51 protein-coding genes (1 of these 51 running past the window's edge) are annotated in these 56180 nt (G+C 71.3%); 28 read left to right on the forward strand and 23 right to left on the reverse strand.

All coding sequences use genetic code 11. From position 1 onward, the window contains the following. On the reverse strand, positions 1 to 58 hold the beginning of the coding sequence (gene glmS, locus B378_RS0106710; protein WP_017343043.1) for a glutamine--fructose-6-phosphate transaminase (isomerizing). Its footprint begins 1820 nt before the window's first position; only the first 58 of its 1878 coding nucleotides appear in the window; its start codon is at positions 56 to 58; the stop codon falls past the left edge of the window. 2 nt (positions 59 to 60) lie between these two features. Then, positions 61 to 1236: a sugar phosphate nucleotidyltransferase gene (locus B378_RS0106715; RefSeq protein WP_017343044.1), complete on the reverse strand. Its 1176-nt coding sequence runs from the start codon at positions 1234 to 1236 to the stop codon at positions 61 to 63. A 92-nt stretch (positions 1237 to 1328) separates the two neighbouring features. Between B378_RS0106715 and B378_RS0106720 the strand changes: the two genes are divergently transcribed. The 3 genes from B378_RS0106720 (at position 1329) to B378_RS0106730 (ending at position 4920) form a co-directional block, all read left to right on the forward strand. Then, the gene (locus B378_RS0106720; protein ID WP_017343045.1) at positions 1329 to 1709 is read left to right on the forward strand and encodes a response regulator transcription factor; all 381 of its coding nucleotides are present in this window, start codon (positions 1329 to 1331) and stop codon (positions 1707 to 1709) included. A gap of 176 nt (positions 1710 to 1885) precedes the next feature. Then, positions 1886 to 2983: a HEAT repeat domain-containing protein gene (locus B378_RS0106725; RefSeq protein ID WP_044965623.1), complete on the forward strand. Its 1098-nt coding sequence runs from the start codon at positions 1886 to 1888 to the stop codon at positions 2981 to 2983. Further along, positions 2980 to 4920, forward strand: a complete 1941-nt coding sequence (locus B378_RS0106730) for a glycosyltransferase family 2 protein (RefSeq protein ID WP_017343047.1) — start codon at positions 2980 to 2982, stop codon at positions 4918 to 4920. Before B378_RS0106725 ends, B378_RS0106730 begins: the two co-directional genes overlap by 4 nt. 26 nt (positions 4921 to 4946) lie before the next feature. Here the strand turns inward: B378_RS0106730 and B378_RS0106735 are convergent, their stop codons facing one another. Continuing rightward, positions 4947 to 6110 (reverse strand): GAF domain-containing sensor histidine kinase, encoded by a 1164-nt coding sequence (locus tag B378_RS0106735; RefSeq protein WP_017343048.1) that lies wholly within the window; start codon positions 6108 to 6110, stop codon positions 4947 to 4949. A gap of 120 nt (positions 6111 to 6230) precedes the next feature. On the opposite strand from B378_RS0106735, the gene B378_RS0106740 reads away from it, so the two are divergent. Then, entirely contained in the window at positions 6231 to 8474 is a 2244-nt protein-coding gene (locus tag B378_RS0106740) for a hypothetical protein (RefSeq protein ID WP_017343049.1), read from the forward strand. A 24-nt stretch (positions 8475 to 8498) separates the two neighbouring features. On the opposite strand, the gene glmU is transcribed toward B378_RS0106740, so the two are convergent. After that, positions 8499 to 9707: a bifunctional sugar-1-phosphate nucleotidylyltransferase/acetyltransferase gene (gene glmU, locus B378_RS0106745; RefSeq protein ID WP_017343050.1), complete on the reverse strand. Its 1209-nt coding sequence runs from the start codon at positions 9705 to 9707 to the stop codon at positions 8499 to 8501. Positions 9708 to 9835: 128 nt separating this feature from the next. On the opposite strand from glmU, the gene B378_RS0106750 reads away from it, so the two are divergent. Further along, a complete protein-coding gene (locus tag B378_RS0106750; RefSeq protein WP_017343051.1) occupies positions 9836 to 10393 on the forward strand; it encodes a hypothetical protein in 558 nt (185 codons plus the stop codon). Between the two features lie 15 nt (positions 10394 to 10408). Beyond that, the gene (locus B378_RS0106755; protein ID WP_017343052.1) at positions 10409 to 10864 is read left to right on the forward strand and encodes a hypothetical protein; all 456 of its coding nucleotides are present in this window, start codon (positions 10409 to 10411) and stop codon (positions 10862 to 10864) included. Here B378_RS0106755 and glmM read toward each other — a convergent pair. The 4 genes from glmM to B378_RS0106775 form a co-directional block, all read right to left on the reverse strand. Continuing rightward, positions 10861 to 12201 (reverse strand): phosphoglucosamine mutase, encoded by a 1341-nt coding sequence (gene glmM, locus B378_RS0106760; protein ID WP_017343053.1) that lies wholly within the window; start codon positions 12199 to 12201, stop codon positions 10861 to 10863. The genes B378_RS0106755 and glmM overlap by 4 nt on opposite strands. Before the next feature lie 40 nt (positions 12202 to 12241). Next, entirely contained in the window at positions 12242 to 12427 is a 186-nt protein-coding gene (locus B378_RS0106765; RefSeq protein WP_017343054.1) for a hypothetical protein, read from the reverse strand. A gap of 79 nt (positions 12428 to 12506) precedes the next feature. Next, positions 12507 to 14006, reverse strand: a complete 1500-nt coding sequence (locus B378_RS0106770; RefSeq protein ID WP_017343055.1) for a lipopolysaccharide biosynthesis protein — start codon at positions 14004 to 14006, stop codon at positions 12507 to 12509. Positions 14007 to 14300: 294 nt separating this feature from the next. Then, positions 14301 to 15104 carry a TrmB family transcriptional regulator gene (locus B378_RS0106775; protein WP_026046204.1) on the reverse strand — a complete coding sequence of 268 codons (804 nt, stop codon included), beginning with the start codon at positions 15102 to 15104 and terminating at the stop codon, positions 14301 to 14303. Between the two features lie 464 nt (positions 15105 to 15568). On the opposite strand from B378_RS0106775, the gene B378_RS0106780 reads away from it, so the two are divergent. Both B378_RS0106780 and B378_RS0106785 read left to right on the forward strand, forming a co-directional pair. Continuing rightward, positions 15569 to 16366 (forward strand): TrmB family transcriptional regulator, encoded by a 798-nt coding sequence (locus B378_RS0106780; protein ID WP_017343057.1) that lies wholly within the window; start codon positions 15569 to 15571, stop codon positions 16364 to 16366. 51 nt (positions 16367 to 16417) lie between these two features. Beyond that, positions 16418 to 16654 (forward strand): HalOD1 output domain-containing protein, encoded by a 237-nt coding sequence (locus B378_RS0106785; RefSeq protein ID WP_017343058.1) that lies wholly within the window; start codon positions 16418 to 16420, stop codon positions 16652 to 16654. Between the two features lie 434 nt (positions 16655 to 17088). Here the strand turns inward: B378_RS0106785 and B378_RS16725 are convergent, their stop codons facing one another. The 5 genes from B378_RS16725 to B378_RS0106815 form a co-directional block, all read right to left on the reverse strand. Beyond that, positions 17089 to 17265, reverse strand: a complete 177-nt coding sequence (locus B378_RS16725; protein WP_017343060.1) for a hypothetical protein — start codon at positions 17263 to 17265, stop codon at positions 17089 to 17091. Positions 17266 to 17343: 78 nt separating this feature from the next. Beyond that, positions 17344 to 17658 carry a HalOD1 output domain-containing protein gene (locus B378_RS16015; RefSeq protein ID WP_017343061.1) on the reverse strand — a complete coding sequence of 105 codons (315 nt, stop codon included), beginning with the start codon at positions 17656 to 17658 and terminating at the stop codon, positions 17344 to 17346. A gap of 90 nt (positions 17659 to 17748) precedes the next feature. Continuing rightward, on the reverse strand, positions 17749 to 18012 hold the full coding sequence (locus B378_RS0106805; protein WP_017343062.1) for a HalOD1 output domain-containing protein: 264 nt from the start codon (positions 18010 to 18012) through the stop codon (positions 17749 to 17751). 112 nt (positions 18013 to 18124) lie between these two features. Next, positions 18125 to 18679 carry a hypothetical protein gene (locus B378_RS0106810; RefSeq protein WP_044965628.1) on the reverse strand — a complete coding sequence of 185 codons (555 nt, stop codon included), beginning with the start codon at positions 18677 to 18679 and terminating at the stop codon, positions 18125 to 18127. A gap of 201 nt (positions 18680 to 18880) precedes the next feature. Further along, entirely contained in the window at positions 18881 to 19477 is a 597-nt protein-coding gene (locus B378_RS0106815) for a hypothetical protein (protein ID WP_017343064.1), read from the reverse strand. 387 nt (positions 19478 to 19864) lie between these two features. Between B378_RS0106815 and B378_RS17415 the strand changes: the two genes are divergently transcribed. Beyond that, positions 19865 to 19996 carry a hypothetical protein gene (locus B378_RS17415; protein ID WP_017343065.1) on the forward strand — a complete coding sequence of 44 codons (132 nt, stop codon included), beginning with the start codon at positions 19865 to 19867 and terminating at the stop codon, positions 19994 to 19996. After that, positions 19996 to 21810, forward strand: coding sequence for a glutamine--fructose-6-phosphate transaminase (isomerizing) (gene glmS / locus B378_RS0106825; protein ID WP_017343066.1), 1815 nt, complete (start codon positions 19996 to 19998; stop codon positions 21808 to 21810). Before B378_RS17415 ends, glmS (B378_RS0106825) begins: the two co-directional genes overlap by 1 nt. Here glmS (B378_RS0106825) and B378_RS0106830 read toward each other — a convergent pair. Further along, positions 21800 to 22753 (reverse strand): glycosyltransferase family A protein, encoded by a 954-nt coding sequence (locus B378_RS0106830; protein ID WP_017343067.1) that lies wholly within the window; start codon positions 22751 to 22753, stop codon positions 21800 to 21802. The genes glmS (B378_RS0106825) and B378_RS0106830 overlap by 11 nt on opposite strands. A gap of 199 nt (positions 22754 to 22952) precedes the next feature. On the opposite strand from B378_RS0106830, the gene B378_RS0106835 reads away from it, so the two are divergent. The 7 genes from B378_RS0106835 (at position 22953) to B378_RS0106865 (ending at position 33050) form a co-directional block, all read left to right on the forward strand. Continuing rightward, complete coding sequence (locus tag B378_RS0106835) at positions 22953 to 24458, forward strand: lipopolysaccharide biosynthesis protein (RefSeq protein ID WP_026046205.1); 1506 nt, start codon at positions 22953 to 22955, stop codon at positions 24456 to 24458. A 107-nt stretch (positions 24459 to 24565) separates the two neighbouring features. Next, entirely contained in the window at positions 24566 to 25741 is a 1176-nt protein-coding gene (locus tag B378_RS0106840; RefSeq protein ID WP_017343069.1) for a VCBS repeat-containing protein, read from the forward strand. Positions 25742 to 25880: 139 nt separating this feature from the next. Continuing rightward, positions 25881 to 27470, forward strand: coding sequence for an alkaline phosphatase family protein (locus B378_RS0106845; protein WP_017343070.1), 1590 nt, complete (start codon positions 25881 to 25883; stop codon positions 27468 to 27470). Continuing rightward, positions 27467 to 29191, forward strand: a complete 1725-nt coding sequence (locus tag B378_RS15810; protein WP_017343071.1) for a right-handed parallel beta-helix repeat-containing protein — start codon at positions 27467 to 27469, stop codon at positions 29189 to 29191. Before B378_RS0106845 ends, B378_RS15810 begins: the two co-directional genes overlap by 4 nt. 318 nt (positions 29192 to 29509) lie before the next feature. Next, positions 29510 to 32383 (forward strand): hypothetical protein, encoded by a 2874-nt coding sequence (locus B378_RS0106855; RefSeq protein WP_017343072.1) that lies wholly within the window; start codon positions 29510 to 29512, stop codon positions 32381 to 32383. Between the two features lie 132 nt (positions 32384 to 32515). Then, the gene (locus B378_RS0106860) at positions 32516 to 32734 is read left to right on the forward strand and encodes a hypothetical protein (RefSeq protein ID WP_017343073.1); all 219 of its coding nucleotides are present in this window, start codon (positions 32516 to 32518) and stop codon (positions 32732 to 32734) included. 82 nt (positions 32735 to 32816) lie between these two features. Beyond that, complete coding sequence (locus B378_RS0106865; protein ID WP_017343074.1) at positions 32817 to 33050, forward strand: hypothetical protein; 234 nt, start codon at positions 32817 to 32819, stop codon at positions 33048 to 33050. A gap of 116 nt (positions 33051 to 33166) precedes the next feature. Here the strand turns inward: B378_RS0106865 and B378_RS0106870 are convergent, their stop codons facing one another. After that, entirely contained in the window at positions 33167 to 34138 is a 972-nt protein-coding gene (locus tag B378_RS0106870; RefSeq protein WP_044965636.1) for a glycosyltransferase family 2 protein, read from the reverse strand. 138 nt (positions 34139 to 34276) lie between these two features. Here B378_RS0106870 and B378_RS0106875 point away from each other — a divergent pair, with 138 nt between their 5' ends. Both B378_RS0106875 and B378_RS0106880 read left to right on the forward strand, forming a co-directional pair. Then, entirely contained in the window at positions 34277 to 35545 is a 1269-nt protein-coding gene (locus B378_RS0106875; RefSeq protein ID WP_017343076.1) for a Gfo/Idh/MocA family protein, read from the forward strand. 8 nt (positions 35546 to 35553) lie between these two features. After that, positions 35554 to 36753, forward strand: a complete 1200-nt coding sequence (locus tag B378_RS0106880) for a hypothetical protein (protein WP_017343077.1) — start codon at positions 35554 to 35556, stop codon at positions 36751 to 36753. Positions 36754 to 36820: 67 nt separating this feature from the next. Here B378_RS0106880 and B378_RS0106885 read toward each other — a convergent pair whose 3' ends face one another. Continuing rightward, positions 36821 to 38593: a hypothetical protein gene (locus tag B378_RS0106885; RefSeq protein ID WP_017343078.1), complete on the reverse strand. Its 1773-nt coding sequence runs from the start codon at positions 38591 to 38593 to the stop codon at positions 36821 to 36823. 412 nt (positions 38594 to 39005) lie between these two features. Between B378_RS0106885 and B378_RS0106890 the strand changes: the two genes are divergently transcribed. From B378_RS0106890 to wecB, 6 genes are read left to right on the forward strand one after another with little or no spacing between them, the layout of a single operon-like run. Further along, positions 39006 to 39626 (forward strand): acyltransferase, encoded by a 621-nt coding sequence (locus B378_RS0106890; RefSeq protein ID WP_017343079.1) that lies wholly within the window; start codon positions 39006 to 39008, stop codon positions 39624 to 39626. Continuing rightward, positions 39623 to 40750, forward strand: a complete 1128-nt coding sequence (locus tag B378_RS15815) for a DegT/DnrJ/EryC1/StrS aminotransferase family protein (RefSeq protein ID WP_017343080.1) — start codon at positions 39623 to 39625, stop codon at positions 40748 to 40750. Before B378_RS0106890 ends, B378_RS15815 begins: the two co-directional genes overlap by 4 nt. Then, entirely contained in the window at positions 40743 to 41729 is a 987-nt protein-coding gene (locus B378_RS0106900) for a Gfo/Idh/MocA family protein (RefSeq protein ID WP_017343081.1), read from the forward strand. The genes B378_RS15815 and B378_RS0106900 overlap by 8 nt, the downstream gene beginning before the upstream one ends. Next, the gene (locus tag B378_RS0106905; protein ID WP_017343082.1) at positions 41726 to 43120 is read left to right on the forward strand and encodes a nucleotide sugar dehydrogenase; all 1395 of its coding nucleotides are present in this window, start codon (positions 41726 to 41728) and stop codon (positions 43118 to 43120) included. Before B378_RS0106900 ends, B378_RS0106905 begins: the two co-directional genes overlap by 4 nt. After that, positions 43120 to 44340 carry a glycosyltransferase family 2 protein gene (locus B378_RS0106910; protein ID WP_017343083.1) on the forward strand — a complete coding sequence of 407 codons (1221 nt, stop codon included), beginning with the start codon at positions 43120 to 43122 and terminating at the stop codon, positions 44338 to 44340. Before B378_RS0106905 ends, B378_RS0106910 begins: the two co-directional genes overlap by 1 nt. A 2-nt stretch (positions 44341 to 44342) precedes the next feature. Beyond that, the gene (gene wecB, locus B378_RS0106915; protein ID WP_155118191.1) at positions 44343 to 45446 is read left to right on the forward strand and encodes a non-hydrolyzing UDP-N-acetylglucosamine 2-epimerase; all 1104 of its coding nucleotides are present in this window, start codon (positions 44343 to 44345) and stop codon (positions 45444 to 45446) included. 43 nt (positions 45447 to 45489) lie between these two features. On the opposite strand, the gene B378_RS0106920 is transcribed toward wecB, so the two are convergent. Both B378_RS0106920 and B378_RS0106925 read right to left on the reverse strand, forming a co-directional pair. Next, positions 45490 to 46827 carry an antibiotic ABC transporter permease gene (locus B378_RS0106920; protein ID WP_017343085.1) on the reverse strand — a complete coding sequence of 446 codons (1338 nt, stop codon included), beginning with the start codon at positions 46825 to 46827 and terminating at the stop codon, positions 45490 to 45492. Beyond that, positions 46824 to 47948 (reverse strand): DUF354 domain-containing protein, encoded by a 1125-nt coding sequence (locus tag B378_RS0106925; RefSeq protein ID WP_017343086.1) that lies wholly within the window; start codon positions 47946 to 47948, stop codon positions 46824 to 46826. Before B378_RS0106925 ends, B378_RS0106920 begins: the two co-directional genes overlap by 4 nt. Positions 47949 to 48164: 216 nt before the next feature. Between B378_RS0106925 and B378_RS0106930 the strand changes: the two genes are divergently transcribed. Continuing rightward, positions 48165 to 50261: a hypothetical protein gene (locus B378_RS0106930; protein WP_017343087.1), complete on the forward strand. Its 2097-nt coding sequence runs from the start codon at positions 48165 to 48167 to the stop codon at positions 50259 to 50261. Here B378_RS0106930 and B378_RS0106935 read toward each other — a convergent pair. Further along, complete coding sequence (locus B378_RS0106935) at positions 50258 to 50560, reverse strand: winged helix-turn-helix domain-containing protein (RefSeq protein WP_017343088.1); 303 nt, start codon at positions 50558 to 50560, stop codon at positions 50258 to 50260. The two genes, B378_RS0106930 and B378_RS0106935, sit on opposite strands and share 4 nt — an antisense overlap. Before the next feature lie 304 nt (positions 50561 to 50864). Between B378_RS0106935 and B378_RS0106940 the strand changes: the two genes are divergently transcribed. Together B378_RS0106940 and B378_RS0106945 are read left to right on the forward strand one after the other, a co-directional pair. Next, positions 50865 to 51821: a DUF1616 domain-containing protein gene (locus tag B378_RS0106940; protein ID WP_017343089.1), complete on the forward strand. Its 957-nt coding sequence runs from the start codon at positions 50865 to 50867 to the stop codon at positions 51819 to 51821. Positions 51822 to 51824: 3 nt separating this feature from the next. After that, complete coding sequence (locus B378_RS0106945) at positions 51825 to 52394, forward strand: metal-dependent hydrolase (protein ID WP_017343090.1); 570 nt, start codon at positions 51825 to 51827, stop codon at positions 52392 to 52394. A 58-nt stretch (positions 52395 to 52452) separates the two neighbouring features. On the opposite strand, the gene B378_RS0106950 is transcribed toward B378_RS0106945, so the two are convergent. From B378_RS0106950 to B378_RS0106965, 4 genes are all read right to left on the reverse strand, one after another. Further along, complete coding sequence (locus tag B378_RS0106950; RefSeq protein WP_017343091.1) at positions 52453 to 52977, reverse strand: hypothetical protein; 525 nt, start codon at positions 52975 to 52977, stop codon at positions 52453 to 52455. Between the two features lie 19 nt (positions 52978 to 52996). Then, entirely contained in the window at positions 52997 to 53503 is a 507-nt protein-coding gene (locus B378_RS0106955; RefSeq protein ID WP_017343092.1) for an NUDIX hydrolase, read from the reverse strand. Between the two features lie 112 nt (positions 53504 to 53615). Further along, positions 53616 to 54905: a glycosyltransferase family 4 protein gene (locus tag B378_RS15820; protein WP_017343093.1), complete on the reverse strand. Its 1290-nt coding sequence runs from the start codon at positions 54903 to 54905 to the stop codon at positions 53616 to 53618. A 195-nt stretch (positions 54906 to 55100) separates the two neighbouring features. Continuing rightward, positions 55101 to 55919 (reverse strand): AAC(3) family N-acetyltransferase, encoded by an 819-nt coding sequence (locus tag B378_RS0106965; protein ID WP_017343094.1) that lies wholly within the window; start codon positions 55917 to 55919, stop codon positions 55101 to 55103. Positions 55920 to 56180: the final 261 nt, after the last annotated feature.

Genomic DNA, 56180 nt, shown 5'->3' on the forward strand with positions numbered 1-56180 from the left:
CCGCGTCACCGTCGTCCAGTACGATCCCGTCACCGATGTAGCCGGTAATCCCACACATGGTTACCCCCTCCGCACGACCGCGCCCGATTCAACGCGGTCGTCGATCACGACTCCCGCGTCGGCGTTGACGTCGTCGCCGACGACCGCGCCGTCCGTGAGCGTCGCGCCGGCGCCGACGGTCGCGTTGTCCCCGACCACGCCCGCGAGTTCCACGTTGTGGTGGACCGCGTCGCCGACGACGATCGTCGCCGGTTCGCCCGCGATCGTCGCGTTCGGCCCCACCCGCGCGTTGCCGGCGACGATCGCGTCCCGGACCACGGCCCCGGCGCCGATCACGGCGTCGGGGAAGACCACGGCGTTCTCGACGACTGCGCCCGCCTCGACCGTCGCGTTACTCCCGATCGCGGTGCTGCCGCCGAGCGTGACGTTCGGCCCGACGCGCACGTTGCCAGCGAGCGCCACGTCGTCGGCGACGGTCACTGACGCACCCAAGCTGGCGCCCACGGTCTCGGCCGCCGTGGCCTCGTCGACCAGCCCCGCGTTGACGGTGAGCAGGTCCCAGAGGTTCGACACGTCGAGCCAGCGACCGTCATACCGGACCGCCGACAGCGACTCGTCACCGGCGAGATCGTTGAGCGTCGCCGTGATCGCTAACTCTCCGGTCGCGTGCGTCTCGCGGATCGCGTCGAAGACGGCCGGCGAAAAGGCGTACACACCGGCGTTGATCTGGTTCGTCTCGACGGGGCCCTCCGGCTTCTCGTCGATGCCGGTCACGCGGTCGCCGTCGAGGGTGACGACGCCGTACTGGCGGGGGTTCGCCGCGGTCGTGACCGCCATCGCGGGGAGGTCGTCGTCGCGCGCCCGGTCGCGCATCTGCGAGACGATCGACGCGTCCACGATCCGGTCGCCGTTGAGCACGACGAAGGGGCCGTCGACGACCGGTTCGGCTTGGAGGACGGCGTGGCCGGTACCGAGCTGGGTGGTCTGTTCGACGTACTCGATCGTCACGTCCCAGTCGTCGCCGTCGCCGAAGTGGTTCCGGATGCGCTCCTGCTCGTAGCCGACGACGAGGACGATCCGGTCGATGTCGGTCGCCGTGACGGCCTCGACGACGTGTTCGAGCAGGGGGCGGTTCGCCACGGGGACCATCGGCTTGGGCCGTCGGTTCGTCAGCGGCGCCAACCGTCGGCCCTCGCCCGCGGCGAGGATCACCGCGGTCACGGAGTCGGTAGCCATATCGTACACCTCGCCCGTCCGGGTGTTAAATCGTTCGCGCGATACCGTACCGTTGGAGAAGAGTCAAGTAGAGTAACGTGTCTATACTCTGTGTGTCGAAATCGGCCGTCATCGCGGACGACGACGAGACGATCCGGTCGATCCTCCAGTACAAGCTGTCGAACGCGGGCTACGAGCTGAGGGTGTGTCACGACGGCGAGGAGTGCCGGCAGGCGCTAAACGAGAACGGCGCGGCCCCGGATGTCGTCGTCCTCGACGTGATGATGCCACGGATGAAAGGGACCCAGGTGCTGCGGACGATCCGGCGCGGCGAGCTCGCGGTCGACCCCGACGTGCCCGTCGTGATGCTCACTTCGCGCGGCCAGGAGGCCGACGTGTTAGCGGGGCTCGACTCCGGGGCCGACGAGTACCTCACGAAGCCGTTCAGCCCGAACGAGCTGCTGGCCCGCATCGACCGACTGGTCGGGAGGTAAGAGTGCTGTTCGCGCCTTCGACCGTGGTCGCGTCCCTCTACGGTCCACTCGCCGGCTCTCAGTCGCGGGTACTCACCATCGGCGTCCTCGTGCTCGGTTCGCTGTTGCTCGCGGCGGGGCTCGTGACCCTCGGCTACTCGGTCCTCGCGGCTCGCCGACGCCGGCGACGGGAGCCGATGCGCGCCGCGCTCCGCGGCGAACTGCTCGACCGGCTTTACGGGCGCGACGAGCCGGCTTGGGACGCATGGGTTACCGGCCTCTCGGCGGCCGAACGCGACGAGCTCGAATCCGTCCTCGACGTGTATCTCCGCGAGCTCGACGGCCGCGACGCCGAGAAACTGGCCGGGCTCGGCCGCGCGCTCGGAATCAATGAGCGGGCCCGCCGTGAGATCGCGGCCGGCGACTACTGGGACCGCAGCCACGCCCTCGTCTGGCTCACGCTGCTCCGCGACGCCCCTGACCGCGACCTGCTTCGAGCGCACTGTACCGAGACGCCACGCGAGCGCGCCGCTGCCGCCCGGGTGCTGTACGCGGCCAGGACGGACGACTGCGCGACAACTGGCGTCGACCTCCTGCTCCGTGACGACCCCGACCCGTTCTCGGTGTTCGGCGTCGACACGCTGTACCGCGTCGCCGAGGGCAACCCGAGCCCGTTCTTCGAGCGGGCGGCCGCCGACTTCCCGACGTGGCCGCCGGCACTCCAGCGGCAGGCGCTGCTCGTCGTCCGCCATCTCACAACCGTGGTTGGCGGCGCCGACCTCTCGTGGGTCGTCGCGGCGCTGTCGAGCGCGGATCCGAGCGTGCGGGCGGCCGCGTGGCGGGCGCTGGGCGCGTACGGCTGGAACCGTCGGCTCCGCGACGCGATCGACCTCGACGCGATCCCCGACGAGCCGGCGCCGGCGGTCCGCGCCGACGCGTATCGCGCGCTCGGGGTCTGGGGCGACGCGACGGCGCTCGGGGCAATCGAGGCGGCCGGGACGGTCGATCCGGATCCGCGCGCGCAGGTCGCCGCGGCCGAGACGCTGGTCGCCCAGCGCGGCCCGGACGCCGTGCCAGCGCCGAGCGACCCGCCGCAGCACTCCGCCGGCGTGGCGGGGGACCAGTCGGCTGATGCGGTCGCTGATCCGTCCGCTCCCGACCCGGAGACGCCCGCCCCCGCTGTGCCGCCCTTCGACGTCGCGTGGGACTGGGCGGCCGAACACACCCGCTTCGACCGCCTCGCGCGAGACATCTCCCGCGACCGGGACCGGCTCCGCGACGAGGTGCGCGGATGACGACGCTGGAGAGCGTCGGGACGACGCTCGTCGTCGGGTCGGGCGTGTTCATCGTCACGTACTACCTGCTGATCAACGTCGGCTACCTGCTGATCCACGTGCTCGCGCTGTTCCAGCTCCGCGACAACGTCCGCGAGTCGGGGTGGAACCCGTCGTTCCGCGCGTTCGACAGCCCGTTTTATCCGGGCGTCGCGATGGTCGTGCCGGCGTACAACGAGGCGGCGAACATCGTCGAGAGCGTGCGCTCGATGCTGGCGCTCAACTATCCCGACCAGGAGATCGTCGTCGTCAACGACGGCTCGTCGGACGCCACCCTCGAACGGCTCGAGGACGCGTTCGGGCTGCGCCCGGTCGACGCCGAGGTGCCATACGACGTGCCCTCGGAACCGATCCGCGGGGTGTACCGCTCGGCGACCCACGAGAACCTGCTGGTCGTCGACAAGGAGAACGGCGGCAAAAGCGACGCGCTCAACGCCGGGGTCTGGCTCACCGACCAGGAGCTGTTCTGCGCGGTCGACGCTGACACCGTGATCGACCGCGACGCGCTGCTCGACGTCGTCGCGCCGTTCCTCGAGGAGCCCTCGCGGACGGTCGCCAGCGGCGGGACCATCCGGGTGGCCAACGACTGCGTCGTCCAAGACGGCCAGGTGAAAGAGACCAAACTGCCGAAGACCGGCCTTGCCGGCGTCCAGGTGATGGAATACCTGCGGGCCTTTTACTCCGGGCGGCTCGGGCTCGCCCGGCTCAAGGGGCTGATCCTCATCTCCGGTGCGTTCGGCGTGTTCCGGACCGACCGCGTCCGGGAGATCGGGGGCTACCGCCACGACACGATCACGGAGGACTTCGACGTGGTCGTCCGGCTCCACGAGTACCTCTCGGACAACGACATCGACTACCGGATCGAGTTCGTCCCAGAGCCCGTCGCGTGGACGGAGGTGCCGGAGTCGCTCCGGTCGCTGGGTCGCCAGCGGCGCCGCTGGTACCGCGGCATGCTGGAGACAGTGATCGCCAGCCGCGGCCTCTTCTTCCGCCGGCGCTACGGCCGCGTCGGCACGGTCGTGCTCCCCTTCTTCACCGCCGCGGAGGCGATCGGCCCGCTCATTGAGGGGTTCGGCTACGTGCTGCTCCCGCTCGGCTGGTACCTCGGCATCCTCAACATAGAGTTCTTTCTCACCTTCCTGTTGCTCACGGTGGGTGTCGGGGTGTTCCTCTCGTGGTTCGGTGTGTTCAGCGAGGTGTGGAGCTACAACCGCTACGAGTCGCCGCAGGACGCTGCCAGGCTGCTCTGGTACGGCGTCTTAGAGAACTTCGGCTACCGCCAGTGGAAGACGGTCGTCGCCTGGCACGGGCTAATCGAGTTCCTCCGCGGCGAGCAGTCGTGGGGCGTCATGGAGCGGCGCGGGTTCGGTGACGCGGCGACTGAAACCGCTGCGGCCGGCGGCACAGTCGAGGCAGCGCCCGCGGCCGCCGCGGCCACGGACAACCGCGAGGACGCGGACGACGGCGGCTTCGTCTGGGTGGACTGGCTCGCCGACGAGCCCGGAACCGACGGCCTCCGGTGGCTCGACCGTATCGCGAGCGACGGCCAGCCCGGGATGCTCGCGTCCGTCGCGGACCTGGCCGTCGGCGTCGGCGAGGGGGGCTTCGTCTGGACCACCGACTTCCCAGCCGGCGACGGGGGGTTCGTCTGGGTGACCGACCCCGCGCTCGGCGCGGGCGAGGGCGGCTACGTCCTCGCGACCGCCGCCGACGGGAGCGTCCGGCTCGCCGCGACAACGGACTTCTCGGAGGGGCTCGGCGACGGCGGCTTCGTCTGGACGACCGACCCGACGCTCGGCGCGGGCGACGGCGGCTTCGTGTGGACCACCGACGCCGCGACCGGCGCCGGCAACCAGGGGTTCGTCTGGGTGGTCGACACGGCCGATCCCGCCGAGTAGTCCCCGGCCGCTCAGTCCGCGGGCGATCAGTCCGCGGCCAGCGCCTCGTGGACCGGCTCCGCGGCGTTGATGTCGCTCACGGCGAAGCGGGTTCCTTCGTCGCTGGTGTCGACAGCGAGGTCCCAGCCGTGGCCCGATATCACGCGCTGAACGACCAACAGGCCGAGCCCGAACGACTTGATGTTCTCCGGGTCGGCCGCGGTGAGTGCGTGTTCCACGTCCGTGGGGAGCCCCGGCCCGTCGTCGCTGACGGCGAAGCCGTGCGCGTCGCCGGTGACCGTCACCGCCACGTCCGGGCCGCCGTGTTCGACGCAGTTGCGAAACAGGTTCTCGAAGAGCCGCCGGAGCCGCGCCTCGTCGGCGAGGACGGTCGTCCCAGCGGCGACCTCGACCGACAGCGTCGCGTTCCGCGTCCGGACCGTGTCCCACGCGTCGCGGACGACTCCGTCGAGGTCCACCTGCGTGCGCTCGCCCACGTCCGTCCCCTCCTTCGCCAGCATGAGACACTCGGCGATCATCGACTCCATGCGGCCGAGCGCGCCCTGGACGCGGTCGAGGAAGTCGGCCGCCTGCCCGCCGACGTGCTCCTGCGCGAGCTCCGTGAACCCGATGGCCCCCGACAGCGGGTTCCGGAGGTCGTGGGCGACGATACCAGCGAACTCGTCGAGCCGCTCGTTCTGCTCGCGCAGCTCGGCGTAGTGTTTCTGCCGCTCGAGCTCGCTGCCAACCCACTCGGCGAGCACCGAAACGAAGTCGCGCTCCGCGTCCGTGATCGGGTCGTCGCGCGGCTCCTCGTCGGAGAAACAGAGCGTCCCGTACGTCTCGCCGTCAATGTCGATGACAGCGCCCACGTAGCAGTGGAGGCCGGTGATCCCGAGCGCGTCGTCGTCGCGGTACTCGCTGTCGCGCGCGTCGGCGAACCCGACCGTCTCGCTGCTCTCGACGACGTGGCGGCACCACGTCCCGTCGAGGTCGACGACGCCGCCCTGCGCGTAGGGACCGCTCTGGATGTTTGTTTCGACGACCTCGTACCGGCCGTCGCCGGTGTACGAGAGCACGCCGTTGTCCACGCCGAGGTGCTCTTGGCCGACGTCGATCGCCTTCCGAATGCGCTCTTCGGCCGAGAGGTCGGTCGCGGTCAACTCGAGCAGGCTCTTGAAGGGGTCAGAGGGGGGCGTGTCGGGTGACATGGTGAGTAAACTGGCCGTTACCGACGGTAAGGGGCGGCCGTCGGATAAAAACGCGAGTTTCGCTTGCCCCTCGCTCCGTCGGAGAAGCAGGCTTAACCATCTCCTCCCGTACGTGAGGCTGTGCGCAGACGCCGGTTTCTGGGTCGCGTCGGGGTCGCGGGAGCGGTCGGCACTGCCGGCTGCGGCTTCCGCGGCGACGCCGACGGGTCAGGGGGCGACGGTCCCGGCGCGGGCCCTTCCCGCCGTTTTCGCGTCGCCGACGAGGGCTTCGAGGTCGCAGTCGACGACGGCGGCTTCGAGCCGATCGCAGTCCGCGGCGTGAACCTCGGAATGGCCAAGCCCGGGCGGTTTCCGGGCGAGGCGGCGATCACCCGCGCGGAGTACGACCGCTGGCTACGGCTGATGGGCGAACTGAACGTCAACGTTGTCCGCGTGTACACCGTCCATCCGCCCGCGTTCTACCGGGCGCTCGCGGCGTACAACCGCTCGCACGCGGATCCGATCTACGTCCTCCACGGCAACTGGATCGGCGAGGAGACGCTCCGCGAGGCGGGGGACGCGACGGCGCTGTCGGCCGCCTTCGACCGCTCGATGCGACAGGTCGTCGACGCCGTCCACGGCGCGACGACGGTCGAGCCGGAACCCGGGTACGCGAGCGGGACCTACGACGCCGACGTGAGCGACGCCGTCCTCGGCTACGTCGTCGGCATCGAGTGGCCGCCGGCGGTCGTCGCGGAGACGGACCGGGTGAACGAGGCGACCGGCTACGACGGCGAGTTCCTCGCCGCGCCCGACGGCTCCCCGTTCGAGGCGTGGCTCGCGGCCCGCCTCGACGCCGCGGTCGCGTACGAGGCGCGCGAGTACGGCACGCAACGGCCCGCGGCGTTCACCAACTGGGTGACGACCGACCCGCTGGAGCACCCGTACGAGCCGTTCGTCAACGAGGATGCGGTCTCCGTCGATCCGGACGCCGTCGCCGCGACAGACGGCTACGACGCCGGGACGTTCGCCGCCTACCACGTCTACCCGTACTACCCGCCGCTGTTGAACGAGACGCCCGCGTACGCGAACTACGTCGACCACCGCGGCGAGCCGAACAGCTACGCCGGCTACCTGAACGACCTCGTCGACGCGACGGACCACCCGCTGCTCGTCGCTGAGTTCGGCGTCCCTGCCTCCCGCGGGATCGCCCAGCGCGACGTCCACGGCCGCGACCAAGGCGGACACACCGAGACCGAGCAGGGGGAGATCATCGCCGCGATGTACGCGGACATCCGCGAGGCCGGGACCGCCGGTGGGGTCGTGTTCAGCTGGCACGACGAGTGGTTCAAGCGGACGTGGAACCTTGCCCCCTTCTCGGACCCGAACCGCCGCCCGTTCTGGTCGAACGTCCAGACGCCGGAACAGCGGTTCGGGCTCCTCGCGTTCGACCCGGCCGACGCGGTGCCGCTCGACGGGTCGCCCGAGGCGTGGGCGGACGCGACCGCCGCGACGGCTGAGCGCGAGCCCGTCCGGCTCGGCGACGGCGCCGACGCGGCGCGCGAGCTGACGGCGGTCCGCGTGACGAGCGACGCGGCGTACCTCAACGTCCGGCTCGAACTCGCGGGCCTCGACGGCGAACCGGACTGGGACGCGACGAACTACCTCCTGGCGATCGGGACCACCGACGCCGGCGCACGGGCGCTCCCGTACGGGGTCGACGCGGCGGCGCCCGCCGACTTCATCGTCCGCCTCGGCGGCCCCGACACCTCTCGGGTGACGGTTCACCCCCGGTACGACGCCTTCGCGTACGAGTACGGCGCCGAGGCCGGCCTCGACCTCGACCGATACCGAAACCCCATCCCTGGTGACTTTACCCCGCTCCGGCTGGTGATCAACCGCGGGTACACCGTCCCGGTGACGGACGAGTACGTCCCCTTCGAGTCGGTGGAGACGGGGGAGCTGCGCTACGGCAACGGGAACCCCGAGTCGCCCGCGTACGACTCGCTCGCGGACGTCCACGTCGCGCCGTCGAGCGACGCGATCGAGCTCCGGCTCCCCTGGGGGCTGCTTAACGTCGCCGACCCGAGCCGTCGGCGTCGGCTGGGCGACCTCTGGACCGACGGCCTCGACACCCACGAGACGATGGAGTCGATCGACGTCGCCGCGGCCTCGTACGCCCCCGACGGCGCCGACGGGACGGCGCGGCCGCTCGACGCCGAAACGAACCTCACGCACGCGGCTCCGGGCGCCGCGGACGGCGCCCTCGAATCCCTCGAGTTCGTGCCGCCGACGTGGGACCGCCCGGCATACACGGAGCGGCTCAAGGAGTCGGCCGACGCGGTCGCCGAGGTCTTCGAGCGGTACGCGCGGGGAGAGGAGTGAGCCCCTTCTTGTGTCGCCAGCGCGCTACTCCGAGAGCCGGTCGCGCGTCAGCGCCTCGCCCGGCCCGGTTGTCTCTCCGGCGCCCAGTACGACGCCGGCGTTCAGCGACGTGTTGATCCCCGTCTTCGCCTCGTCGCCGACGATCGCGCCCAGCTTCCGACGCCCGGTGTCGACGCGGTCGCCCTTCACCGTCTGCCGGACGTTTTCGCCGTCGTGCCGGAGGTTTGCGACGTTCGTCCCTGCCCCGAAGTTCACCGCGCGGCCCAGCACCGAGTCGCCGACGTACGAGAGGTGGCCGACCGAGGCGTCCGCCATCAGCACCGAGTTCTTCACCTCGACCGAGTGACCGACGTGGGCCCCGGGCCCCACGACGGTCGCCCCGCGGACGTAGGCGTTCGGCCCCACGTCGGCGCCCTCGCGGATCAGCGCCGGGCCCTCGATATAGGCACCCGAACGGACTCGCGCGCCCGCCTCGACGACGACCGGCCCGTGGAGGTGGACATCCTCCTCGACGGTACCGGCGAGGTCGCGCTCGTCGTCGAGCTCCGCGAGCGCCAGCTCGTTCGCCTCCAGCAGCTCCCACGGCCGGCCGACGTCGAGCCAGGTCCCGTCGTACCGCGCCACGTCGATCCGGCGGCCGTCGCCAAGCAGCAGGTCGATCGTCGTCGTGATCTCATACTCGCTGCGCTCGCTTTCGGGCGTGCGCTCGATGTACTCGAACACCTCCGGCTCGAACGCGTAGCAGCCGACGTTCGCGAGGTTCGTCGGCGGGTCGGCGGGCTTCTCGACGATCCCCGCGAGCGAGCCGTCGGCGGCAGTCGAGAGCACGCCGTACGCCCGCGGGTCGTCGACCTCGGTGGCCGCCACGGCCGGCGCGCCCGCGTCGGCGAGCGCGCGCGGGAGCGAGGCGTCCACGACGACGTCGCCGTTGAGCACGAGGAAATCGTCGTCGACGACCGGTTCCGCCTGCGCCACGGCGTGGGCGGTCCCCAGCGCCTCCGCCTGTTCGACGTAGTGGACCGGGCGGTCGCGGTACGACTCGCCTATGCTATCGCGGATCGCGTCGCCGCGGTAGCCCGTCACGACGACGAACTCGTCGACGACGTCGCGGGCGGCGTCGAACACCTGTTCCAGCAGCGAGCGGTCTCCGACCGGGAGGAGGGGTTTCGGGCGGCGGTCCGTCAGCGGTCGCATCCGAGTCCCGCGGCCGGCCGCGAGCACGACTCCGTACATGGACGGGCCGACGGCGGGGCGGGGTTTAGCCGCTGCGGTCGGTGCGGTCGCCGGGATCGAATACGTAGTATTGGACGTTATATCTCTGCTACCAAAGATATATGTCTCTTACACCGCGACTAGACGGTATGTCGAACGACACCGCCGCCGACTCGTCGTCGGATCAGGACCGCGAGGCCCGGCGTCGATGGAAACGCGACCGGACCACGTTTCAGCGGGTGTACGACGTGATGACCGGCGTGACCGAACACGCGTCGGCGAGCGAGATCGCCGAGCGCGCGGACTGTTCGCCCGACGGCGCGCGAAACGCGCTCACTCAGCTGGCCGAGCTGGGGATCGTCGACCGGCGCGGGAGTCGTCCCGCCGAGTACCGCCGCAACGAGTCGTACTTCGAGTGGAAGCGCGTCGAGACGCTGGCCGACGACCACACCGCAGCGGCGCTCCGTGAGCGCTTAGACGACCTCCTCGCCGAGGACGCCGACCTCCAGGAGTCGTTCGGCGTTCCCGACCCGGACGCCGTCTCGGTCGCGCCGGTCGAAGGCGGCGACCACGCGGCGGTCCACGACCGGCTGGAGTCGCTGTCGCGGTGGCGCACGGTGCGGCACGACATCGAACTCCTCCAGCGGGCCGTCTCGCGGGCCGAGGCGCGCGGGCGCGACGGGACCGACCTCCGCGGGTCGGCCTGAGGCCTCCCGAGCCACATGTCGGACGGTGACGACGCCGAGACCGCGGCAGACAGCGGTCGGCTCGACCGGACGACGATGGAAACGATCGGGCGCCGGGCGGCGACAGACCCGCTGGTCGAGTCCTGGCGGTTCGAGCCGGACCGGATCGCTCCCCGGTCGCTGGTGCTCACGCTGGACGCGACCGCGTATCCGTCCGCGGTCGACGCCGCCCGGATTGACGTCCACTGGTTCGTGACGGGCGACTACTACTTTCATTACGTCGAAGAGCGGGGAGCGTCTCGCTTCCAGTGCCGCTGGGGCCGCCACCCGAAGACCGACGCGCCGAGGACCCACTTCCACCCGCCGTCGGACGCGAACGGCGTCGAACCGTCACCGCTCGGCGACCACCACCTCGACGTCCTGTTCTCGGTTCTCGACTGGGTCGCGGAGCGCGTCGAGCGACGCCACGACGAGTCGGACCGATCCGCCTAAGACGCGTCCGCGGCGGCCCGCTCCACGAGGTCGCGCGCCGTCTCGAACAGCGCGTCCGCGTCGGCCTCGTCGCGCGCCTCGGCCGTGATCCGCACCAGCGGCTCGGTGCCGCTCGCGCGCACGAGGAACCAGCCGGCGTCCGTCTCGACCCGGACGCCGTCGAGCGTCGACACGTCGTCGTACTCGGCGGCCGCGACCTCGCCGACGCGGTCGACGATTTCCCCTTTGTACTCCGTCCGCACCGAATCTCTGCGGATCGGGTAGGAGGGAAGGGCGTCGACGAGCGCGGCGAGCGACCCCTCCGCGCCGACGAGCGCGGTCAGCACGCAGGCCGCGAGCGGGCCGTCCGGACAGAGGGTCCGCTCGGGCCAGATCCACGCGCCGCTGGGCTCGCCGCCGAAGGCGACGCCCGGCTTCGCCGCCTCCGCGGCCACGTACGCGTCGCCGACGGGCGTGTACGTCACCTCGGCGCCGACCTCCGCGAGCGCGTCGGCGACGAGCAGGCTGGTATCAACGGGGACCGCCACGCGGTCGCCCGCGTCGGCCGCGCGGCGGCCGAACAGCGCGAGCAGCGCGTCGCCGGCGACGAACCGCCCGCGCTCGTCGACCGCCATCATCCGGTCGGCGTCGCCGTCGTGGACGACCCCGAGGTCGGCGTCGGTCGCCGCGACCACCTCGCAGGCCGTCTCGCAGTTCGCCGCGGTCGGCTCGCTGGGCCGGCCCGGGAACCGGCCGTCGCGCTGGCCGTTAAGCGTCTCCACGTCGCAGCCGGCGGCGTGAAGCGCGTCGGCGGTGACGCGCCCGACGCCGTTGCCGAGGTCGACGACGACCGACAGGTCGTCCGGGAGTGGCACGCTCTCGCGGAGGGCGCGCTCGTGGAGCCGTCGGGCGTCGCCCCCGGCGACCACGTCCCGCTCCTCGACCGCGCCGATCCCGTCGTGGCCGGCGAGCGCGAACGCCTCCGTCTCGACGATCTCGGTGATCCGCGCGTTCGCGTCCTCGCCGAACGCCCGCCCGTCGCTCCGCCACAGCTTGATCCCGTTGTCGGGCGCCGGGTTGTGCGAGGCGGTGACGACGGCGCCGGCGTCGGCGCCCTCGCGGGCGACGGCGCGGGCCACGGTGGGCGTGGCCTCGACCCCGACGTCGATCACGTCCGCCCCGCACTCGGTGAGCCCCGCCGTGAGCGCCCGCGTGAGCATCCGGCCGCTGTCTCGCGCGTCGCGACCGAGCACGACCGTCTCCGCGCAGTCCGTCGCGAGCGCGCGCCCCACGTCGAGCGCGAGGTCGGCCGTGACCGCCTCGCCGACGCGTCCGCGCACGCCGCTGGTTCCGAACATACCGCGGCTTCTCCGCGGGGCGAAAAGACGTTTCGGGTCGCTACGGTCGGAACGCGCTTGACCCGGCGGCGTCGCCGGCCGCGGAGTCGCCGCGTCGCGCGCCGGCCTCGGGCTCGGTTCGCCGTCGCTCTCGGGACTCGGAGTCGGCGGCCCGCGACGCCGCTTGCTCCGTCCGCGGCCCGCCGCCGCCGCCGCCGTCGCGAAGCCCGTCGCGGAAGTCCTCCATGTCCGGGTGCCGTTTCTCGGGTCGCCGCCGGTAAGTCGGCGGCTACGCGGCGGCGCTCACCCCTCGTGCGGGCTCCCCATCAGAGGCTCCGTCTGAATTGACCGAGCAACGCCTGAAGCCCGATCTCGTACCGCCGCTCGGCAGCGAGCAGGAAGAGCCCGTACACCGCGATTCCGGTGAGCACCGTGGCGACGAACGAAACGGCCGGCCCGGTCGTCGCGGTGACGGCCCGCCGGACGGCGAGCGCACAGGCGCCCATGAGCAGGCTCCCCGCGACCGGCACCGCCACGACCGCGACGAGCGAACGCAGATCGTCGTCGATAAGCCGGAGCACGAGCACCGTCGCGATCGGGATGCCGACGACGCTCGTTACCAGGACCGACAGCGCCGTCCCGACGAGCCCGTACGCCTGTGTCAGCGGATAGATCGTGACCACCATGAGAACCAGCCGGATCGCGTGGATCTTCGCGTTGTAGTCGGGCTGGCCGAGCGCGCGGAACAGCGGCGACGCGCAGGTCCGGACCGAGCGGAGGACGCCGAAGACCGCGAGTACCTGCATTGGCGCGACCATCGCCCCCCATCCGTCGCCGAGGAAGGTCGGGACGAAGACGGGTGCGACGACGGCGATCCCGACGCCCATCGGGATCGACGCCAGCGAGGAGAACTGGAGGACCCGGTGGAATCCCTCCCGAAGGGCGGCCTCGTCGTCTTGGATCTTCGAGTACGCGGGCATCGACACGCGGGAGATGGTGTGTGCGATCTCGGTCGCCGGCGCGTTCGACAGCCGATAGGCGACCTGATACAGGCCGAGGCTGGCGGAGCCGAGAAGTCGCCCGACGAAGATGTCGTCGCCGTCGGTGTAAAAGAAGGATATCACCGACTCTCCGAATATCCACTTCCCGTAGTTTATCAGCATCGCGGCGCGGTCGCGGTCGAACCGGGGCCACGGGCGGTAGTCGTGGATGACGTACGACGCCACCAGTTGGACGAGGTTGCCGACGACCGCCCCGGCGACGAGCGCCCACACGCTCGGGGTGACGAGGGCGTAGCCGACGGCGACGACGAACCGGGAGGCGGCGCCGCTGAACGACATCGCGAACTCCTTGTGGAACTTCAGGTCCTTCTCGAAGTAGACCGCCCCCGGGTTGTACAGCGCCTGTAACAGCATTACGAGAGCGATCGCCCGCAGAATCGCCGTCGCGCGCGGCTCCGCGAAGAAGGTCGCGATGAGGGGAGCGCCGACGATCGTGATCCCGGCGATGAGGGCCCCGCGGAGGATCTGGAGGGTGAACACGGTGTCGAGGTAGGGGTCGACGTTCTCCTCCTGTCGCTGGATGAGCGCCGTGTCGAAGCCGAGCCGCGAGAACCGCTGGAGGGCGGTGAGCGTGAGCGTCGCGATCCCGTACAGCCCGAAGTCCGCCGGCGAGAGGAGACGGGCGAGGACGACGAGCAACGTGATCTGGAGGAGCTGTCCGCTGGCGTTGGTGACTGCGGTCCAGATGCCGTTCGTCACCGTGCGCGACGAGAGACTGCCGGACGGGGAGAGCGCCCGCTTGAGCCACCGCAGCAGCCGTCTCATCGGCTGAATCGGACGCCGTCGACGTCCGTGGGAAGGTGGGGGACGGAGCGGTCCGCCGAGAAGCTCGTCGCGACTGCGTCCGGTTCGGGGAGACGCCGACCTGTCATATAGATACGTTCCAGTAGGGCGACGACGGCCGGTTTAGTATGCGTGTCCTACCGTGCGATTCGCCCCCGACCCGTCCTTCGTGGACCGTGCTCCGGGCCTCCTCGTCGCCGAAAAGCGCGTCTCGATCGCGAGGTCACTGGCGAGTACCGCTAACAGGTCGCTCGCGACGGCGTGCCGAGCCGCGACTCAGGGTTTCGGGTCGCGGCCGGGAATCAGCCCCTGCGCCATCAGCCGGCGCGAGATCACGACGAGGCCGTTGCCGAACCCCTCGCCGTAGATCGCCTGTTCCCGGCCGCTCTGTCGGAGGATCGAACTCACGAGCAGCGTCGAGCGGTCGGCCAGGAGGAGCCGCCCGACCGCCGTCTCGTCGTCGACCGGGTCGGTGCCGCGCAGCCACTCCAGCCCGGAGACGAACGTCGTGGCGTCCGGCACGGCCGCGCGGATCTCGTCCTGGAGCGGCTCGGTCAGCGCGCCGATTATCAGGTCGGTGTCGCCGTCGACGCCGTTGAGCGTCTCGACGAGCTCGTCCGTGAGCAGCGACTCGTCGCCGAGGACCAACACGATCTCCTCGGTCGCCTTCTCGATGAGCTGGCCCGTCCGGTTCTCGATCGCGTCGCTCCCGGTTATCGCCCAGATCTGCTGGGCGGGCTTGGAATCGTCCTCGTCGGCGAGGTCGACCGTGTCGAGGGCGCCGCGGAGCCGCTCGACGCGGTCCTCGTACTGGTCGCGGAGGGTCTCCGTCGCTTCTTCGAGCGGGACCGCGCGGAACCGCTGGGGGCTCGAGTGCTGGATCTCGACTAACCCCTGCGCCTCGAGGACGCGTATCGCGTCGTACACGCGGGTCCGGGGGACCTCGGTGATCTCGCTGAGCTTCTTCGCGGTCCCCGTCTCGAGCCGGGTCAGTCCCACGAAACACCGCGCTTCGTACTCCTTCAGGCCGAGCTGTTGAAGGATCTCGACCGCCTCCGCCACGTTTTCTGATGTGTCCATGTGTCCCAACCTCTCGGGAGCGCGTCCCGAGATCCAGACGATGATTGTCCCCCGGAACGGATAGGTATTGTTACTCTGCGAGTAACGCCGAAACCGGGTGAAAAATCTTTTTTGACTTTTTGCGTAACAGCCTGACCAAAGAAGGACACACTGTTATTCTTTCGATCACACAGTGGCCCGAACTCCCTCCCGGGGCATCGAGGTATTTCGCGTCTTTTTGAGACGTACCTGAGTCTGAGAAAATTCGAGAGCTCGAAGTGTCAGAGAAGCTTCCCGGAGGGGCGGCCCGTCGCCTGACCCGCCAACTATGTAACCCGGTTAATCACACAAGGAATAAGCCCGTGGGAATCGACCGTTCGATCGCACGCGGATCAGCTCTGTGTCCCAACCACCGCGCTGCCGCGTGCCGTTCCGGCCACGCCGTCAGAGGGTGGCCGGACTGTCTTTCGCGCTCGACCACACCGATGAACGACGACCCCGCCGACGACCCTCGCGCCGTCGCCGTCGAACAGCTGGAGCAGTTCGGGCTGAGCGAGTACGCCGCCCGGACGTTCGTCGCGCTTTCGAGTCTGGAGTCGGGGACGGCACGGGAGGTGAGCCAGGCGTCGACGGTGCCGCGTACCCGCGTGTACGACGCGATCGACGAGCTGCGCGACCGGGGGCTCGTCGACGTCCTCCAGTCGTCGCCCAAGGAGTTCCGGGCGACGTCCGCCGAGACCGCGGGCCGGACCTTCGAACACGAGCTCCGACACCGGACCGAGCTCCTGCGGACGGCGCTTGGCGAACTCGAGCCCGCGGGCCACCGGACCGAACAGCAGGGCGTGTGGACGGTCACGGGCCAGCAGGCGGTCACCGGACGGGTCGTCGAGTTCCTCGCGGACGCCGAGGATGAGGTCGTCTACATGACCGTCGAGGACCTCCTCACCGACAAGGTGATCGACGCGCTGAGCGCGGCCGCGGAGCGCGGCGTCACGATCAAGCTCGGCGGCGTCTCCCCGGAGGTACAGGCGCGCATCCAGGACGACATCCCCGGGGCGACGATGTTCGAGTCGCTGTGGCTCTGGTCGGATACTCCGGCGGGGCGGATCATGCTGGTGGACGGCCGGGAGACGCTCGCGAGCGTACTCGTCAACGGCGCGGACGCGTCTCCGACGGACCCCCGGTCGGAGACCGCCATCTGGGGCGCCGGCGAGACGAACAGCCTCGTCGTCGTTTTGAAGGCCATCTTCGCGTGGCGGCTCGGCCCGGAGCCAGCGGACTGACGGCGATCGATACGGACAGCCTTTTTTACGACCGGCGAGCAACTTTTGCCAATGGCGCGAGCCCTCCCAGAACAGATCGCGCGAGCTATCGCCGACGCCGAGTCGGTGGAGCCCGACGAACTCGACGTCTGTTTGGAGGACCACGTCCCGACCGACGCGATCCGCGACCTCGTGGCCCACGACAGCGACTCGTGGCGGCTCCAGTTCGAGACGCCGGACCACGTCGTCGAGGTCACCGGCAACGACCGGATCCTCGTCGACGGCGAGCGGGTCGGCACGTTTTCCTGACCGTACTCCGTCGCGTTCCGTCCTACGGAGACGTTACTCCTCGCTCGGGACCAGCATCTCCGGGTCGCGATCGTACTTCGGCGTGGCCACGAACGTCGCGATGCGCTGCTTGTCGGCTTCCGTGATGGAGCTTTCCATACGTACTCGTTAAGCCGTAGTAACTTGAGTAATCAGCCCGTTCCGAGCGGTAGGAGCCTGATACCGGGGCAGTTTCGTCCCACATCGCCGGATCGGTCGCACCGTGTCGTCGGACTGCCCGTCCCGTGCGATCGAGCCGTTGGTCTCCTTCCGCCGACCGGGCTCCGGCGCTCGGATCCGTCGCGGACGCGCCGCCCACCCGCTCGCCGCTCCTCGCTGTCATCAAAAAGAACGCCGCCCGGAGCGACCGCTCACCCGGGCGGCGCGCCGCTCGCGTCGACCTCCGGTCCGGCCGGTCAGCGCATCGAGGCCGCCGAGCAGTACGCGCCCTCGCGGGCGGTGATCCACGCGGTCGTCCGCTCGTCCTCGCCGGCGTCTCTCGGGAAGATCGTACACTCGGTCGCCGCCCCGTCGTCGCTGACGATCGCCGCCTCGAACACCTCGTATTCGGGAGCCCGTGAGTCAGTGTTCATCCGGTCTCGGTGTACAGCGACGAAGCCTATCGTTATGGGCGTCCTACGAGAACGCACTCGGGACCGCGCTCGGCCCGCCTACGGCTCCGCGTCGTCGTCCGCGCCGAGCGGCCGGACGGAGACCGTCCCGTCGCTCTCGGCGGTCACCTCACAGCCCGCGAACCCGAACGTGACCGAGAGGCCGCAGCCGCTGGCTCGGACCAGCGAGTCCAGCGCGTCCGTCTCGACCGAGTCGTACAGCTGCGGGAGCGCCAGCGGGTCGCGGCCCGTCGCGGTCGCCACGGTCTCGACGACGCCGGCGCTCGGCGACGTCGCGGTCCAGTCGTAGGTATCGCGGTGTTCGCGACCGCGCTCGGCGCTCGATTCGACGGCGACTCGGTCTACGTCGGTCATCGGCTTACCTGAACTCTGACGAACCCGGTAGTAATTCTTGTGGATTCCGCGCCCGCTCCCGGGAGGCCTGACCCGCCCTCAGCACCACCCTCAGACGCGCCGGTCCGGCGACCCGGTGATCGGGTCGCGCTGCGGTCGGACGTACACCGTGGCGTCGCCCCGCACGAGGACGGCCATCCCCGCGTACGAGAACGTGACGGCCACGTCGTGCGCGTGCTCGCTCGTCACTAACGCGTCCAGCCCGTCGGTGTCGACCGACTCGGAGAGCGGCGGGAGCGCGTCCACCGGCTCGCCGAGCGCGTCGGAGACGGTCTCGGTCACGGTCACGCAGATCTCTTCGCAAACCCGGCTCATACCCTCGAATCACACGGCGACCGGTTAATAATAAGCCACATATCGAGCGCACCCGCGTGCTTACTCGACCCGGGCCGCACGCGGCCCTCCCCTTACCGGGCCGCTCGGGGGTTCACCGGTCGTACTGGCTCAGCTCGACCGGGATCTCCTCGGTCGCGGTCCGCTCGTGCCAGTACTGGCCGACGGCCGACCCGACGAACGCGACGCCGATCCCGACGGCCAGAATCGGCGTCGGGAGCGCGCCGAACCCCGGCGCGTTCACGGTGAGCAGCGCCAGCGCGGCCGTCCCCGTGACCGCGAGGACGAGGTAGTGAAACCGCCACGGGTACGACGGGTCCGACTCCGTCGTGAGGTGGTCGTCGATGTCGTCGGCCCGGGCGGCCAGCCGGACCTCGCCGGCGTCCTTGTCATACTCGATGGTGTTCATCTCCGCCATCTTCGGGAGGTGCGTCTGGTAGAGGGAGACGTAGACGCGCTTGCGCTGCTGGCTGGTCAGCTCCTCGGCCGTGACGTCGTTCTCCATCGACGCGATCTCCGTGGCGAGCTCCTGGATCCCGACCGCCTCGCCGCGCGTTCGGAGGTAGTACAACACCATTCGGCGGCGGTGGTTGCTCAGCAGCTCGAAGACCCCGTCGGGCGTCAGCCGCTCCGCGTCGGCGGCGCTCATCGCCGCGGGCACCGGTCTCGGCTGTCGGTTCGGTCCACGTCCATGCCCGTGTGTCCCACATACGGGCGTTAGTTATGGACCGTATTACCGGGAGTACGAGACTCCTACCCGGCGTCGGGGGCGGGAGTCGAAGTCGAGACAGAGCTGGAGCGGTGGCTCTCGGAGCGCGGACGGGGCGGCGACAGCGCTGCGCCGCGCGAACTACCGCAGGAACCGGAGCGTCGAGACGCCGACCAGCCCGCCGACGAGGAGCGCGGCCACGATCAGTAGCGGCGCGTTCGAGGTGACCGCGCCGACGAGGACGGGGACGACGAGCAGGAGCGTGGCGGTGAGCGACAGCGTCGAGTGGTAGCGCGTCCACGCGGAGTCGTCGGGCCCCTCGTCGACCGAGAGGTACCGCTCGAACAGGAGCGTGTGCTCGCCGGGCTCGATCCGGCCGCGCGGCTTGTTGTACGAGATGGCGCCGTAGTCGTGCATCTTCGGCAGGTGACACTGGTAGAGCCCGACGTACACCCGCTTGCGCTCCTGTGAGGTGATCTGTCGCACGTCCTTCCCCGTCTCGCGCGCGGCGATGGCCTCGGCCAGCTCGTCCAGGGTCACCTCTTCGCCGCTCTCGATGAGGTACCCGAGCACGCGCCGGCGGCGCTCGTTTTTCAGGATCTCGAACAGCTGGTCGAACCCGATCGGCGCGTCCTCGATCGCCGGCGTCTCGACGTCCGACGCGGTGGTCGCCGGGGCCTCTGTCTCCGCGTCGGTCTGCTCCTGTTCGCGGCGCTCGCCCTCCGGTTCGGCGCTCATGTCTCTCTCCCGCTCCGTGCCGTCTGATCTGTGCTTGGTCCGCCCGTGGTTCCGTTCATTGGTGTCGACGTGTCGTGTGTCTCAATTGTGGTGCTCGGCTCTGTGCAGAGAAGGTCTCGCTTGACCCGTCAACGTCGCCACATCGGTATATATAGGTGACATTTTCACGGCGGTTTTCTGTTGTGAGTGACTGAGTGACACTCTAAGGGGTCGACACCCGGACGCCACAACGGTGTCCGAATGGCACCAATACGGGCCTCAAGAGGGGCTCTGTCGGGGTTAGAGGGCGTCGAGGATCGGGACGACCAACGCAGGTACTAGCAGCTTACTCGCGGGCCGGTCGTAAATTCGGTCCATAACAAAGTGAACATCCCGGAACGAGCGGGTATGCAACGCGAATCCGAGGCGACCGCGGTCGCCGCGCCTCCCGGCCGTACGGTGCGGCCCGCGAACCCCGCCCGCGACGCGAGTGGTCCCGAGACGACAGCGCCCGCCGACGCGCCCGGGGTGACCGCCTGATGTGCGGCATCGTGGCTCGCGTCGGCGAGGGCGACGACTCGACGGACGAGCTGCTCGTCGGCCTCGACAACCTCGAGTACCGCGGCTACGACTCGGCCGGGATCGCCGTCCGGAGCGACCGCGGCCTGGACGTCCGCAAGCGCGCGGGCGGCATCGACGACCTGCGGAGCGCGGTCGCGGCGGACCCGCCGCGCGGCGCCGTCGGGATCGGCCACACGCGCTGGAGCACCCACGGACCCCCGACGGACGCCAACGCCCACCCGCACACGGACTGTACGGGCGACGTGGCGGTCGTCCACAACGGAATCATCGAGAACTACGACGAGCTCCGCGACGCCCTCTCGGCGGCTGGCCACCGGTTCGACAGCGACACCGACACCGAGGTCGTACCCCACCTGATCGAGTCGGCGCTGGCGGACGGCGCCTCCCCGGCCGAGGCGTTCCGGTCGGCCGTCGACCGCATCGAGGGGAGCTACGCCGTCGCCGCCGTCGTCGGCGACCGCGACGTCGTGTACGCGGCCCGCAACGACTCGCCGCTCGTGGTCGGCGTCGGCGACTCGACGCGGTACTTGGCCAGCGACGTCCCCGCATTCCTAGAGTTCACCGACCGCGTGGCGTACTTAGAGGACGGCGACGTGGTCCGGCTCACCCCGGACGAGTTCACCGTCACCGACGAGCGCGGCGAGCCGGTCGACCGGCCGGTCGAGACCGTCGACTGGGACCCCAAGGACACCGGGAAGGGCGGCTACGACCACTACATGCTCAAGGAGATCAACGAGCAGCCGACCGCGCTCGGCCGGTCCGTCCGCGGGCGGGCCGACCCCGAGGCGGGGACGGTCGACCTCGACGGCTTCCCGCCGGGGACCTTCGAGGGGATCGAGCGGGTCCACCTGGTCGCGATGGGAACCTCCTACCACGCGGCGATGTACGCCGAGTCGCTGCTCGCGAGCCGGGGCGTCCCGGCGCGCGCGTTCATGGCCTCCGAGTACGCGACGGCGCCCCCGCCCGCGGAGGACGGCACGCTCGTGGTGGCGATCTCCCAGAGCGGCGAGACCGCGGACACCATCGCGGCCGTCAGGGCGGCGAGCGCGGAGCGGACGCTGGTGGTGACGAACGTCGTCGGCTCGTCGCTGACGCGGGAGTGCGACGACGCGCTGCTGGTCCGGGCCGGCCCGGAGATCGGCGTCGCCGCGACGAAGTCGTTCTCCTCGCAGGTGGCGACGCTGTCGCTGCTCGCCGAGCGGCTCCGCCGGGACGTGGTCGGCTCGCCGTCGCCGGACGCGGCCGCGTTCCTGTCGGCGCTGACGGCGCTGCCGGACCAGGTACAGCAGGTGGTCGAGAGCGGCGCGGCCGAGCGGGTCGCCGACTCCTTTGCCGACTCAGAGGCGTACTTCTTCATCGGCCGCGGGCCGGGTCACGCGGTCGCCTTGGAGGGGGCGCTGAAGTTCAAGGAGATCACCTACGAGCACGCCGAGGGGTTCACCGCCGCCGAGCTGAAGCACGGGCCCCTTGCGCTCGTCACCGAAGACACGCCGGTGTTCGCGGTGTTCGACGGCCGCGACGGGGACACCGAGACGCTCGGCAACGTCCAGGAGATCCGGGCCCGCGGCGGGCCGGTCGTCGCCGTGGCGAGCGGCGACGCGCCGGACGTCGCGGACGCGGTCGACCACGTGTTGCCGGTCCCCGCCACGCACCCGGACCTCGTGGGCGTCCTCGCGAACGTCCAGCTCCAGCTCGTCGCCTACCACGCCGCGAAGCGCCGCGGCCGGTCGATCGACAAGCCGCGCAACCTCGCGAAGAGCGTCACAGTCTGAGGCCGGGTCGTCGCGCCGCGAGCGACTCGTACGCCCGCCGCAGCCGCCTGACGCCGCGTCGCGCAGGCTCGCCCCCGAGCGACAGCGTCAGGTACAGCCAGGTCCGTCTCCGCCCCGGCTCGCGTCGGAGCGAGCGCAGCAGCCACCGACGCGCCTCGCCGTACCGCCCGGCCTCCATCGCGGTCGCGCCGAGGGTCAAGGAGAGCGACGCGACGAGCGCGCGCTCGCAGTCGGGGCCGAACTCGGCGGCCAGCTCCCGGTGCGTCTCGACGAACCGGGGGTAGGCCACGTCGCGGGCGGCCTCGAAGTCGTCGGTGAGCTGGTCGTACTCCCCGAACCCGCGTCGGACCAGTTCCTCGCTGATCGCCCGGAACCGCCCGTGCTTCGAGAGGCGGACGTACCACTCGCGGTCCTCCCAGATCGGGAGTTCCTCGTCGAACCCGCCGGCGGCGTCGATCGCCGTCTTCCGGACCATGACCGTCGATGTCGGCCCGGAGGCCGCTCCGCGGAGGAGGGCCTCCGTGACGTCGCCGGACAGCGACGGGGTGCGACCGCCGACGCGCTCCCCGTCGCGCACGGCGAACTGCCCGGTGTAGACGGCGACGACGCCGGGGGCGAACGCGTTCACCTGTCGCTCGGTCTTCTCCGGGACCCACCTGTCGTCGTCGTCGAGGAACGCCACGTACTCCCCGCTCGCCGCGCGGATCCCGACGTTGCGGGCGGCGCCCGGCCCCTCGCCGTCGTCGCGCCGGTACGTCACAGGGAGGTCCCCGGCGCCGCGGCGCACCAGCGGCTCGACCGAGTCCGCGGAGCCGTCGACGACGACGACCTCGAGGTTCGGGTACGTCTGACCGCGGAGGCTGGCGAGCGCCCCCTTCAGCTTCGCCGGGCGATCGCGCGTTATCACGACCGCGCTGACCAGCGGTCGGTCCTGCGTGTCCATCGGTTCGACGTGGCCGCGGGAGGGGTATTGTTAGGACGGTCGTTACGGGCGGATCTCGGCGGCGCCGACCGCTCCGGTACCGCTTCGGCCCCGCGGGCGTCGTCCCGTCGCGGCGAGCCGTCCCGCCGCCTCGGATCGGTAACGCGTACATAACAATGCCCGCGACGCGGGTCTGCCGGAACAGAGTTCTCACCGCACTATGTCACCGCTCTCTTCGCTCCGTCGACTCCTTGTCCGTCTCACCCCGGGCGGCGATCTCACTGAACAGACGGTGAAAAGCGGCATCTGGGCCACGGTCACGAACGTCCTCGACCGGGGCCTCCAGCTGCTGATGATCGCGATACTCGCCCGGATGCTCACGCCGGCCGACTTCGGACTGCTGGGGATCGCCCTGCTGACGCTGACGGCGTTCAAGCGGTTCTCGAACATCGGGTTCGACCAGGCGCTCATCCAGAAGGCGTCGGGCAACGTCGACCGCTACCTCAACACGTACTGGAGCATCGAGATCCTCCGCGGCGCCGCGCTCGGCGGTCTCCTCTTTCTCGTCGCGCCGCTCGTCGCCGGCTTCTTCGGCGAGCCGCGCGCCGCCCCGCTGCTCCGGGTCATCGCGCTCACGCCCCTGCTGCTCGGGTTTCGCAACCCCGGTATCGTCTACTTCCGGAAGAATCTGGAGTTCCACAAGCAGTTCGTCTACACGATGAGCGGGTCGGTGACGAACTTCGCGGTCGCGCTCGCCGTGGCGCTCGCCACCCAGAGCGTCTGGGCGCTCGTGTTGGGGTACGTCGCCTCGGACGCCGCGCGCCTGCTGGCGTCGTACGCCGTCCACGGCTACCGCCCGTGGCCGGAGCTCGACGTAGAGGTCGTGCGCGACCTCCTCGGCTTCGGAAAGTGGATCACCGGCTCCGAGAGCGTCTACTTCCTCATCAACCAGGGCGACGACGCGGTGATCGGCTGGCTGCTGTCCGCGTCGTCGCTCGGCCTCTACCAGGTCGCTTACCAGTTCGCCAAGGCGCCGGCGACGGAGATCTCGCAGATCATCTCCAGCGTCGCCTTCCCGGCGTACTCCCAGCTCCAGGACGACATCCCGGCGCTCAGAGCGGCGTTCTTCCGGACGCTCCAGGTGACGATGGTGATCTCCTTTCCCGCCGCGGTCGGCATCGCGGTCGTCGCCCCGACGTTCGTCGAGGCCGTCCTCGGCCCCGGGTGGGAGCCGGCAGTCCCGGTGATGCGGGTGGTGGCGGTGTACGGGCTGCTCATCGCGCTCGGCTCGGCGTACTCCCCGGTGTGGAAGGCGCTCGGTCGCCCCGACTATATGGCGAAGCTCGGTGTCTTCCGACTCGTGTTGACGGCGCTCATCATCATTCCCGTCACCCGCGAGTTCGGCATCGTCGGGACCGCGGCGACCGTTCTCGGCGTTTACGTCTTCCCGATGATGCCGATCGACGTGTACCTCGTGATCAACTCGGTCGAGACGAGCCTCGGTCGGCTGCTCCGGGAGATGTCGTACCCGGCCGTCGCGAGCCTCCTCATGGGCGGGGTCGTCTTCTGGCTCCAGTCGACGCTGGCGTTCGAGTGGGCGATCCTCGAACTGATCGTCCTCGTCGCGGCCGGCGGCGCGGTGTACGGAGCCGCGGTCGCGGCGCTCGAACTCGGACTGAACTGGAACCTGCGGGAGACGCTCCGGAGCTTCGCCGGAGCGATCTGAGCGCCGACGGAACACTTGACATCCTCTCCGCGCTGAAGCGCGAGGCTTTCTCCTTGATTCTCCGTAAGCGATCGGTAACAATGCCGACCTCCCGCGAAGGTGAACCCATGCAGACACAGCGACTCCGCTTTCGCCACGAGGTCCTCGACCCCGCCCCCCCGACGACGAAGCTGGGCACCTGCCTGACGACCGACCTCACCGGCAACGGCCGGCCGGACGTGGTCGTCGGCGGGGCCGGCCCGGAGACGAAGCTGTTCGTCGGCGGCGGTCGAACCCGGCTCCCGAGCGCCGAGGGGATCCGGCAGGCGACGGGGCTCGCCGGGCCGAACCTGTTCTGGTACGAGAACCCCGGCTGGGAGCGCCACGCCATCTCCGACGTCCCGCAGCTCGGCGTCGGTTGCGCGCTCGGCGACGTCGACGGCGACGGCCGCGTCGACGTCCTCGCCGGGCAGGGGATCCACAACAGCGGCGTCTTCTGGTTCGAACGGCCCGCCGACCCCCGGGGGAGCTGGGACCGACACTTGGTGACGGACCGCTTTGAGAAGTACCACGACCTCGCGTTCGGCGACGTGGACGACGACGGCCGCCCCGAGGTGGTCGGGCTCTCGCAGCGCTCGGAGACGGTGTTCTACTACGACGTGCCGGCGGACCCGACCGAGGGTCCGTGGCCCGAGGCGAACTGCCACGTCGTGGACGGGGACAGCCGCGCCGAGGGCGTGTGGATCGGCGACGTCGACGGCGACGGCCGCACCGAGCTGGTCGTCGGGACGGACCTCTACCGCCGCCGCGAGGGGACCCACGAGTGGGACGCGGAGCCGATCGCCGAGGGCTGGGACGACGTCCGCGTCGCGGTCGGCGACGTCGACGGCGACGGCGAGCCGGAGGTCGTGCTGGCGGAGGGCGACTCCCCCACCTACGGCACTCACCCCGGACGGGTCGGCTGGTTCGACCGGCGCGAGGACGGCTGGGCGGGGACCGTGCTCGCGGACGACCTATTCTGCCCTCACAGCCTCCAGCTAGCCGACTTCGACGGGAACGGGCATCTCGACATCTACGCGGCGGAGATGAGCCTCGGCGAGAACGAGACCCCCCGCCACTACGTGTTCAGGAACGACGGCGACGGCCGCTTCGAGCGGACCGTCGTCGCGGAGGGGGTCGAGACCCACGAGGCGAAGGCGGTCGACCTCACCGGCTCCGGGCTCCCGGACGTCGTCGGCAAGTCGTACACCCCGGACCACCACGTCGACCTCTGGTACAACGAGTCCGGGGACGGCGGCGCGTGACCCGCACTCGACCTCGAGTGACGACGGTCCCCCACCCGGTAACAGTGGCTTACTCCGGTACGGCGGCTATAACAAACCCGCCCCCGCCCGAAGCGGGCACAATGACTCGGATCGAACCGCGGCGGCGGGGGCGGTTCCGGTGACCGCGGACGGCGAGCGCGCGTTCGTCTTGGGGCTCGACGGCGTTCCGTGGCGGCTGATCGACTCGTGGATCGACGACGGCGAGCTCCCGGCGTTCGCGGAGCTGGTCGCCGAGGGCGCCTCTGGGCCGCTCCGGAGTTCGACGCCCGCGAACACGCCGGTCGCGTGGCCCTCCATCGCGACCGGGGCCTGGCCCGACCGGCACGGGATATACGAGTTCGTGAAGCTCGGCGCCGACCACGGGCAGCGCCCGTACAACCGTGAGGACATCCGGCAGCCGCCGCTGTGGGACCTGCTCTCGCCGTCGGTCGTCGCGAACGTGCCGATGACGTACCCCGCCGGCGGCGTCGGCGAGGACGGGGCGATGGTCGCCGGGATGATGACGCCGTCGCCCGACTCGGACGGGTTCGCGTACCCGCCCGAGCTGGGCGCGGCGATCCGCGAGGAGATTCCGGACTACCGGGTCGGGCTCAAGTGGCACCGGTACGGCGACGACCGGCGCGAGGAGTTCCGCGAGGAGTTCGAGACGCTGTTCGCGGGGCGGCGCGAGCTGCTGCGCTCGCTCATGGAGCGGGAGGCGTGGCGCCTGTTCTTCTTCGTGTTCACGGCGCCCGACCGGCTCCAGCACCTGATCTGGGACGAGGACGTCATCCTAGACCACTACCGGGAACTCGACGCCGTCCTCGCGGAGGTAATGGCGTACTGCGACCGGCTCGGCGCGACGCTGTACGTCGTCTCCGACCACGGGTTCGGGCCGGTCTCGCGGGTCGTCAACGTCAACCGAGCGCTGGCGGACGCGGGGCTGTTGACGCCGAAGGAGGCGACCGGCGTCCGGGCCGCTCTCTCGCGAACGGGCGTGACGAAGTCGCGCGTCCTCGACGCCTTATCGCGGGTCGGGGTCGACGACGAGACGCTCGTCGAACGGCTCCCGGCGTCGGTCGTTGACGGCGTCGCCCGGACGGTGCCGGGCGATCACGCCCTCTACGACGTCGAGGCCGAGCGCACGTCGGCGTTCCTCCACGGGCTCGGCAGCGTGTACGTCAACGACACCGCCCGGTTCGACCGGGGGGCGGTCGACCCGTCCGACGTGGACCGGGTCAAGGCCGAGGTGATGCGGACGCTCTCCGCGCTCACGGACCCCGAGACCGGAGAGCGGGTCCTGACGGTTCACGACGGCGACGAGCTCAACCCCGAGGACGAGTTCGCGCCCGACGTGGTCGTCGAGGGCGTCACGGGGTACCACGTCAAGCCGGGGCTCGCGGAGGAGACCGTGGTCGACGCCGACGGAATCGCCGGCTACCACCGACCGGAGGGCGTGTTCTTCGCCCGCGGCCCCTCGATTGCGTCCGGGGCGACGGTCGAGGGCGCGTCGGTCGTCGACGTGGCGCCGACCCTGCTCCACGCGCTCGGCGAGCCGGTCCCCGCGGCCGCGCAGGGGCGGGTGTTGATGGAGGCGTTCGAGCCCGGATCCGCGCCCGCGACCCGGGAGGTGTCCCGAGTCGACCGCGGCGCGTCCGACACGCCGACCGACGCCCCCGGGAGCGAGGAGGCGGTCGAGGAGCGGCTCCGCGGGCTGGGGTATCTGTGATCCCCGACGACGAGCGCGCCGACGACGCCGAGGGGGCTCGCGGCCGGCGCGCGTACCTCGGCGCACTCGGCGCCGCGGCGGCGTCGGTTGCCGGCTGTCTGGGTTCCGGGAGCGACGACCCGAGAGACCGGGGATCCGACGCCCCGGCGAACGGAACCGACAGCGGCGACGAGACCGACGGCGACGAGATTGACGTCGACGGACTGGACGACCGCCACGGGATCGCGTTCGACCGTGTGCTCAACGCGGTCGACGACCTCGGACTCGACCCCGCGGGGGAGACCGCGGCCAACGAGGACCTCGAAACGGCGCTGTCGACCTCGGGGACGCTCGTGACGTTCCCGGAGGGAACCTATCGGTTCGAAGACACCGTCGGGCTGGAATCGGAGCGGATCGGGGTGTTGGGGCTGGGCGGCGTCGCGTTTGTCCCCGACTTCGGCTTCAGCGACCTGCTGTTCGACGGGCAGGGCGTGACCCTCGACAACGTGCTGGTCGAGAACGTCGACATCGACATCCGTGCGCCGGCGACGACGACCGGCATCAGGCTCAACTGTCGCAACCGGTTCCACGTCGAAAACGTCGAGTACGTCGGCCGCGGGACGAACGGGTCGCCGGGCGGGACGACGAGCGCGTTCCTGCTCGCGATCCGCGCCGAGGACGGCCGGGGCGTGCTGCGGAACGTGGTGGCGAAGAAGGGCTCCCGGATCGACGGCTACGAGGGCGGGAACGGCCGGATCGGCGTCTGGGTCGGCTGGACGAACAAGGGGACCGTCCGGATCGAGGGGTGCGACTTCCGCGAGTTCGGCAACAACGGCGTGTACGGCTCTCGAACCCCCGGGCAGGTCGAGATCGTCGACAGCTACTTCCTCAACAACAACGTCTGCGGCCCGCGCATCGGCGGGGCGGGGAGCTACGTCGAGAACTGTACGGTCGAGATCGACCTCGACAGGTACACCGGCGGGGCGGTGGATACCACGACAGAGTTCAACACCCGGGCGATCGTCGTCGAGCAGGGGATCCAGCGCGCGGGCTCGCCGCCGATCGAGGCGGGCGCGGAGATCCGCGGCTGCACGCTCCGCGCGCTCAGCTCGCCGCGCTCGCAGTCGGTCGTCGAGCAGTCGCCGGTCGCGCGCAGCCTCACCGTCCGCGACACGGAGATCCGGTGCGACATCGACGGGACGTCGGCGGTGCGCCGCGGCCCGGTCGGGTCGCTTCCGTACCGGCCTGACCGGGGGCGACCGCCGCTCCCGCACTGGACGCGGCTGGAGAACGTCAGCGTCGGCGGGAGCGCGGCCGGCGGCGTCGCGGTCGACCTCCGGCTGGCGCCCGAGTCGCGCGTGACCGACTGCGAGATCACCTGTCGGGGCGCGGACCGGGACGGGGTCCTACTCGACCTCTCGCCGCGCAGCGAGGTGACCGGGAGCTCGATCCGGACCGACGGACACCCGATCGTCGTCGACGCCGACGCGACCGCGACGGGGGACAGCCTCCTGTGCCTCGGCCTCGAAACCGTTCTGGAGCGGTTCGACGAGGACGGAGACGCCGGCGGACTCACGGCCGACCCGTCCCTGCTGCGGACGCTCGTCCGGAGCGACGGCCGCGTCTGCTTCGGGCTTGGGTCCGCCGCGTTCGGCGACAGCTCCGATCCCGACTCGCTCCGGTTCGGCATCGACGCGCTCGACGACGGCGTCCCGGTCGGTCGGTTCCTGAACCGGTCGTGACGGCGGCGCTCCCGCGCGCCGTCGCCGGTCCGCGGCTCGCCTCCGGCCGGCGGATCGGTTTCGGACCCCGGACCCCGCGGTAATAGCGTCCTACTCGCCGGTGCGGACGGTCTCGCGGCGATCGCGCGCCGAACGCGCACCGATCGCGTGCCGGGTCGAATCGGGGTCGCGACCCCGTTTCGGTAGCCGGCTCTTACTGCTCGACGAACGGTACCGTAACCAGCCGGCGACCAGCTGGTAACCAATCGAACCCACGCGTCGGCACCCGGTCAGTTACTGGCGAAAACGAATATCATAGTAATCCCGGAATACCCGGCCATGTCCAAGAAACGGACACCGGACGACCGCACAGTAGGAGACGATTACGACGATCCAACCTCGGTAGGAGACGATTACGCGGGCGACGAACCGGGTGACGGCGCTCGGCTCGGCGGTGCGGAGCCTGGCGACGACGGCGACCGGGCCGGGGGCGACGAGCCGGACGGCGACGACGGTCGGCTGCTGGACCGGCGCGGCTACCTGAAGCTGGCCGGGACGGCCGCGGCGGCTGTCGCCGCCGGGTCGGCCGGCGCGACCGCGGCCGAGGGGACGACCCGCCACGGGATCGCGTTCGACCGTGTACTCGACGCGGTCGACGACCTCGGACTCGACCCCTCCGGAACCGAGCCGGTGAACGGCCGACTCGACGACGCGCTGACCGAAGGGACACTGGTGCGGTTCCCCGAGGGCGACTACCTGTTCGACGGGGAGTTCGAAGTCGACGCCGACCGCGTCGGCGTCCTCGGCGAGGGCGACGTCCGGTTCGTCCCCGAGACGGGGTACACGGGGTTCCTGTTCAACTACGACCCGGTGCCGGACGACGTGCTGATCGAAAACGTCGACGTCGACATGCGCGCCGACGGGACGACGACCGGGATCCGGCTCCGGTGTCGGAGCCGGTTCCACATCGAGGACGTGGAGTTCCTCGGCCGCGGGCTCACCGATAACTCCGGGCAGGTCAGCGCGTTCCTGCTCGGGATCACGGACGAGGACGGCCGCGGGGTCCTGCGCGACGCGGTCGCGAAGAAGGGCTCCCGGGTGGACGGGTACGCGGGCGGCAACGGTCGGATCGGCGTCTGGGTCGGCTGGACGAACAAGGGGACCGTCCGGATCGAGGGGTGCGACTTCCGCGAGTTCGGCAACAACGGCACGTACAGCTCGCGGACGCCCGGGCAGGTGGAGATCGTCGACAGCTACTTCCTCAACAACAACGCCTCGAACGTCCGGATCGGCGGCGAGGGGAGCTACGTCGAGAACTGTACGGTCGAGGTCGACTTCGAGAAGTACACCGGCCCGGAGATCGAGGACACCGGGTCCGGGTTCGGGATGCGCGGCGTCCAGGTCGAACAGGGCGTTCAGCTGGAGGGCGCCGAGTCGATCCCGGCGGGCGCGGCGGTCCGCGACTGCGAGCTCGTGGCGCGGAACGCCCCGAACGGGATCGCCCTCGTGAACGTCTCGCCGCAGGGGCGGAGCCTCTCGGTCGAGAACACCCGCATCCGCACGGACGTCGACGGAATGTGGGCGGTCCGCCGAGGGCGCCCCGGCGCGATCGACTGGCGCGAGTGGCAGGAGACGCCGCCGGAACCCCACTGGGTCCGGCTGGAGGACGTCAGCATTACCGGGTCCGCGTCCGGCCGGGAGGCGGTCCGGATCGTCGGCGCGGACGGCTCCGTCGTCCGGAACTGCTGTGTCCACCAGTCCGGGTCGAGCCGCGACGGGATCAACTTCGTCGACTCGGACGACGGCGTCGTCGAGGACTCGACCATCGACGTCACCGGGACGGAGGTCACCTTCGAGAACTCGACGGCGTCGACGTCGTCGATAACGCGGGAGGGGTCGTGTCCGCTCCCGGACCCCGAGCCGGCGTCGTCGGGGTCGACGAGCGACTCCGAGGAGACCGAAGACACCACGACCGACGAGACGGACGACACGACCGACGACGACGCACCGACCGGCCCGGACGGAGGCCTGGAGCTCGTGATCGACGGCGGCCACACGAGCGACCGGATCGCGTACGCGTTCGCGACGGACGGGACCGTCGACCCGGGCCCCCGCGCCAACGAGAACGACGAGATCGACGGCGCGAGCGTCGAGGGGCAGGTCGAGGGGGGGATCGACTCCTTCTGGGTGACCGGGGAGTTCACCGCGTTCGAGGTCGACGGGGACGCCGAGGTGCGGCTGGACGGCGATCCGGTCGACCCGGCGGAGCTCGTCGTCGAGGAGACGGAGAGCGAGACCGAGGAATCGGACGGCGAGACGGACGAGTCGAGTGACGAGACGGGCGAATCGGACGGCGAGACGGACGAGTCGAGCGACGACACCGAGGACTCTCCGTCCGCGGACGACGGGGACGCGACCGACGACGGCTCGACCGACGACGACACCACCGACGAGGCGAGCGACGCCCAGACGCTCGTCGTCGACGGGAGCGCCACGTACGACCGGATCGACTACTCGTTCACCGTGGACGGGAGCGTCGCGCCCGGCGACCGCGCCAACGAGAGCGACGAGATCGACGGATCGACCGTCACCGGCCTAGTCGAGGGCGGGATCGACTCCTACGAGGTCGCCGGCGCGTTCACCGCGTTCGAGATCGGCGCCGACGCCGAGGTCCGGCTGGACGGCGAGCCGGTCGACCCGGACGAGCTCGTCTCGACCGCGCGCCTCGTCGAGGTCGACGGGAGCCACACGAGCGACCGCCTCGCGTACACGTTCGGCACGGACGGGACCGTCGAGCCCGGCGACCGTGCGAACGAGAGCGACGCGATCGACGGGGCGACCGTCACCGGCCAGGTCGAGGGCGGGATCGACTCCTACGAGGTCACCGGCGAGTTCACCAACTTCCAGACGGACGGCGACCCGGTCGTGCGGGTCGACGGCGAGCGGGTCGACCCCGACGCGCTCGACGCCGACGCCGACGACCTCCCGCACGAGCTGGTCGTCGTCGGCGACGGCGCCGAGGCGAGCTACCTCGTCGAGACGACGGGAGCGGTCGCGAAGCGCGACGGCGGCTGGGGCGCCGAGGCGGCGGATGCCGCCGACGGCGCGGTCGCCAGCGGGACGGTCGCGGACGACCGCGACACGTTCGGCTTCTCCGGCGACGTCGTGCGGATGCGCGTCGACGGCGACGCCTCGCTCACCTTCCGGAGGTGACCCGATGGGAGCGCACCTGAACGGTCCGACGACTGACCGGCATCGGGACCGCAGCGACGCGTCGACCGACCGGCGTCGCGGCTGTACTGCCGCGGCGACCGCGACGCCACGGAGCGACCGGAGGGAAGCGCGGTGACCCGAAGCTCGCTCGAAGGCGAGTGGGAGGCGCAGCCCGACGATCCCGGGGGCGAAGACCTCGGCTACGAGCTCGACGAGTGGGAGCGGATCCGGGCGGCCGGCGTCGACTCGGAGAAGTTCCTCTACCTGCCCGGGGACGAGGAGCTGCTCCGCGAGGAGGCGTTCGTCGTGGCCGCGCCGGCGGACGTGGCGGACCTGCTCGACGAGAGGTAGGCTCGGGCGCCGGCGAGAATCTGACGCGTCGAGCCGAGTCCGGGCGAAACGGGTAAGGCCGTGACGCGCGTCCGGGAAAGAGATGGAAGAGCCAGCCGACTCGGCGAGGAAGGCCGCGGAGTACCGACACGACGACGGGTCCGTGGAGATCGTGTTCGCCGTCGAGGACGGGCGCGTCCTGACCGTCCGCGAGTACCCGGACGAGGCGGCGTTCGCGGACGCGACCGCGGCCGCCGAGTACGTCGGCCAACACGAGGGCGTCTCCGAGCTCCCGGGCGTCGAGGCGTTCCGAGCGGACGGAGCGGCAGAGGAGTAACGCGGCGGCCGGCTTCGACGACCGAACTCCGGTGGGCTGCCGTCTTCGACGACCGAATCTCGGTCGGCGGTCGGATCGCGTTTCGGTCGAGCGTTCGCTTTTTGCGGTCGAGTCCGCTACTCGGCGCCCGTCTCGGTGGGTGACGCCAGTTCGAGCAGCTGCCCGTACGCCTTCGCGAGCGACGCGATGTAGCTCACGAGGAGGAAGACGACCTGTCGCCGCGCGGAGAGGTCGTTCCAGCCGCGGACGGAGCGCCGCATGAAGCTCGGTCGCGGCGGCAGGAACGCGGCCGGGTTAAGCGCGGCGAAGAGCGGTCGCCCGTAGCGGTCGGGGTAGTACCGGCGGAGCTGCGTCTTCCCGCGACCGACCCGCCGCGACTTCCGGAGCAGCGCGCCGAGCGTCGTCCGCGTTGGGTGGTACATGGCGATGTCCGACGCGTACTCGAGGTCGCGGCCGCTCGCCGCGACGCGGTTGCCGAACTCGTAGTCCCCGCCGGACTGAAGCCGGGAGTCGAAGCCGCCGACGTCCGCGAGGAGCGACCGCCGCACGACCAGACAGCAGGTCGGCGCGAACGAGAGCTCCGCGACGAACCGCTCGACGTGGAGGTCGTTGCGCCGGTTGTACTCGGCCACGACCCCCTCGTCGCCGGGCGTGAACAGCCGGACGTCGCAGGCGAGGTAGTCGGCGTCCGTCCGCGCCATCCGCCACGCCACGGCGCCGACCCAGTCGGGGTCGACGATCATGTCGGCGTCGACGAAGGCGATCACCTCCCCCGTCGCGGCGGCGATCCCCGCGTTGCGGGCGGCGTACGAGCCCTGAACCTCGTCCTCGACGACGAGCCGGAGCCCGTCGAACGCCTCCAGGTACCCCTCGACGACGTCGCGCGTCTCGTCCGTCGACCCGTTGTCCGCGACGATCACCTCGTACCCGGACGCGGGAAACGTCTGCCTGCGCAGCGCGTCGAGCGTCGCCCGGATCCCTTCCGGGTCGTTGTACACCGGGATCACGACCGAGACGAACGGGAGATCGGCGTCGCTCGCGTCCGCGCCTGCGCGGTCGGGGGTCGGCGGATCGGATTGGGGAGCCACACCGGGAGCGTCCGCGACGACGGACATTGTTATGTGAGCCGTACCGGGGGCGTCCGCCGCCGATCCGCCGAGTTAGCACGGGGCCGCGGGGGTAGGCGGTCTATACTCTTTGGACGGCGTCGGCGTTCTCCGGGCGACATGGTCTACGACGTCGCGGTCATCGGCACGGGCCCCGACCCCGAGGATCCCGGTCGAGACGGCTACGCGATGGGGTACCGGCACGGACGCGCCTACGCGAGCAACCCGGAGTGCGAACTCGTCGCCTGCGCGGACATCGTCCCCGAGAACGGGGCGGCGTTCGCCCGGACGTTCGACCTCGGGGCGGACGCCGCCTACGAGGAGTACGAGGCGATGCTCGCCGCCGTCGAGCCCGACCTCGTGAGCGTCTGCGTCCCGCCCGGGATCCACGCCGAGATCGTCGTCGACTGCGCCGAGAGCGGGGTCGTCGACGGCGTCCACTGCGAGAAGCCGATGGCGGACACGTGGGCGGACTGCCGGGCGATGGTCCGCGCGTGCGACGACGCCGATGTCCAGCTCACGGTCAACCACCAGCGCCGGTTCGGCGCGCCGTTCCGCAAGGCGAAGCGGCTGGTCGAGAACGGCGAGGTCGGGCCGCTGCGGCGGCTGGAGTTCGCCGGCGAGACGCTGTTCGACGCCGGCATCCATCAGGTCGACCTCTGTCAGTACTTCGTCGACGAGGCCGACGTGGAGTGGGTCGCCGCGCAGGTCGACTACCGGGCGGAGAACGTCTGGTTCGGGACGCCGAACGCCACGCAGGCGCTCGTCCAGTGGCGCTACGAGGACGGGACGTTCGGGCTCGCCACGACCGGCGACTCCAGGCCCCCGGGGGCGTGTTACCTCCGGCTCGTCGGCGCCGACGGCGTCGTCGAACTCGGCGTCGACGACGGGCCGACGCTGCGCTACCGGACGGACGACGGGACGTGGACGACTGTCGATACGGACGGGGAGAACCTCCACGGCCGCGACTCTCCGGGGTACCTCGGCGCCGCGCTGGAGAAGGTCCGCAACCGGGTGCCGCTGCTCTCGACGGCGGACCGCGAGTCGCCGGTGTTCATCGAGCGCGCGGTCGCCGACGCGGTAGAGGGGTTACGGACGGGCGAAGAGCCCGAGCTCTCCGGGCGGAACGCGCTCCGCGCGACGGAGGTGGTGTTCGCCGCCTGGGAGTCGACGCGGCGCGGCGGGCGGGTCGACCTCCCGCTCGAGATCGACGACAACCCGCTCGTCGCCATGATCGACTCGGGGCGGCTCGGCCCGGATTCGGAGGACGCGGCGGTCGAACCCGCGCCTGCCGCCGCTGACGGCGGAAGGGACGCAGACGACGGCAGGGACGCGGACGACGGCAGGGACGCGGGCGACCCGAACGGGGAGTCCGCCCCCGACCGGTGACCCCGCCGATGGACCGAACCGACGCGGATCCGACGACCGGGAACGGGATCGCCGCCCGGGGCGAGCCGCTCGGCCTCGGCACGGAGGCGCGGGTCGCCGGGGTCCGCGACGGGCGGCTCTACTGGACGCGCGGGCGGACGGTCGGCGCCTGGACGCCGGGCGCTGGCCGCGTGACGCTCGGGACGCTCCCGACCCCGGAGGGCGGCGCGGACGCCGCGTTCCGGCTCCGACACGGGCGGCTCGCGAAGGGGCTCTTGCGCCCGCTCGTCGGCTCGTGGACGACGACGAACCTGTGGCCGCTGCGCGGCGACGCGCTGCTCGCGACGGTTGGGCACCGCGTGTTCCGCTCCGGCGACGACGGGCGTTCGTGGGCGCCCGTGTACCGCCTCCCCGACTCCTCCGGCCCGATGGGCGTCCTCCCGACCTCCCTCTGTCTCCACGGCGGCGACGTCTACCTCGCCGAGTACACGCTCGGCGACGACCCGGCCCGGATCCTCCGGAGCGGGGACGGCGGCCGGACGTGGGAGACGCGCGTCGAGACGACCGCGGTCCGCCACTTCCACGGCGTCTTCAGCGACCCGTACGGCGGCGACCTGTGGGCGACGTCGGGCGACGCCGACGACGAGAGCGCAGTGGGGACGATCGACGGCGACGAGTTCGTCCGCGCGGGGACCGGCAGCCAGCGGTGGCGGGCGGTCGGCCTTGCGTTCACCCCCTCGTCGGTGGTGTGGGGGATGGACTGCTCGTACGCCTCGTCCGTCGAGCTCCTCCGGCTGGACCGTGGGGGATCGGCTGACCCCGTCACGGTCGGGCGGACCGACGCCTCCGCCTACTACGCCGCGACGCTGCCGGTCGACGGCAAGCGCTGGGTCGCGGTCGCGACCGCCGCCGAGGTCGGCGCCGACAGCACCGCGCCCGAGGGCCGGGGGAACCGCAGCGGCGACGCTGCGCGGGTGCTGGTCGCCTCCTCCGCCTCGGCGTACGAGGAGTGGTACGAGCTCGCCGCCTTCCCGCGGCGCCGGCCGCTCGGCGCGCGGGTGCCGGGCGTCCCGACCGCGAGCACGTACGTGTTCCTAGCGGCGGACGAGGAGCTCGGCCTGTTCGTCAACCCGTTCAACGCGCGCGGCGACGTCGAGTCCGTGATCCGCGTCCCGTCGGAGGAAATAGCGCGGGTCGCCGACGAGACGCCCGCGATCGACGGTCGATGACCGATCCGCCGCAACTCAGCTAATTCGTGGTAACGGGCGGTCCGCGTCCGCGAGACCGCCGTGGCGCTCACTCGAACTGCTCGTCGTACCGCTCTCGGATCGTCGCCTGCTGGCTCTCCGTGAGCGCCTCGTACTCGCTGTTGAACTCCGCGCGGGCCAGCTCGTCCCACGACTCGATCCGGTCCCCGTCGCCGGACTCGAACTGCGCGTCGAAGGCGGCTTCGATCTCCTGTTGGGTCTCGACGTCGATCGACGTGAAATCGAAGTCGTCGTTCCGCTCGACGTCGAGCCCGAACTCCTGTCGCGCGATCTCCTCGCGAGTCAGCACCTCGGTGACGGCGAGCCCGTTCGCGAACGGCTGCCGCTCGTACAGTTCGTCGACCTGTTCGGCCGTCTCGCCGCTGACCTCGTCGTAGTCGAGCCCGTACTTCTCCTGAGTGATCGCGTCCTTCGAGACCGTCTCGGCCTCGTCGGAGGGGGAAGGCGACGAGTCGGAGCCGCCACCGCCCGAGTAGTAGTCGCGGACGACGACGACGCCGGTCGCGTTGGTGTCTTCGGTGTACACGCCGTAGACGTGCGTACCGAGCAGGTCGCGGTCGGTGAACCGCTCGCGGTCGTCGGCGGCGATCGCGAATTCGACCGTCGTCCGCTCACCCGGGGCGAGGGTCACGGTCCGGTTGCCCGTCACCGTCTCCGGGTCGTCGTCTCCGTCCAGATCGATGCGGTGTTCGACGGTCTCGTTCGCCGCGGCGTCACCGATGTTCGACACCCGCGCGGTGAACCCGACGTCGTCGTCCACGTCGGCCGACTCCGATCCGTCCACGTCGGCGACCTTGAGGAAGCTCTCCCGGACGCGGAGCGTCTCCGAGGCCGAGTCGTTCCCCGTCGCGACGGCGACCGAGTAGTTCCCGCGGTCGAGGCCGCCCGTCGCGGCGTCGAACGACAGCGCCGCCGTCTCGTTCCCGGCGAGCGTCACCGTCCGGTTCCAGCCGAACGCCTCGGTCGGGCCGTCGAGGCGGACCGTCTCGGTGCCCGGGACGTCGCCGACGTTCCGCAGGGTCACCGACCCCTCGAACCGGTCGCCGCGGACGGCGTCGGTCGTCATCGACGCCGCCTCGACGCGGAGGCTCGCGGGGCGGTGGACGACGAGCGTCCCCTCCCGCGCGCCGCCGGCCGCCTCGACGCGGTAGGCGTAGCGCCCGGGTTCGAGCTCCTCGGTCGGGACGGCGAACCGCACGGACGCCTCCCCTCCGGGGCGCAGCGTCGGCGACCGTGTGGCGACCGTCTCGGCGTCGTCGAACGCGCCGTCGCCGTCCCGGTCCAGCCGCAGTTCGACGGTTCGGACCCCCCGGAAGTCGCCGTCGTTGGCGACGGTCGCCGCGACAGCGCCCTCATCCCCGCGGACGACCGGGTCCGCGTCGGCCTCGGAGACGGCGAAGACGGAGGGGTCGAGCGCGACCGTCCCCGCCGCCAGCGTCCCCGTCTCGTCGTCGAGCGCGTACTCGTACTCCCCCGCGGTCAGGGCGTCCCGCGGGGCCGACAGCGTCAGCTGCCGGGTCTCCCCCGGCGCCAGCGTCACCGTCCGCTCGTCCGCGGTGAACGAGGCGTTCGCGTCGTCTTCGACGACGAGCGCGACGGTCCGCGTGACGTTCGCCGACCCGGTGTTGTTGAGCGTCGTCCGGACCTCGAAGGCGGCGTCGCCGTCGGGCGACGTCGCCGCGTCAGTCCCCTCGACGGTCAGCGACTCCCCGCCCCCGAGGTCGGCGACCGACGAGGCGCCGACGGCCCCGCCGACGACCACTAGCAGCACCAGCGCCGCGTGAACCGATGTGAGTTCCATGGCGAGGGATGCGGCGGACACCGACATTGTTACGATGGACATACCTCCGGTCTCGGGGGCGCTGAGTGCCGGTTCGCCGCGTCGCCGCCGTTTCGATCCGCCGCGATCCGGCGGCGAGTAACGCGGGCCACGTCGGGAGCCGAATTCGAGTAACGCTGGCCACACTCCGGCCGCCCCGCCCTTACTCCGTCCGTCGATCCGCGGGAGCGATCCGCTCCGAGCGCGTGGACCGCCGGCGCGGTCGCCCGCCGTACTCCGCCTCGCTCCGATTCGAACTCGCCGACTGCGGCGCCCTCGAGACCCGTCTTCGGCCGTCGCCTGGACGCCGCTACCGGCCGGGTATGGGGATCGTACCCCGGCAAGCCTCTCTATAACAATGGCCGGACCGGCCCCAGCGCCACACGAACGAACCATGCGAGACTCACAACGAAGCGCCCCGGAGTCGACGGTCGCGGACGTCAGGCTCGGCGCGGGGTCGACGGTAAGCGAGCGGGCGACGCTCGGGTACGAGTACGCCGACGACGCCGGTCCCACGGTCGTCGGCGACGACGCGACGGTGCGGTCCGGATCGGTCGTGTACGCCGACGTGCGGGCAGGCGACGGGTTCACGACCGGACACAACGCCCTCGTCAGGGAACACACCGAGCTCGGTGACGACGTGCTCGTCGGGACGAACGCGATCGTCGACGGCGAGACGACGATCGGCTCGCGCGTCAGCCTCCAGAGCGGGGTGTACGTCCCGCAGGAGACCGCGATCGGCGACGACGTGTTCGTCGGCCCGAACGCGGTGCTGACGAACGACCCGTACCCGGTCCGGCGTGATGTCGACCTCGACGGACCCAAGCTCGCCGACTCAGTCTCCGTCGGGGCCAACGCGACCGTGCTCCCCGGCGTCACCGTCGGCGAGCGGGCGTTCGTGGCCGCCGGCGCGGTCGTCACCGAGGACGTCCCGCCCGAGACGCTCGCGGCCGGCGTCCCCGCCGCGCCCCGTGACCTCCCGGAACCGCTCGACGGCTCGAACTCGATAGCATGAGCCGGGTCGCCATCGCCGACCCCGACGTCGGCGAGCGGGAGATAGAGCGGGTGCGCGAGGTGCTCACGGGCGGTCGGCTGGCCGACGGCCCCGTCGTCCGGGAGTTCGAGCGCGCCTTCGCGGACCACTGCGGCGCCGAGCGCGGCGTCGCGGTCGCCAACGGGACCGCGGCCCTCCACGCGGCGCTGGAGGGCCTCGGGATCGGCGAGGGCGACGCGGTCGTCACAACCCCGTTCTCCTTCGTCGCGAGCGCGAACGCGGTCCGACTCTGCGGCGCCGAGCCGGTGTTCGCGGACGTCGACCCCGAGACGTACACGATCGACCCGGACGCGGTCGAGGACGCGGTCGCGGCGACCGACGACGTCGCCGCGATCCTGCCGGTCCACCTGTACGGGCTGCCGGCGGACATGGGCCGGCTGAATGCGATCGCGGACGAGCACGACCTCGCGCTGATCGAGGACGCCGCGCAGGCGCACGGGGCGGCCTACGAGGGGACGTCCGTCGGCGCGCTCGGCGACGCCGGCTGCTTCTCGTTTTACCCGACGAAGAACATGACGACCGGGGAGGGCGGGATGGTCGTCACGGACGACGAGGAGGTCGCCGACCGCGCCGCCCGCTTCGTCAATCACGGGCGCGCGGACGGCGCCGAGCGCGGCTACGACCACGTCTCCGTGGGCCATAACCTCCGGATGACGAGCCTCGCGGCCGGGATCGGCGTCGAGCAGCTCCGGAAGCTCCCGGCGTACAACGCCCGCCGCCGCAAGAACGCGGTGCGGCTCTCCGCGGCGCTGGAGGACGTCCCCGAGCTGACGCTCCCGACGGAGCCGCCGGGGCGGCGCCACGTCTACCACCAGTACACGGTCCGGTGTCAGGACCGGGCCGCGCTCCGCGAGCACCTCGACGAGCGCGGGGTGGACACGGCCGTCTACTACCCGACGACCATCCCGGACCAGCCGGCGTACGACGGGTACGACCCGGCGGTTCCGACGGCGCGCCGGCTCGCCGACGAGGTCGTGTCGCTGCCGGTACACCCGGGGCTCACCGACGAGGCGGTCGACCGGGTCGCCGCCGCCGTGCGGGGCCACTACGGCCTCGCCGAGACGGAGGTGGCCGCCGATGACTGACGACGGGCCGCTCCGCGTCGGCGTCGTCGGCGTCGGGAGCATGGGCGCGCACCACGCCCGCGTGTACGCCAACACGCCTGACGCCGAGCTCGTCGGCGTCGCGGACACCGACTGGGACCGCGCGACGGAGGTCGCCGAGAAACACGGGACGCGGGCGCTCAACCGGGGGACGCTGCTCCAGGCGGTCGACGCCGTCTCGGTGGTCGTCCCGACCCGCTTCCACGCGCCCATCGTGCGCGAGGCGCTGGAGGCCGACACCCACGTCCTCGTCGAGAAGCCGTTCGTCGACGACCCCGACGAGGGCCGCGAGCTGATCGCGCTCGCCGACCGGAACGACCTCCGGCTCCAGGTCGGGCACATCGAGCGGTTCAACCCGGCCGTGCGGGCCCTCGGCGACGTGTTACCGGAGATGGAGGTGCTCGCGGTCGACGCGCGGCGGCTCGGCCCGCCGGTCGACCGCGAGAACGCGGACGGCGTGGTCGAGGACCTGATGATCCACGACCTCGACGTCGTGCTGTCGCTGTTCGACGCCGACGTCGCGGAGACGTACGCGGCCGGGGTCGACGGCGACCCTCACGTCGCGGCGACGCTCACGCTCGACAACGGCGTGTTGGGGACGCTGACGGCGAGCCGGATCACCCACCAGAAGGTCCGCGAGCTCGCCGTCACCGGCCGCGAGTGCCGGGTGACCGTGGACTACCTCACGCAGTCGGTGAAGATACACCGGCGCTCGCTCCCCGGCTACGTCGAGTCGGACGGCGACGTCCGGTACCGCTCCGAGAGCGTCGTCGAGCGGCCGCAGGTCGCCAACGGCGAGCCGCTCCGCGCGGAGCTGGAGTCGTTCGTGTCGGCGGCGAAGACGGGGTCGACCCCCGAGGTCACCGGCGAGGACGGGCTCCGAGCGATCGAGCTGGTCCGCCGGATCCGCGACGCGGTCGACGGTCCCGAGGCGACCGTCGCCGGGACGGGTGGACGATGACCGCGAATGCCCCGCCGACGGAGACCGTCGGGCTGTACGGCGCCGACGCGAGCGCGGCGCGCCAGCGGGCGGCCTTCCGCGCGGGAGAGGTCCCCGTCGCGGTGTACGGGATGGGGAAGATCGGCCTGCCGCTGTCGCTCGTGTACGCCGAGGCGACCGGCGCGGTCACCGGCGTGGATATCGACCCCGGGCGGGTCGCGGCGCTGAACGACGGGGCCAACCCCTTCGACCACGAGCCGGGGGTGTCGTCGCTGCTGTCGAACGCGGTCGCCGACGGGCGTTTCGTCGCCACGACGGACGGCGAGGCCGCGGCGTCGGCCGCGCGCGTCCACGTGATCGTCGTCCCCACCGTGATCGACGGGGACGACGACCCCGACCTCGCGGCGCTCGAGGCGGCCGCCGAGACCGTTCGCGCCGGCCTCGACCCGGGCGACGCGGTGTTCGTGGAGTCGACCGTCCCCCCGGGGACGTGCGCCGACGTTATCGGGCCGATCCTGACCGCCGGCGACCGCGAGCCGGGCGAGTTCGGCCTCGCACACACCCCGGAGCGCACCGCCAGCGGCCGCGCGCTGGAGGACATCCGCGGGTCGTATCCGAAGATCGTCGGCGGGGTCGACGCCGAGAGCGCCCGCGTCGCCGAGTTCGTCTACGACGAGCTGACCGACAACGAGGTGATCCGCACCAGCGACGCGCGGACCGCGGAGTGCGTCAAGCTGTTCGAGGGGGTCTACCGCGACGTCAACATCGCGCTCGCCAACGAGCTGGCGACGCTGACCGACGAATTCGGGGTCGACGTGGTCGAGACCATCGAGGCCGCGAACACGCAGCCGTTCTGCGACATCCTGACGCCGGGCGCCGGGGTCGGCGGCCACTGCATCCCGTACTACCCGTACTTCCTCCTCGACGGGATCGACGACCGCGCGGCGCTGATCCGGACGGCACGCGACGTCAACGAGCGGATGCCGGGGTTCGTCGTCGAAACGCTCGTCGACCAACTCGAGGCGACGGGGTCGGTCGACGGCGCGACGGTCGCGCTGTTCGGCGTGGCCTACCGCGCCGGCGTCCCGGAGACGCGGGCGTCGCCGGCGATCGACATCGCCCACCGGCTCGACCGCCTCGGGGCCACCGTCCTCGCGGTGGACCCGATCCTCGACGCGCTGCCGGAGATGCCCGGCGAACACGTCCCGCTCGACGAGATCGCGGCCCGCGACGTCGACGCCGCGGTCCTCGTCACCGCGCACAACGAGTTCGACGACTTCGACTGGACCGCGTTCGAGCGGACGGGTCCGGACGGCGAGCGGACCGGGATCCCCGTCGTGGACGGCCGGCAGGCGCTCGACCTCTCCGCGACGGCCCACGACGTCTACACCGTCGGCCGGGGGTGGGAGTGATGTACGAGGGCGCCACGGTCGCGGTCGTGATCCCCGCCTACAACGAGGCGGGGTTCGTGGGCGAGGTGATCGAGACGGTCCCCGCGTTCGTCGACCGCGTGTACGTCGTCGACGACCGTTCGACCGACGACACGTGGACGGAGATCCGCGAGACCCTCGACGGGTTCGAGGGATCGGAGCGGCCCGGCGGTCGGCTGCGGGGGATCCCCGAGGCGTCGGGGGTCAGGACCGACGGCTCCGGGCCGATAGCCGACGGCTCCGGGCCGATGCCCGACGGGACCGGGCCGATTCCCGACGGGACCGGGCCGGCCTGGCGGGACCGGATCGCCGCCCGGGACGCCCGCTCCGGGACGGCGCTCCCGGACCGGCGGATCGTCGCGCTCCGCCACCGGGAGAACACCGGCGTCGGCGGCGCGATAAAGACCGGCTACCGCAACGCCGTCGCCGACGACGCGGGCGTCGACGTCGTGGCGGTGATGAACGGGGACGGCCAGATGGACCCGTCGATCCTCGACCGGATCATCGACCCGGTTGTGAGCGGCGACGCGGACTACGCGAAGGGGAACCGGCTCTGGCACACGGAGTACCGGCGCGACATGTCCGGGTGGCGGACGTTCGGCAACGTCCTGCTCACCGGGCTCACCCGGGTCGCCAGCGGCTACTGGCGGATGACGGACCCGCAGAACGGGTACACGGCCATCTCCCGGACCGCGCTCGACCGTGTCGCCTTCGAGTCGCTGTACGACGACTACGGGTTCTGCAACCACCTGCTCGTCCGGCTCAACCGACAGGGGCTCCGGATCGCCGACGTCCCGATGCGGGCGGTGTACGGCGACGAGACCAGCCACATCCGCTACGGCTCGTTCGTCCCCGCGCTCTCGCTGCTCCTGTTGCGGAGCTACCTCGGACGGCTGTTCGCGGCGCGGGGCCGCGGGTTCGGCGACCCGACCGCAGCCGCGCAGCTGTTCGGGATCGGGTCGGTCGGCGCCGGGCTCGCCGTCGGGCTCGGGTCGCTGCTCTCGCTCGTCCCCGCGGCGGCCTCCGTCGGCGTCGCGCTCGCGCTGGTCGGGGTCGCCGCGTTCCTCGCGGGCGTCGCGGGCGAGCGGCGGCGGAACGCCGACCTGGAGGTTCGCGTCGACTCGGAAGCGCCCCCGTGGCGGGTCGACGTCGAGACCGAGGACGCCTCGCCGGGTGAGGAGACCCCGGCGGGGGAGGAGTGACCGTGCGAGTCTGCTCGGTGGTCGGCGCGCGCCCCCAGTTCGTGAAGACGTTCCCCGTCTCGCGGCGGCTGCGAGAGGCCCACGAGGAGGTGCTGATCCACACGGGGCAACACTACGACGAGGCGCTTTCCGGCGTGTTCTTCGAGGAGCTGGACATCCCCGAGCCGGACTACAACCTCGGGGTCGGCTCCGGCGACCACGCCCCGCAGACGGCGGAGATGATGCGGCTGCTCGACGAGGTGATCGCCGAGGAGGCGCCCGACGTCGTGTTGGTGTACGGCGACACGAACTCGACGCTCGCGGCCGCGCTGGTCGCGGCCAAGCGCGAGCCGGCGCTGGCGCACGTCGAGGCCGGTCTCCGGAGCGGGAAGTGGTCGATGCCGGAGGAGGTGAACCGCGTCCTCACCGACCACTGCTCGGACCTCCTCCTCACCCCCGCGGCGAACGCCGCGGAGACCCTCCGCGGGGACAACGTCCGCGGCGAGGTCGTCGTCACCGGCGACGTGATGTACGACGCCGTTCTCGCGGTCCGCGACCGCGCGCTCGACGAGTCGACGCCGCTCCCGGTGTCGGGGATCCGGCCCGACGAGTACGTGCTGGCGACGGTCCACCGCGCGGCGAACACCGACGACCCGGACCGGCTGGCCGCCATCCTGGACGGGCTCGCGGCCGTCGACGACCCCGTGGTCCTGCCGCTCCACCCGCGGACCGAGGCCGCGCTGCACGAGCACGGGCTGTACGACGACGCCGCGGAACGGCTCCGACTCGTCGACCCGGTCGGCTACGTCGCCTTCCTTCGCCTGCTGGCGGACGCGTCGAAGGTCGCAACCGACTCCGGCGGGGTCCAGAAGGAGGCGTTCTACCTCGACACGCCCTGCGTCACGCTCCGCGAGGAGACCGAGTGGGTCGAGACCGTCGAAGCGGGGTGGAACGTCCTGGTCGGCGGCGACGCCGACCGCATCGCGGCCGCGCTGACCGACCGCTCGCCGCTCCCGCCGAAGCCCGAGCTCTACGGCGGCGGCGACGCGGCCGGTCGGACCGTCGACGCACTGGAGTCGGTACTCGGCGACGGCTCGTCGGTAGCAGAACGCGCGGCCGAAAAGTGACGGCAGGAGCGAAGCGGTCGCGGTCGAACGGCCTTTTTTCTGTTCAGTCCTTCGAGCTCTCTTCGCGCCGCCGCGCGCGGAGGTACTCGCCCAGCGCGAACGCCATCCACGCCTGGCACCACCGCATCAGCGTGAACCGCTTGGTGTAGAACCGCCGCTTCTGGTAGCGGAAGCGGCCGTCGCCGGCGTACAGCTCCGAGAGCGTCCAGTCGAGGATCCGCGACGCGAACGCCGTGTCGCCCGCCGCGCTGAACAGCACGATCCCCTCCGCGGCGGCGTGGACGTCCTTCGGGTAGGCGCTCGTCTCGTCCCAGTTCGGGGCACCGGACGGCTCGAACAGCGTCTCCCGGTAGAACCGCAGGCCGCGCTCCAGCGTCTCGTCGTACCGGGTCGATCCGGTCACCTCCCGGTAACGGAGGAGCGACTCGAGGACGAACCCGTTGTGGTGGTTGTCCATCGAGAGGTGCGACGCGGACGGCGGGTCGGTGTAGTACCACCCGCCGATCGGGGCCTGCCGCTCCGCGACGTAGTCGAGGATCCGCTCCGCCCGCTCGCGGAGTTCGGGCCGCGGCCGGCGCGCGTGGAGGTCGAGGAGGAGCCGGGCGCCGATGGCGTTCGCGTTGATGACGGTCGTCTCGCCCGGCTCGGCGCTGGCGTGGTAGTCGATCCGCGCCGTCTCGCCGGTCTCCCGGTAGTTCAGGTCCTCGAACACGAACGGGAGCGCCGACTCCGCGACCGCGGCGAACCCCTCGGCCGAGCCGGCGGCGTCGAGGTCGAGCCCGTCGAATCGATCGGGTACTCGTGTGCCCTCCCCGCTCGCCTCGCTCCCGGACAGCAGCGCCCGCACGGCGTAGCCGGTCGAGACGATCCCGGGGTGTCGCGCCGGGAGCCGCTCGTCGAGCCCCTGCGTCGCGTGCTGGTGGCCGCCACAGAAGCCCGCGTACCCCCGGCTCCGGTTCTCGACGAGCCACGCGGACAGCCGGTCTGCCTCGCGGCGGTACCCCTCCGCGTCCAGTCGATTCGACTCCGGGGCTCCCTCGTCTGCGGCGCGTTCGGCGGCCGCCCGATTGGCCATGACGAACAGCGCCGTCCCCTTGAAGCTCTGCCGCTGTTCCACCAGCATCGGCCGGCGGACGTTGACCGGGAACCGCTTTATCCCCTCCTGGACCGCGATGTTCAGCCACTTGTTCTCGACCGGGAGCCACCGGCGGAACCGGCTGCTCATCCCGTCGAAGTAGTCCCAGCCCGTGTACTCCCGCTCCCTGGCGTACGCGAGCGTCGCCTCCAGCGCCCGCGCCGCCTCGTCGTCGGTGACGCGCCGGCCCTCCCCGTCGCGCTCCGGCGTCTCCAGCGGCCGCGTCGCGGCGCCGGATGCCGTCACGTCGACTCCTCCGTGACGGGCGCGCTCCGGTCCGGACCGGACTCCTCCGTGCCGGCCCGCCAGCGTTCGAGCCCGGGGACGCCCTCGGGGCCGCCCGCCTCGGCGCACGCGACGATGACCCCCGTGAGGTCGACCAGTCCGCCCACGTACTCGTTGCGGCGCCGCCGCCACTCGACGCCGATCGACTCGTCGAGCAGGACGCCGACGCCCGTGGAGAGGACCTCGTCGAAGTCGGCGGTGTTGACGACGAGCCCCTGCCGTTCGAGCTCGGTGAAGTTCCCCATGTCGCCGTCCCCGACGAAGGAGTTCGACCTGACGACCGGCGTGCCGAGCAGCGCGGCCTCGGTACAGACCGTCTGCGTGTCGGTGACGACGAGCCGCGCCGCGGAGAGGGCGTCGTGGAGCAGCGCCGGGTGGACGTCGAACTCGCGGGCCGGCAGCGCGTCGAGGTCGACCGTCCCGCCCTCGTCCGAGACGAACACCGTGGCGTGCTCCGCGAACGTCTCGACCAGCCGCCGACGCTGCTCCGGCGTGAACCCGGACTGGCCGACGTCGTGGTGGGAGCCGAACGCGTTGAACCGCAGCAGGACGAACGGCTCGTCAGCGTCGAGTCCGAGCTCGTCGCGTATCTCAGGATTCGGCTGGTACACGTCCGGGTGGAGGTACGCCGTCTCGCAGAAGCCGCGGAACTGGTAGTGGTTCTCGCCGAGGTCCTTCCGGAAGGCGTGCGGCGTGAGGAACGCAGCGGCGAACGGCCGCGAGATGGCGTGGTCGATCGAGGTCGGCTCCGAGTCGAGGACCAGCACCGCCGGTGTCCGGCTCGCCAGGCCGGCGTGGGCCGCGTAGGCGCCCACGCCGAAGATCACGTCCGGACCGAACGACCGGACGGCGGGAACAATGTTCGCGTAGTGGCGCGGGAGGTTCCGGAACACCGACCCCTTCGTCGTCCCGCACGCCCCGTACACCCGGTACGGGAGGTCGAACCGGTCTAACAGCGCGACCGTACAGCCGTAGTCTCGCCCCAGCACGAGCACGTCGTGTCCGGCGCGTTCGAGCCGGTCGACGGCGTGTCTGTACAGGTGGACGTGGGCGGGCGTGTTCGTGAAGAAGACGACTCGCATGGGGTCGTCTCCGGCCGACCGGCCGATTGTAATGGATCGCTTACCTCGCCGCCGGGCGGCGGGACCCGGGACGTGCACGCCCCCGAACCCGGTAGCCGATGTATAACAAAAGTCGCTACCGGGGTCGTTCGGGATAGTGTTCGTTCACCAGTCCGCCGGGCGCGGGGGCCGGCAGGGGACCCGCGACCCGCGGGAACGGAACCGACGTGATACGGCGTGAGAGCCCGGCCGCAACCGGACCGAGGGATAGTCGCCCCGGTCGCGCTCGCGGTCGGCTACCTCGCGCTGGCGGCGGGGATCGCCGCCGCCCGCGCGGCGCCAGCCACGGGCTACGAGGTGTCGGTGTACGCGGCGACGCCGGCGGTGACGTGGGCGGCGCTCGCGGTCGCGGGCGGCGTCTCGATCGCCGTCTGCCTCTCCGACGAGCGGTACCTCGCGCCTGCGGTGCTGCTCGCGGGGCTCGGGGCCGCGACGGTCGCCGGGCTCCCGCTGATCCGCGGCTACCACTTCTACGGCCGGGCGGACTCGCTCGTCCACCTCGGCTTCGCGCGGACGATCAGCGGCGGCGGCGATCCGCTCGACCTGCTCTACCCCGGCGGCCACCTGATCGCGACGAGCCTCACGAAGGTCGCGGGCGTGGAGATCACCCGCGCCATGATGCTCGTCATGTGGACGTACACGCTGTCGTTCTTCGCGAGCGTCGCGTGCTGCGTCTGGTTCCTCGTCCCGGACCGGCGGGCCCTGGCGGTCGGCGCGTTCTCCGCGTTCCTGCTCTTACCGATCAACAACGTGAGTACGTACCTCCACTTCCACACGTACTCGATCGGCATGCTGTTCACCCCGTTCGTGCTCTACCTCGTCTTCGCGCACCTGATCGGCGGCGACGGGCGGGAGCGAACCGTCGAGCGCCTCGCGGACGGGGCCGGCGCGGCCGGCCGCAACGCGGCGCGGTTCGGCGACACCGTCAGCGTGACCGCGGGGTCGACCCGGCCCGTCCCCACGACGTACCTCCTGCCACCGGTCGTGATCGCGCTGGTGGTGGTCCACCCCCAGATCGCGTTGAACGTGCTGTTCCTGCTCGGCGGGATGACGGTCGCGCAGCACGCGTTCCGACGGTTCCGCCCGGCCCACTCGGTCGCGGGGTACCGGCTGCTGACGGCGCAGACGGCGCTGCTGACGGTGACGTTCGCGGTCTGGATCGCGACCCACGACTGGGCGTTCGTCAGCACCGCGGAAGCGATGATCCAGTCGGTGAGCGAGTTCGTTAGGGGCGACGGGAGCGCGACGCCCCGCGTCGAGGAGCAGGGGCAGTCCGCCTCCTCGATCGGCGCGAGCCTGCCGGAGCTGTTCGTCAAGCTGTTCGGCGTCGGAGCAGTCTACTCGCTTCTGGCAGCGGCCGTCGTGTTGGGCCGTATCTCCGGGTTCCTCGGCCCGCTCGACGACCACCGGTCGATGCGGCGGGAGACCGACACCACGCGGGACGTCACCGCGCTGTTCTTCGCGGGCCTCGTGGCCCTGCTCCCGTTCCTCGCGGCCCACTTCGTGGGCTCCATCTCGACGTACCTGTTCCGGCACGTCGGCTTCCTCATGATGCTCGCCACGATATTCGGAGCGGTCGGCGTCCGGTACCTTGTGGCCGACGAGTCGCCCCTGACGGACGTCGGCGCCGCGTCGGCCGGGGCCCGGTCGACGTGGAGCCGGATCGCCGCCGCCCTCCCGGAGGCCCGGTCGGTCGTCGCGGTCGTCGCGGTCGTGTTGGTGCTGTCGCTGTCGCTGGCCACGGTGTTCCCCTCGCCGTTCGTCTACCTCTCGGGCTCGCACGTCCCAGAGGGGGAGATGGACGGCTACGAGCGGACGTTCGCGAGCCAGTCCGAGGGGTCGCCGGTGTGGTTCGGCGGCGTGCGACACTCCTCCGACCGCTACGAGGTCGCGCTGTACGGGTCGGAGTCGGCGCCGTGGGAGGGGCCGGTGACGCCGAGACCGCGGTCGAGCGGGCCGGTGCCGGCGCAGGGGATGCTCGACGGGCTACCGGCGTACTACGCAAACAGCGCCGACGAGGCGGTCAGGCGCGACCACTACTTCGCGGTCGCGGAGGCCGACCGCCAGCGCGAGGTGATCGCGTACCGGGGGCTGCGGTACCCAGAGGAGAGCTTCGAGGCCGTGGCGGCACAGCCCGACGTCGGAGTGGTCAGGGACAACGGCGAGCTCACCATCTACTTCGTCGACACCCCCGCGAACGCGTCCGCAGCGGCCGTCGACGGAAAGTTCGCGACGGCGGTCGACGGGGAACGAGCGGCGCGACCGATGGGCTAGTCCGCCAGCCCCTCGACCTCGATGCGGTTCCAGAGGCGCTTCCCCTTCTCCGTGACGCCGTAGATGCGTCCCTTCCGCTTCTCCTTTGAGACGAGCAGCTCGACAAGTGAGCGCTCCCGGAGCGAGCGCAGCGCCCGCGAGATGTGCGTGATCGGGAGCCCGGTCCGGGACGCGATCGACGAGGGGATGGACGGGCCGTCGACGAGTTCGCCCAGCACCGCGGTCCGGTACTTGGAGCTGATGATGAACCCGATCTGGTCCCAGTCGTCGGTGGCGTCTTCGTTCCGCTCGTTCTCCATCGGCCCCCCTTCCCGCCGGACGCTCATAAGGCGTGGAGATCGTTTACCGAGGCGAACGCGGCGGTCTGGTCGCCCGAATTCGGCCGGTTCGCGGCCGACGATCCGAACGCCCTCCGGCGGTAACGTCGGCTTACCGCGCCGGCGGCCGCCGGTCGGTCGCCGCGGACGGCCGAGATAGGCGCCGCATAACGATACGCCGACGCGGCGGAGGAGACGGTAAGATGAGCAATCGGCACCCCAGGTCGACCGCGTCGCGCGGCGTCGGCGCGAGACTCCGGACGGACCGTCGGCGCGGTCGAGTGCGATGAGCTCGACGGCCGACGAGCTGCTGGCGAGCCGCGACCTGTTCGCGGTCGGCGCCCTCGTCGCGGTCGCGATCGTCGTCGTCGCGGTCGGGACGACGAGCGTCGTCCGGCTCCCGTTCGCTGCGCTGCTCCTGCTAGTGCTGCCCGGCTACGTGACGGCGGCGTTCGCGTACGCCGAGCGCGAGCGGGGGCCGTGGACGTTCGCCGCGCTCGCCGAGCGGTTCGCGCTCTCGCTCGGCGGCAGCCTCGCGGTGCTCCCACTCGCGGCGCTCCTCGTCTCCCTCGTCGCTGGGGAGCTGACCCGGTGGGGGCTCGTCGCGGCAGTCTCGGCGTACGTCCTCCTCGTCGCCGGCGCGACGGTCGTCCGTCGCGCCCGTCGCTCCCCGCACAGCGGCGGTCGGTCGCGCGGGGTCGGAGCGGGCGGCGACGCGTCGGGGCCGGCCGGCTGGCTCTCCGACGGTTCGACCGCCGCGACCGTCCTCCTCGCGGTCGCCGCCCTCCTCGCGGTCGCGACGCTCGGCGCGGCGGTGACCGTCCCCGCGGACGGGGAGGCGAGGACCGACCTCCACCTGCTGACGGAGCAGGGCGGAGAGCTCGTCGCGAACGAGTACCCGGACGCGCTGACCGAGGGCGAGTCCGCGACGGTCACCGTCGGGGTGACGAACGACGAGGGCCGCTCGGTCGAGTACACGGCCGTCACGGAGCTCCAGCGGGTCGAGGTGGACGGCCGCTCCGTGGTCGTCGTGGACGAGCGGGGGATCGATCAACAATCCTTCGAGCTGGCGGACGGCGAGAGCCGGCGCGAGTCCCAGTCGTTCCGCGCGACGCTCGTCGGCGAGAACGTCCGGTTCGTGACCCACCTCTACCGGGGCGAACCGCCGGAGAACCCGACGGCCGACTCCGCGTACAGGACCGTGTACGTCTGGGTCGACGTCCGGCCCGCGGGCGGTGCGTGACCGATGTGGCCGTGGGGTCACCTCGCGGTCGGGTACGTCGCCTTCTCCGCGTTCCTGCGGCTCGGACTGGGCGAGCGGCCGAGCGACCGCGGGGTCATTGTCCTCGCGGTCGCCACGCAGCTGCCCGACCTCGTCGACAAGCCGCTCGCCTGGCAGTTCGGACTGCTGAGCAACGGGATCGGCGCTGCGCACTCCCTGCTCGTCGGCGTTCCCGCCGCGGTCGCACTCGGGCTCTTCCTCCGGTCGAAGGGGTACACGGAGTTCGGCGTCGCGGTCGCGGTCGGGCACGCGAGCCACGTCCTCGGTGACCTCCTCTTCGCCGCCCTGTTCAGTCGCCCCCCGGTCCTCCCGGCGTTCCTGTGGCCGGTCTACTCGACGCCCGCCGCGCCGGCGCCCGGGCTCGGCGCGAAGACGTGGCAGCTGTTGTTAGACAGCCGGGCGCTCCTCGGCGGCGCGACCGGTCGGTCGTACTTCCTGATCGAGGCGCTCCTGCTCTGCGGGACCGTCGCCCTGTGGTTCCTCGACGGGAAACCGGGTTGGGGGCTGTTGCGGCGACCGCGTCGGTCCGAATGACTGGGGCTCGCTCCGGGTCCGCGTCCAAGCGCCGACCCCCCGCTCCCGCCTCCCGGGGCTACATCTCTCCTTCCGTCTCGGCGTAGTGGAACGCCGCGAGCCCGGCGATCAGGAGCCACCCGACGCCGATCACGACCAGCGCGGCCCGGTCCGACGCCCCGCCGACGACCGCGACCGCCGCGTACGCCGCGGCGCTGCCCAGCGCGACGGCGAGGTAGTACCGTCCCCAGCGGCGCTCGCCGCCGGACTCGGTCGCGTCCCTGTCCAAGTACCGGTTGAGGTCGCTGCCCCGGTCGGTGAGCCTGATGTCTCCCGTGTCGCGGTCGTACTCGACGATGCCGGCCTCCTCGAGCTTCGGAATGTGCGTCTGGTACAGCGAGACGTACAGCCGCTTCCGCTGTTTGTCCGTCAGCGACTCCGGATCCGTCTCGTTCTCCCACGCCGCGACCTCCCCGGCGAGCGCTTGGAGCTTGACGCTCCCCTCGATGCCGTTCAGGTGCTGAAGGATGAACCGTCGCCGCGGGTTGCTGAGGAGGCTGAACAGCGCGTCCTGACTCAGTCCGTCTTCCCGGTGTTCTGTCATTGTGTGGTCGATGGGCCGCTCAGCGGTCTCCGTCCGCGGCCGTCATCGACCGGTCGACGAAGCGTTCGACGGGGTTGAGGGTCGCCGGCGGGAGGTCCGTCGGCGGCCGCCAGGCGTGGTCGAGGACGCGCTCTCTCGGGTTGGGCTCCGGCGCCGATCCGAGGGACGCCTCGAAGATCGCGTAGACGGTCGTCGCGGGCCGGCTCGTGTGCCGGTAGACGCAGCGACCGACCCGCTCGCCGACGCTCGCCGGACACCGTATCTCCTCCCGGAGCTCGCGGCGGAGACACGCCGCGAACGACTCCCCGGGCTCGACGCCGCCGCCGGGAAGCGTCCAGAACGTCGAGCCGTCCTCGTGGCGCTCCTCGACGAGTAGCACCCGGTCGCGGTCCGTGACGAACGCCTTGGCGCCGACCCTCAGTTCTCGCCGCTCCGCCACGGTCTCCGGCACGCTCGGCGGAGCCGACGGAGCGCTTCGCTCATCGCGTACCCGCCGGACGGAGCCGTCGGAGGAGCGGTCTCGCATACCTCCCACCGACAGGAGCCGTGTTGATTATTATACGGCTCATACCCCCCGACAGGAACGGCTTTCTCGCCGATTTCCGACGCTCGCTCCGCTCTCCGACGGCGCGCGCGCGTCAGTGATCCGGATTCCGCGCTCGCGTGTCGGCGGCCGCGTCAGCGTCTCTGTCGCCGTCGACCTCGGTCGCCCCCGAGCCGCCGTCGACCGCGTTCGCGTCCCGATTGCCGTCGAGGACCCGCGCGTACAGCGCGAGCAGCTCGTCGACCACGTCGGGCCACGCGTACGACGCCTCGATCCGCCGGCGGCTCTCCCGCCCCATGCGCTCGGTCCGGTCCGAGTCAGAGAGCAGGACCTCGAGGGCGTCGGTCAGCGCCCGCACGTCGCCGGGCGCGACGAGGGCGCCGTTCTCCTCGTCGACGATCGAGGGGATCCCGCCGACGTCGGTCGAGACGATCGCGTTCCCCCCGGCCATCGCCTCCAAGACGGCGATCGGGAGCCCCTCTGCGCTCGTCGGGAGGACGTAGACGCTCCCCTCGCCGAGGAGCTCGCGCTTCCGCTCCTCGGAGACGAAGCCGACGTACTCGACGCCGTCGTGCGCGTCGGCGACCGCCTCGGCATGCCCCGAGAGCGGCCCGCTGCCGGCGATCGTCGCGCGGAACCGGACCCCGTCGGCCCGGAGTTCACTGATCGCCTCGGTCACCTCGACGATCCCCTTCCGCTCGATGTGGTTGGAGACGAACACGAGGTGCGGCGGGTCGGCGGTCGGGTCCACCTCGTACTCGTCCGGGTCGACCGCGTTCGGGATGACGACGATGCGCTCTGGCGGGACGCGCGCCGAGAGGACGTCTCGCCACCCCTCCGAGAGGGCGACGACCGCGTCGCAGGCGTCGAACACCGCGCCCTGAAACCGCGCGGCCGGCGCCGACGCGTCCTCGACGAACGAGTCGAACGACGAGCCGTGGACGTGGAGTATCACGGGCCGTCGCCACAGCCACCGCGCGAGCAGGACGTACGGCGCCGAGAGGTAGAACGACAGCGAGTGGGACGTGTGGACGTGAACGACGTCGGGGCGCCGGCGGGCGAGGAACCCGATCCAGCCGAGCAGGACGACCGCCGCGGCCCGGAGGTACCCGACCGGTCCCTCCGGGGTGCGGACAGCGGTGTCGACGATGTCGAGGTCGACCCGGTCTTCGAGGTACCGCCGCTGCTCGGCGATGTACCGACCGATGCCCCCCGTCCCCTCGGTCCGATACCCCGCGGGGCCGACGACGAGCACCTCGGTTGACGCGTCGACGCTCGCCGCCTCGGCGCCCCGTCCGGCGGCGGCTTCTTCATTCGAGTCGTCGCCGGCGGATCCCTCTCCCCCAGCGCTCGCCTCTCCGTCTGCCTCGCCGACGGCGCTCATTTCGTCCCTCGCCGCTCGCGACGGTCGGCCGGATCGTCCGAACTTGTACTCGACCGTCCGGGCCGAGAGTAGTCGGTCATACCGATGCCTCCCCGGCGGCGAGGTTTGTTATCCGTCGGCTACCGGGGTGACGCTTCGCGAGGGCCCTGTATCGGAGAGACACCCGACTGCGCGTTACGGAATCACGCCGCGTCGTCACAGCGTCACGAGGTACGCCGGGTCCGCCTCGAGGCGCGGGACGAGCGACGACTTCAGATCGCCGAGCGTGAAAAAGAGGAGTCGTAACCCGTTCAGGTCGTACCTGTGGATCGCCCCGTCGCGCTCTAGGTCCCGTGTCAGCTTCGGCTTGTTCCACGAGTAGAACGGCGACGTCCGGACCCCGCAGGTCTGCTCGATCGGCTCGCAGCCGTCCCCCTCAGAACAGATCACGCCCTCGAACGTCTCCTCGGAGACGTAGTCGAGACCCATGCGGCTCTCGAAGTAGTGGAGGTGCGAGCAGGTGATCCACGGCGTCCCGATGTCGATTATCAGCGTGTCCTCCTCGACGAGGCGGGCGAAGCAGCCGTCCTCGGCGTAGCTGTCCGCGTGGCGGCAGCCGTCGAATCGGTACGGCCCCCGCACGAGGATCGACTTCATCGCGTCGTCGGTCCGGTAGTCGGCGTCCCGGAGGAACAGCTTCCCGAAGGTGCCGTGCTTCGGCCGGGAGTGCTGCTTGTGGTACACCCCCGAAGTCTCGAAGTAGTCGGTGAACCCCGGGGCGAGCACGCTTCGAAATCGCTCGTCGAGCGTCGACCGGACCAGGGCGTAGGGGTCGCCGCCGAACGCCCGCTTCACGTCGCGCAGCCCGACGTGAACGAACGCCTTCGAGTGCCCGTCGCCGTGGCGATCGAGGAGCGCCTCCAGCCGGGAAACCGGGGCGTCGCCGGCGCTCCGTCGCCGGTTCAGCCGCTTGAGCGCTTGGTGTTTGACCAGGTTCGCGGCCCTGCTGGCCTCGGTCAGTGGGTCGGGTGCCATGGCTGGGTCCGCCGCGGTCGACCGCCGCGGTCGTACTCGTCGATCGTAGCGGTCGTCACGTAGTTACGCCCGGTCTATCCGGCGGTAATCCCGTCTTACCGGCGGGCGGACCCGGTCGGAGTCGCCGGACCTCGGTCGCGAGGAGCTCGGAGTTCCCCGCCGCGTCGGTTCCGGGGGGTCAGACCTCTCACCCCGACGGCTCTCAGACCGTACCTCCGCCTCGATCGGTCGTGCCTTCGCCTCGATCGGTCGGGCCCACCG

This window comes from Halorubrum sp. T3, assembly GCF_000296615.1.
GTDB classification, from domain to species: Archaea; Halobacteriota; Halobacteria; order Halobacteriales; family Haloferacaceae; genus Halorubrum; species Halorubrum ruber.

Excerpts from the sequence above, each read along its gene's own strand:
- B378_RS0106715 (WP_017343044.1), bottom strand. The coding sequence starts at position 1,236 with ATGGCTACCGACTCCGTGACCGCGGTGATCCTCGCCGCGGGCGAGGGC.
- B378_RS0106725 (WP_044965623.1), top strand. The coding sequence starts at position 1,886 with ATGCGCGCCGCGCTCCGCGGCGAACTGCTCGACCGGCTTTACGGGCGC.
- B378_RS0106730 (WP_017343047.1), top strand. The coding sequence starts at position 2,980 with ATGACGACGCTGGAGAGCGTCGGGACGACGCTCGTCGTCGGGTCGGGC.
- B378_RS0106735 (WP_017343048.1), bottom strand. The coding sequence starts at position 6,110 with ATGTCACCCGACACGCCCCCCTCTGACCCCTTCAAGAGCCTGCTCGAG.
- glmU (WP_017343050.1), bottom strand. The coding sequence starts at position 9,707 with ATGTACGGAGTCGTGCTCGCGGCCGGCCGCGGGACTCGGATGCGACCG.
- B378_RS0106750 (WP_017343051.1), top strand. The coding sequence starts at position 9,836 with ATGTCGAACGACACCGCCGCCGACTCGTCGTCGGATCAGGACCGCGAG.
- B378_RS0106755 (WP_017343052.1), top strand. The coding sequence starts at position 10,409 with ATGTCGGACGGTGACGACGCCGAGACCGCGGCAGACAGCGGTCGGCTC.
- glmM (WP_017343053.1), bottom strand. The coding sequence starts at position 12,201 with ATGTTCGGAACCAGCGGCGTGCGCGGACGCGTCGGCGAGGCGGTCACG.
- B378_RS0106765 (WP_017343054.1), bottom strand. The coding sequence starts at position 12,427 with ATGGAGGACTTCCGCGACGGGCTTCGCGACGGCGGCGGCGGCGGCGGG.
- B378_RS0106770 (WP_017343055.1), bottom strand. The coding sequence starts at position 14,006 with ATGAGACGGCTGCTGCGGTGGCTCAAGCGGGCGCTCTCCCCGTCCGGC.
- B378_RS0106775 (WP_026046204.1), bottom strand. The coding sequence starts at position 15,104 with ATGGACACATCAGAAAACGTGGCGGAGGCGGTCGAGATCCTTCAACAG.
- B378_RS0106780 (WP_017343057.1), top strand. The coding sequence starts at position 15,569 with ATGAACGACGACCCCGCCGACGACCCTCGCGCCGTCGCCGTCGAACAG.
- B378_RS0106785 (WP_017343058.1), top strand. The coding sequence starts at position 16,418 with ATGGCGCGAGCCCTCCCAGAACAGATCGCGCGAGCTATCGCCGACGCC.
- B378_RS16725 (WP_017343060.1), bottom strand. The coding sequence starts at position 17,265 with ATGAACACTGACTCACGGGCTCCCGAATACGAGGTGTTCGAGGCGGCG.
- B378_RS16015 (WP_017343061.1), bottom strand. The coding sequence starts at position 17,658 with ATGACCGACGTAGACCGAGTCGCCGTCGAATCGAGCGCCGAGCGCGGT.
- B378_RS0106805 (WP_017343062.1), bottom strand. The coding sequence starts at position 18,012 with ATGAGCCGGGTTTGCGAAGAGATCTGCGTGACCGTGACCGAGACCGTC.
- B378_RS0106810 (WP_044965628.1), bottom strand. The coding sequence starts at position 18,679 with ATGAGCGCCGCCGACGCGGAGCGGCTGACGCCCGACGGGGTCTTCGAG.
- B378_RS0106815 (WP_017343064.1), bottom strand. The coding sequence starts at position 19,477 with ATGAGCGCCGAACCGGAGGGCGAGCGCCGCGAACAGGAGCAGACCGAC.
- B378_RS17415 (WP_017343065.1), top strand. The coding sequence starts at position 19,865 with ATGCAACGCGAATCCGAGGCGACCGCGGTCGCCGCGCCTCCCGGCCGT.
- glmS (WP_017343066.1), top strand. The coding sequence starts at position 19,996 with ATGTGCGGCATCGTGGCTCGCGTCGGCGAGGGCGACGACTCGACGGAC.
- B378_RS0106830 (WP_017343067.1), bottom strand. The coding sequence starts at position 22,753 with ATGGACACGCAGGACCGACCGCTGGTCAGCGCGGTCGTGATAACGCGC.
- B378_RS0106835 (WP_026046205.1), top strand. The coding sequence starts at position 22,953 with ATGTCACCGCTCTCTTCGCTCCGTCGACTCCTTGTCCGTCTCACCCCG.
- B378_RS0106840 (WP_017343069.1), top strand. The coding sequence starts at position 24,566 with ATGCAGACACAGCGACTCCGCTTTCGCCACGAGGTCCTCGACCCCGCC.
- B378_RS0106855 (WP_017343072.1), top strand. The coding sequence starts at position 29,510 with ATGTCCAAGAAACGGACACCGGACGACCGCACAGTAGGAGACGATTAC.
- B378_RS0106865 (WP_017343074.1), top strand. The coding sequence starts at position 32,817 with ATGGAAGAGCCAGCCGACTCGGCGAGGAAGGCCGCGGAGTACCGACAC.
- B378_RS0106875 (WP_017343076.1), top strand. The coding sequence starts at position 34,277 with ATGGTCTACGACGTCGCGGTCATCGGCACGGGCCCCGACCCCGAGGAT.
- B378_RS0106880 (WP_017343077.1), top strand. The coding sequence starts at position 35,554 with ATGGACCGAACCGACGCGGATCCGACGACCGGGAACGGGATCGCCGCC.
- B378_RS0106885 (WP_017343078.1), bottom strand. The coding sequence starts at position 38,593 with ATGGAACTCACATCGGTTCACGCGGCGCTGGTGCTGCTAGTGGTCGTC.
- B378_RS0106890 (WP_017343079.1), top strand. The coding sequence starts at position 39,006 with ATGCGAGACTCACAACGAAGCGCCCCGGAGTCGACGGTCGCGGACGTC.
- B378_RS15815 (WP_017343080.1), top strand. The coding sequence starts at position 39,623 with ATGAGCCGGGTCGCCATCGCCGACCCCGACGTCGGCGAGCGGGAGATA.
- B378_RS0106900 (WP_017343081.1), top strand. The coding sequence starts at position 40,743 with ATGACTGACGACGGGCCGCTCCGCGTCGGCGTCGTCGGCGTCGGGAGC.
- B378_RS0106905 (WP_017343082.1), top strand. The coding sequence starts at position 41,726 with ATGACCGCGAATGCCCCGCCGACGGAGACCGTCGGGCTGTACGGCGCC.
- B378_RS0106910 (WP_017343083.1), top strand. The coding sequence starts at position 43,120 with ATGTACGAGGGCGCCACGGTCGCGGTCGTGATCCCCGCCTACAACGAG.
- B378_RS0106925 (WP_017343086.1), bottom strand. The coding sequence starts at position 47,948 with ATGCGAGTCGTCTTCTTCACGAACACGCCCGCCCACGTCCACCTGTAC.
- B378_RS0106935 (WP_017343088.1), bottom strand. The coding sequence starts at position 50,560 with ATGGAGAACGAGCGGAACGAAGACGCCACCGACGACTGGGACCAGATC.
- B378_RS0106940 (WP_017343089.1), top strand. The coding sequence starts at position 50,865 with ATGAGCTCGACGGCCGACGAGCTGCTGGCGAGCCGCGACCTGTTCGCG.
- B378_RS0106945 (WP_017343090.1), top strand. The coding sequence starts at position 51,825 with ATGTGGCCGTGGGGTCACCTCGCGGTCGGGTACGTCGCCTTCTCCGCG.
- B378_RS0106950 (WP_017343091.1), bottom strand. The coding sequence starts at position 52,977 with ATGACAGAACACCGGGAAGACGGACTGAGTCAGGACGCGCTGTTCAGC.
- B378_RS0106955 (WP_017343092.1), bottom strand. The coding sequence starts at position 53,503 with ATGCGAGACCGCTCCTCCGACGGCTCCGTCCGGCGGGTACGCGATGAG.
- B378_RS15820 (WP_017343093.1), bottom strand. The coding sequence starts at position 54,905 with ATGAGCGCCGTCGGCGAGGCAGACGGAGAGGCGAGCGCTGGGGGAGAG.
- B378_RS0106965 (WP_017343094.1), bottom strand. The coding sequence starts at position 55,919 with ATGGCACCCGACCCACTGACCGAGGCCAGCAGGGCCGCGAACCTGGTC.